The following is a 57,671-nucleotide window of genomic DNA, read 5'->3' as shown; positions in this document are numbered from 1 at the left end:
ATGCAGGTTTAGATTTGATAGTTGGGGCACTGCAAGATGAATCAATGTTGGTGAAGTTTGTAGCCTATTCGCTGCTGAAGGATAGAGATGAACTAAATATAAAAGAGCAGTTAGACAAATATTTGCCTATTTTTGAATTTGATGTGATAACGGTTGATGCTGAAGGGAAAGAAAACAGTCGCCGCCGTCATTATGCTGACTTGTGCCTCGAAAACTTAGGTAACGGAGTTGTACTGGAAATGGTTTATATTTCCGGCGGCACTTTTATGATGGGCTCGCCAGCAACAGAGGAAGGTAGATACGATACTGAAAGTCCGCAGCATCAAGTAATAGTACCCGCTTTTTATGCAGGAAAATATCCCATCACCCAAGCACAGTGTCAAGCAGTGATGGGAAATAACCCATCGGGTTTCAAAGGTAAAAAACGTCCTGTAGAAACTGTATCGTGGGATGATGCCGTCGAATTCTGTGGCAAACTCTCACAAAAAACCGGGAAAAAATATCGCCTCCTGAGTGAAGCAGAATGGGAATACGCCTGTCGTGCGGGTACAACAACCCCATTTCATTTTGGGGAAACCATTACCCAAGAATTAGTCAACTGTGACGGAAGGTTGTCGTACGCAAACGCCCCTCAAGGACTTCCGCGTCGAGAAACAACAGATGTCGGGAGTTTTCCTCCCAATGCCTTTGGACTGTACGATATGCACGGGAATGTTTCGGAGTGGTGCAGCGATAGGGTTCACTCGAACTATAACGGCGCACCAACTGACGGAAGTTCCTGGGAAACTGGTACAGATAATAACCGGGTGCAGCGTGGCGGTTGTTGGTACTACCTTTCGGACGGGTGTCGTAGTGCCACTCGCTACGCGAACTCGGCGGATTATAAGTGGAAGCTCAATGGTTTTCGCGTAGCGGTAGCCTCGGTTTCTCCCTCGGCTTAGTTTTTCCGCGAAGACTCTTGTCTATCCTTTTACCCTTGAGCCATCTGCACTTTTTCCTGACTAAATATGAATGGAATTTGCACGCTAGCCAACGATACAGTTTACGACCAACTAATTGCCTTACTCAACAGTATTGAAGTTATCTTAGGCTCAAATACTCCGGTCTGTATTTATCCTTTCGACGACCAAATAGAGCAAATCCAAGCTGAAATTGTCAACCGTCCCAACGTCTTTATTTATGAAGATAGCGCATCTATTCAGCGATGGGATAAATTCATGCAAGCAGCCGCACCAGAGCGTTTGAACCGCAAAAAATTCCGGCTTTACGGCGCACATCGGCGCTTTTGCGCTTTCGATAGCCCGTTTGAAAAGTTTATCTATATGGATGCTGATACTTTGGTGATGAATTCTTTTGATGCGGTTTTTCAGAAGTTAGAGGAATCGGATTTTGTGGTTTATGATTTTCAATTTCTATCCCCAACTAAAGTATACAATATTCAGTCGCCAAAACTGCTCGAAGTTTTTGAGCAAAATCGGATTGATTCGGAAATATTTTGTTCTGGATTTTATGCTAGCAAGCAAGGATTGTTTGAGCAAAATACTAGGGAATGGCTGTTAGCTCAACTGCAATCTGGCGAGGCGGAAATTCTCTATGCAGGTGCGGGAGAACAGCCGTTGCTCAATTATATGGTGATGAAAACGAACCTGAAGAGCTATAATTTTGCTTATAGCCTCCCGGAGGTTGAGAAAACTGGGTGCAGCGTGACTTCCCAACATTTTGAAGAACGCGATAATATTTTGTATGATAAGGGAAATCGGCTGACTTATCTTCATTATATTGGCGTGCCGCCGGATTTAATTCGGAGGGTTTGTGCGGGGGAAAATATTGAGTTTCCCTATGGCGATTTGTTTCTGCATTACCGCTATCTCCGGGAGCCGGAAAAGCGTCCGGTTTTTACCCAAGCGCCTAAGTCTTATACTGAGGTTTCTCGGTCGAATTTGTTAACCAGGGTATTGAGAAGGTTGAGGATCAATGTTTGATTTTTAAACCGCAGAGGACGCAGAGAACGCTGAGAGAGAAGAGAGATGAGTTATTCTGATGTTAATGGATTTGATGTGAGTCGCGGTATTTATATTGTTGCTAATGATAGGGTGATGGAAAGCGCGATCGCCCTTATGGCAAGCATACGTCTGTACAATTGTCAAGTACCAGTTTTTCTGATCCCGTTTGACGACAATTATCAGCAAGTCGCGGCCGCCCTCAGCAGCCTCTACGGGGTGCATTTGTTCCCAAATCTGGAGTTTGTGGAACAGTTTACCAGAGAAATTGGCCAAATGTTCGATCGCACTTTTCTAGCCCTTCCCAGCAAAATGCGGAAACTCTGCGCCTGGTTTGGCCCCCTAGACGAATTTCTGTACATCGATACCGATATCATCGTTTTTGAAGACATCGCAGCCAACCTCAACAAACTCTCAGAAGTAGACTTTTTTTGCTGCGACTATCACCACCTCAGCGAAAAACTGCGAAATGTATTTTCACCTGTCATAAAAGAACAGAATATATTTACCGACTCACAGCTTCAAGATGTCTTTAACAGCGGTTTTTGGGCTTCCAGAAAAGGCACTATTACCGAATCGCAAATGTACAATATTTTGCGAGAATGCGCGCAGCATCGAGAATATTTTGACTTTACTCAAAATGTCACAGACCAACCTATACTAAATTACATGATTCTTAAGTTAATTCCCAAGCGCTGCAACTTTGTTAAAGCTTCAGCCGCAGAACCAGGAAGCTGGGCTGGTTCTACACATTTTCAGGAAATAGATTATGTGCTTTATGACAAAGGCAAAAAGTTAAAATATCTGCACTGGGCTGGGATACCAATTAAATCGGGTAGTCCTTATTGGGAATTGTGGAAACATTATCGTTACCTTCATGAGGAAGAGGAAAAACCAAATTTAGTGCAAAAATTATTTCGTGTTTTCACTAGGTGAGGAGACAATCATATGTTGTATCATTATCAACAAGGTTTGAAGAACAGGCATCTTGCCTGTTCCACAATCTATAAATTTTATTTCTTGTAGTGTGGGCATCTTGCCCGCACCTAAAAAGAAATATATATGCGCTGGGTTACTTATTAATTAAAAAACTATGACTGATGGCATTTATATTCTAGCAAACGATGTTGTTTTCGACCACTTAGTTGCTTTGTTAAACAGTCTCGAAGTCAATGGGGCAAAAGATATTCCCGTTTGTATTATTCCCTATGATGATAGGCTGAAAAAAGTGCGAGTAGAAATTGCAATTCGTTCTAATGTCACCCTCTTTGACAACACCGATTCAATTTATTTCTGGGAAGACTTTGCAACTCAAGCTTGGACATCTCACGCCAAAGCTCAAAAAGTTTGGCAAGCTAAAGGTTTGAAACCAGTTCACTGTTTGACCAGGCATCGGAAATTATGCTGTTTTGACGGGCCTTTTGACAAATTTGTATATTTTGACGCTGACACTCTGTTAATGGGTTCTCTGGATTACATTTATCACAAACTTGATGAATTTGATTGGGTAGCAAACGATTTTCAGTACAAATCCGACCTCAATTATGTGTTTGATTTATCATCAGATAAATTGCCACATATTTTCAATATAGACCAACTGCCATCTCATACTTTTTGTACAGGTTTATTTGCTTCAAAAAAAGAAATATTTAATAGAGAAAATTCTGTCCAACTGTTAGACAACTTAACATCAGGAGAAGCGGAAATTATGTGTTTGAGTGCATCTGACCAATCTTTATTGAACTATTTAGTAGCCCGCAGCAAAATCTCTTTTTATAACTTTGCGTATCATCAACCTGCTGGGGTAACGGGCAATCATTGGTCTTCTAAATTTGATGTGATAGATTATGTTTTATACGACAAAGGACAGCGGCTGACTTACTTGCACTACATGAGCATTTCGGCTGCCAAGTTTACTCGATTGTGTGCTGGGGAAGATGTTGGGATTCCCTACCGAGAGGTGTTTCTGCACTACCGCTATTTGAATTCGCCGGAAAAACTCCCAAATCTCGCGCCGCCCAATTTGTTGGTTCGTTTGGGTAGAAATTTCAAAAGTTGGGTAGTTAAAAAAATTAATAATATTATGTTTAAGTTGCGAAGTTTTGGGATTGATGGTGATTAGTTTGATTGTTTTTTTTGAACCGCAGATGTTGGCAGATTAACACTGAGAAACGCTGATGGGTTTTTATCTGTGTGATTCGCGTTTGTCTGCGGTTTAAGAAGTTTATTGTTCAAATGAATCTAAATCGAGCGCTTGGGAACCTCCGCGTTCGAGTTCGATTAAAAGTTTGTTTAGCTGAGTCCAAACCAACCACGCGGTGAGTAGTGTGAGAGGTAAAGCTAGAGCATAAGAAAGTAATTTTGGGAAGCCAAAAATCTCCACTCCCGAAGCTAAAAATACGCAAATTCCCCCGGCCATTCCGATGAAAGGTATGGATAATTGCAACCTTGGCAGGTTAGCTAGAGTACGAGTAGAGCGATTTTTTGACCACTGCTGCACTGCTTGTTTGAGTGTTGCTTCAAAAGCTAAGCCTGATGCCATACCTGCTAGCAATCCAGCGCTCATTAAAAAATATGGAGGTTCGGGAAAATAATACACGAATAATTCCTTAGTTTGGGTAATGGAAAATTGGGAAGTCAGCAGTCAGTAGTCAGTAGTCATTAGTTAGCATTTAGCATTTAGCAGTAAGAAGGAAATTATTTTTGCCTCTGTTTTCTGCATTTTAAAATTTGTGTATTCGGGACTTTTTTGTGGTCAAAAAAGTTAATTGGTCATTAGTAGTTGTCTTTTGATTTATAACTAATGACCACCCTCCGACTTGCTTCGGCTTAGCTCAGCACAAGTCGCTCATGACTAATGACTAATGACTAATGACTAATGACTAATGACTAATGACTAATGACTACTGACTAATGACTAATGACTACTGACTACTGACTGCTGACTAAAATTAAAGTCGAGTCAGTGCGGCTGTTCCTGCTGTGGAAAGCTCTGTTAAAGCGTCTAGAGCAACGTTGAACAGGCGGCTTGGTTGCAAGTCTTCTTTGACTAGGTTCCAAAGGCTGCTAACTTCTGCTGTGTGGAGGCGATCGTCTTCAATCAAAGCTAATATCAATTGGCGACGCAAAAACGATCCTTCTTCTGACAGCAAGAATTGTATGCCTAGTTGGGCGGTGGGTAGCAGGTCGAAACTGCGATCGGATCTGGCGATCGCGATCATGTCCTCTAATCTGTTCCACTGGAATTTGCCATCTTTGAATAATACCTCAATCAGGCGACGGCGCAATGCTGGAGATTCTCCGTTTAACAATCGGCGCGCTACGTAAGGATAGGCCACCTCGACTATCTTGAAATCGGGATTCAGCGTCAGGGCTAAACCTTCTTCTGTCACGAGAGAGCGAATGATTAAGGCAAATTTCGCGGGCACTCGGAATGGATAATCGTACATCAATTCCGAAAACTGGTCTGTAATCGTCTTGAAGTTAAAATCTGACACCTTTTCGCCGACTATATCGCCGAGTACAGATTCTAGGGCCGGGACGATCGGCATAATGTCTGTGTCTGGTGTCAAAAAGCCGAGTTTGACAAAATCCTGGGCTAACTGTAAGTAATCTTTGTTGATTAAATGAACGACAGAATCAACCAAGCTTTCTTTGGTTGTTTCTTCCATCTGATCCATCATCCCAAAATCGATGTAAGCCATGCGGCCGTCCGCTAAGGCAAACAAATTTCCCGGATGGGGGTCAGCGTGAAAAAATCCGTGTTCTAGCAACTGCCGCAAACCGCTGCGGACTCCGACTTCTATTAAGCTATCGGTGTCCAAGCCTGCTGCTTTCACGCTTGCGATGTCTGTCAGTTTGATGCCGTCAATCCATTCGAGTGTGAGAACGGATTTTGAAGTATAGCGCCAGTAGATACTCGGAACTTTTACTGTGGGGTCGTCGGCAAAATTTGTGGCAAATTTTTCGGCGTTGCGACCTTCGTTGATATAGTCAATTTCCTCGAATAGTTTAATGCCGAATTCATCGACTATTAAAGAGAGGTCGTGGCCGAGATTGAGCGGCAGCAAAGGGGCTAACCATCCAGCCGCCCAGCGCATTAAGTAAAGGTCGAGGCTCAAGATTGGTAGCAAGTTGGGTCGCTGAACTTTGACGGCGACTGCTTCTCCGGTCATGAGACGGGCTTTGTATACTTGACCGAGACTGGCGGCGGCGACTGGTTGGGGGGAGATTTCGCTGTAGGTTTCGCTAATGGGGCGATCGAGTTCTGCTTCAATAATCTCAAATGCTCGCGCCGAATCAAAGGGTGGCAATTGATCTTGAAGTTTGATCAGTTCTTCGAGAAAGTCTTTGCGAATTAAATCCGGTCTGGTAGAAAGGGCTTGGCCGACTTTAATGAAAGTGGGGCCCAAGCGAGTGAGTATTTGTCGCAGGTGGGTGGCGCGTTCCGGCTGGTGTGCTGCGGCTTCGTGCTGCCAACTGTCCCACAGCATCCCCAGCACGAAGCCTGCAAAAGACCAAATAACGGTAATTGCTCGCCAAATTGCTTTCCAAGGACGTTTGCGGTAATACTTAGCGATCGCTTGTGGATCGTAGCGTCTAGCCTGAGTGAATTTATACTGAGGCACTCGTTTATTTTCCTCTTATTTTATGAAAATTGCAGGTTAAATTGAAAATTTGAAATCGGGCATCGGGCGTCGGCCAAACAGGGCCTAAAAGCATCGGCCCGCGCAGGGCCTAAAAGCATCGGCCCGCGCAGGGCATCGGCCAAACAGGGCCCGCGCAGGGCATCGGCCAAACAGGGCATCGGCCAAACAGGGCATCGGCCAAACAGGGCATCGGCCAAACAGGGCATCGGGGATGGGAAGTTGAAAGTTCAAACATTCTTCCTTCTTCCTTCTTATTTCTTATTTCTTATTTCTTATTTCTTATTTCTTCCTTCTTCCTTCTTCCGACGGACATCGGACTTACATCCGTTACATCCCGTACATTGCTCGTTGCCGAACTTCCTTCTTCCGACGGACATCGGACTGATGACGTTGGACGGAAAGCTCGTGGGGGACAGCAAAACATGACTAATGACTAATGACTAATGACTAATGACTTCTTCATCACGATCGCACCGCCAATTTTAGGCGAGCGGAAGATGTACCCGTTCTAGGCGGATTATCAGCCTAAATTTTTTTCTTTTCATTAATTAATGATAGTACATAAAAGTACAAGCGATCGGTCAAAATACTTAATATATTTCCCTGACCGCTGCACCAGTACGGCACTGCAACCCTGCAATTTCTCTGTTTTGGGGCGTTTCTGTCGATCGGGCGATCGGGCCAAAGCTACCGGATGCTACCGGCTATGTGCCAAACAATCTTTGAGTCCATAAATCGCCCGCTCTTGTTGATCCCTCGAAAGTTCGGGAAACATCGGTAAAGACAAGACTTCGCGACAAACTTGCTCTGCCACAGGTAAATCACCGACGTGATAGCCCAAAGATTTGTAAACAGGTTGCAGGTGCAAGGGTAACGGATAGTAAACCATCGAACCGATGCCGGATTCCTGCAACCGCTCCCGCACCGAGTCCCGGAAATTGCCAGAGGAGTTTGGCCGGTCTTCTTGACTTATCAGCCGAATTGTGTATTGATTCCAAACTCCCTTAGCTGCTGGCAATTCCTTGGGGACAGCAACTCCGGGCACGCGGGAGAGAAATTCGTTATAAACGGCTGCTTTTTCGCGCCGCTGGGCGTTCCAACTGTCGAGATACCGCAATTTAATGCTGAGAATCACCGCTTGCAGGGCATCTAAACGGCTGTTGTAGCCGATTTCCTCGTAGAAATACCTAGAAGACTGTCCGTGTTCTTTGAGCATTCTCATGGAAGCTGCGAGGGCTGCATCGTTTGTTGTCACCGCGCCGCCGTCACCGCAAGCGCCTAAGTTTTTGGTGGGATAAAAGCTGAAACAGCCGACATGGCCGATGCTGCCGACTTTTTGAGACTGCCACAGGGCCCCGACAGACTGGGCGCAATCTTCAATTACGGCTAAGTTATGCTTGGTGGCAATTTCCATCAACCGAGTCATGTCTGTGGGTTGACCGAAGATATGCACGGGCATAATTGCCTTGGTTTTTTGGGTAATTGCCGCTTCGAGGAGTTCGACATCCAAATTAAAAGTCTCGCTGTCAATATCGACAAATACCGGAGTTGCACCGACGGCGCTAATTGTCTCAGCCGAAGCAAAAAAAGTAAAAGGAGTGGTAATCACTTCATCGCCGGGGCCAATTTTGAGAGCTCGCAAGGCCAAAATCAGCGCATCCGTGCCCGAGTTGCAGCCAACGCAGTCGGAAACGCCGGTGTAGTCGGCGAATTCTCGTTCAAAACTTTTCACGGCGGGGCCGCCTATGTAGCCGCCAGAGGCGAGCACTTTTTGCACCGCAGCGGTTATTTCCTCGCCGATCTGGGCGTACTGCTGGCTTAAGTCGAGGGGGGGAACTTTATTCACTCTTCACACCAAAAATTTCAACCATTATCACAGCAAATTCTTGCAGCAAAACTGTTTTTGAGAAACGTTTCTTCAAATATTTTATAGTTGGAGGGGCAAACAATCACTCGATCGAAAGAGAGCGCCGATGTTAATTCAGCTAGAGTTTACTGATTTGGGTTGGGCTTTGGGGATGGTGGCGATCGCGATCGGGCTTTCGGCGTGGCAGGGATTGGGATTGGAGGGGGCGATCGCGATCGCGGCGGGCCGCACCCTGATCCAGCTAATCCTAGTCGGCTACGTGCTGGCCGTCGTATTTGCCCCGGAGGGAAAAAATCCTTGGGTGGTTTTAGCAGTTTTAGCAATCATGCTGACAACAGCTAGCATGGTAGCTAGCAACCGCATCAGCAAAAAAATCAAGCACTTACTACCGTTAGTTTCGGGTTCGATTTTGATTAGCACGGCCTTGACTTTGGGCTATACAAACTTGCTAATTTTGCAACCTGACCCCTGGTACGAACCGCAGTATTTGATTCCCCTAGCGGGGATGATTTTGGGCAATGCGATGAACTCTGGGGCGATCGCCGGTGAAAGACTTGTCAGTACAGTTAACAGCAGCCAGTTAGAAATAGAAACCCATTTAAGTTTAGGTTCCACACCGCAGCAAGCAGTAAAACAGTACCGCAAAGATGCCATCAAAGCGGGATTAATCCCGACATTAAATACAATGACAGTGGTAGGAATTGTGACATTGCCGGGAATGATGACAGGTCAAATGCTCAGCGGTGTGAGCCCGATAGATGCAGCATCTTACCAAATTTTGATTATGTTTGTGTTAGCGCTGGCAACTTTAATCGCAACTCTGTTGTTGACTGAGGGATTGTGCCGCAGTTTTTTTAATCAAGATGCACAGTTGATAAAATGATAATTGGGAATTGGGCTCTAGCGTTGCGGAGGGATTGGGAATTGGCCCGCGCAGGGCATTGGGCGAGCGCGAAGCGGAGGGATTGGGCGGAGCGAAGCGGAGGGATTGGGCGGAGCGAAGCGGAGGGATTGGAACTGGTAATATTATGTATGTAGGAACTTGCATTTAGCCTTGTTTTATTGAACAGGCTCTCCGGCATTTTCCACAAGAGTTTAGTTTTTTGTGGGGTGGGGTTCTAGCCCGCCCGGCCATCATTCAGGAGAAATAGCCATGATTCAAATAGCAACTAAAACGCTAACTTTTGAAGAATTTGCGGAATGGAAGCCAGACAACGGACGCTACGAACTGCACAATGGAGAGATTGTTGAAATGTCACAGCCATTAGGAGAACATGAAGAAGTTATCGGTTTTTTAGCAAGAAAATTGACCGTGGAATTCGATCGCCTAAACCTGCCGTACTTCATCCCCAAACAAGCATTAGTTAAACCACTGGAAAACCAATCAGCTTATTCGCCGGACATTCCGATCTTAAATCGCCCAAATTTAGCATCAGAACCTCTGTGGCAAAAGTTTTCAACTGTGACTCAAGGAGCCTCAATTCCGCTGGTTATAGAAGTAGTTAGTACCAACTGGCAAGATGACTACATCAAAAAAGTAGGCGAATACGAACTAATCGGGATTCCTGAATACTGGATTGTGGATTATCTCGGTTTGGGCGGCCGCAGGTTTATTGGCAATCCCAAACAACCAACGATATCGGTTTATCGGTTGGTTGACGGCGAATATGAGGTTAGTTTGTTTCGGGGAAACGATCGGATTGAGTCGCCAACTTTTCCAGAGTTGAATTTGACGGCGCAACAAGTTTTTCAAGCTGGATTGATTGCGGAGTAACTCAGGAATAATCAAATCGAGTCAACAGTTAACAGTCAACAGTCAACAATTCCCCCTGAGTGCAACCGGAATTGATATAACCCTACAATATGTTCAAATCCGGGCTACTTCGGTTCGTGGCTCGCAATCCGCTTGCCTTCGCCATTGTACACCTGCATCGGAATTTTGGCGTTTTCGGCGATCGCCTCCAAAGCTTTTTGCAGCGTTTCAACGTGCTTTTCCACAGCTTGACGAGTCTTCAGGGCCTTCTTGTTTTCCGCTTGGATGAAAGTTTGTTGCAGTTTCTGCACGTAATCGGAAGTCATCTGCACCGCAATCAAATCTTTGCTAACAGTATAGTCGCAAATCTTCGGCTTACCTTTGCAAGTTTTATCTAAATCCGCCCGCGCTTTTTGCAGATTCCTTTCTTCCTTCAACTTTACTTCTGCTTGCTCCAAGGATTTTGTGTAGGAATCAATCAGCGGTTTGGCTTTCTGGGAATAAGCAGTGGCCGCTGGAACTTGCTCGGCATAACTCAAAGCTCTCCGCCAGTATTCCGATGCCTTAAACCATTCATTTTTTCCCTCAAAAATTATCGCTTCCGCTGCTAAACTCACTGCTTGAGTGTAGCCGTTTTCCGAAATTCCTTCAATGTTTTTACGCTCGCGAGCTTGGGAAAGCTTCGTTTCGTATCTCGGAACTAGCAGTTTACCTTGTTGGTAAGATTGCGTATTGCTGGGAATTTCTGATATTATATCCAGGGCTTTTTCCCAACCAGCTTGTACTTGAATCCAACTTTCGGCTGTCTGAGCTACTGCTTCGCGAGCTTCTGCTATTTGGGCCGTATTTTTGGCTTCGATCAAGGTTTTTTGGGCTTGTTTTTCTGTTCCTAATTCCTTGTTTCCTGTGGCTAAATTCTTCCGATATTCCTTGGCTTTTTTCTGAGCGTAGGGATAAACAGGGCTGTCTTGGGGGATTTCTCCGAGTTGGGCGATCGCGCTTTGCCACAGAGCTTGCGCTTCCTGCCAATTCTCGGCAGAATAAGGAGGATTTCCGGTTTTCCTGGCTGCTGACTCCGCGAGGCGCGCGCCATCGATCGCAGAGTTTACATTCTGACTTTGCTGGCGGTATTTTTCCAGGGCGGTTTGAGCTTCGCCGCGATGAATTGACCAAGCTGGAATCGGTTCCAAAAGGGCGATCGCCCCTTTTAACTGTTCCTGCGCTTCTTCGGGGCTGTTAGCAACCTTTGAAGTTTTCAGCGTTCGGATCGAATTGTCGCTCAACTGTTTAGCATTAGCTAGTGCAGGGCATTCTCCGATGACACAGGGGCGACTCAACAGGTAATAACCCCCTGCCAGAATTATCGCCGCCAAGCTGACGATTCCTGTCGCCGCCAGCACAGCCCACGGTGAATACTTTGGTGTTTGAGAAACTGTTACCGCTTCCATATCTAGGGAATTGAAGGGATTTTCTGCAAAATCTCCCGGAATTGTAGCTACCTTAAAGGCGATCGGCTCGGAATTGTTGGAACTCTCAGATAAATCAGGAAAATCTTCATCATCTCCCTGCTCTTTAATATCTGTTTCTAACAGCATTTCCTCCGCTCCATCCGCCGTCTCTGCCGCATTTATTGCTAGCACAATCCCCGTTTCTACTGCGGGTATTTCCTCGACTTTCTTTCGCACTTCCACTGTTCTGGGTCTTGACAAAACAGGGTTGTGCATGGTAAAAGAATGGAAAGCATAGGGCTGTTTTTGTCCGGTAATTTTTAGGCAAAGTCCAATCTGTTCAATAGATTCTGGTTCTATTTCGAGAATAGCCGCTTCTAGCACCGTAAAAGTCGGTTTTGCTTTGATAACTACACTTCGCGGGTGTTCTCCGACAACCGTTAAAGAGTCATCTCTAAAATCGCAACTGATATAAAGCGGTAATTTTTTTAATCCGGCTGCTTGTAAGTGCTTCTGCAACTTGACTTCTAGAATTTGTGCCTTGCTTTGTCGTGCTGCTACTGTCATACTTTGTTCCTCTTTCTGCTCTCACCACTTGCGATTTTAGATTTTAGATTTTAGATTGCGATTTCGGATTGCGAAATTGCGAAATTGTCCGTAGTTCCGATTTGTTTGAACTTGTACCGACTCCTTCAAATCTCAACTCTCAACTCTCAACTCTTAACTCTTAAGTCTCAATTTGCAACTCTTTTCCATAGGTTTCGCTGTAATAAACTTGAGTCACATCAAAACGCCCACCGTATTGTTTGAAAGGTTCTGCTGCATAACCAAGCGGTAGCAAACAGCAAACATCTACTTGTTCAGGAATTTCAAAGGCTTCTTTCACCTTAGCGCTGACAAAACCTTCCATCGGACAACTGTCTACTCCAAAGCTTTTAGCTGCAATCATTAAGTGAGCTACTGCGAGCATTGTATGTCTGTTTGTCCAAGTTTCTACAGAGTCGAAACAGGGACGGTTCTCGAATAATTGCGGGATTGCTTGGCGTATATAACCGGCTAAATTGTCATTCATTGCGCCTGCGGCTTTGCCCAATTCGATGACGGCTTCAGTGTTTTCGGGCTCGGCGGCGCGCCGATCGCCACAACAGATTAACACGATTGGGGCTTCTACCACTTGGCGCTGGTCGAAGGCGCAAGTTTTTAATTTTTCTTTGCTGGCTTCGTCTTCAAGTACGATAAACCGCCAAGGCTGCAAGTTGTAACCGGAGGGCGATCGCACTCCCAAGCGCAAAATTTCTGCCAATATAGCTGAGGGAATTCGATCGGGCTTGAAACTGCGCGCGGCCCGTCGGCTTTCGATCGCAGTTTTAACATTAATTGAGGGTTGGATTTCAATTGGCATGGGTTATTGGTAATTGGTAATTGGTAATTAGTCAGTTGTTGGTTGTCAGTTGTTGGTTGTCAGTTGTTGGTTGTTAGTTGTTGGTTGTTAGTTGTTGGTTGTCAGTTGTTAGTTGTTAGTTGTTAGTTGTTAGTTGTTAGTAGTCATTGGAAATGGGAATTAACTAATGACTGTTGACTGTTGGCTGTTGGCTGTTGACTGTTGACTGTTGACTGTTGACTGTTGGCTGTTGACTGTTGACTGTTGACAGTTGGCAGTTGGCTGTTGACTGTTGGCTAACAATTAACAACAATTAACAATTAATTAACAAATAACAACTAACAAATAACAACTAACAAACAACAAACAAATAACAAATAACAACTAACAACTAACAACTACCAACTACCAACTGCCAACTACCAACTACCAACTACCAACTACCAACTACCAACTGACTTACCCCAAGCCCAACTCGCGCTTGAGCAAATTAATCGACTTAGAGCCGATGTAATTTTCAGAGCATATCAGTTGCGGGGGACGAATAATATCCTCTCGGGCAGCGTTAATGGCAGCTTTTACTGTAGCAAAGCTCGGTTGGTCGCAGAAAATTGTTCTCGCCGATCGCACGATCGAGTTAATCTTGTAGGCATCCGAGAGCAAAGCCGTCATCACCAGCAAATCCTCGCCCCGGATGCTGTGGATGATCACTTCAGTCGATCGCAACATTCCCGGGCTCAAACTGACTAAACCCAAATAACTGTCTTTCGGTAAACCCGTCACAAGCTGGATTTCCTGACCGTAGTCGTAGATGTCTACGGGAATGACTCGCACCGAACGGGGTGCTGCGATGAATTCTGCTTGTCCGATAAAATAGCGACTCGTGATTACAGTTCCCGAAGAGATTTGATCGAGAAAAGTAGCCAACTCTTCCATCGCCACCAACTGTATAGGAATCCGCAAAGCTTGTTCGAGTTCTTTCGCCATCAGCTCGCCCACGCCGATGTCTTCTGCGGGGGCTGTGACGACGACTCGGGCGCTGCACCTGAGCCGCCAGTCAATTTCGGCCAAAAATAATTCCCTGGCTTGGTTGAGCGTACAGCCCTGTCCCAGCAGTTGATCCATACTTTCTTGCACTATTCGGTTAGCAAGCGGGTATTCATTGAGGATCGGGGATTTGAGTTTACTGCCGCCCTCGTGGCCTTGAGCGCGGACGTAAATCCCCGATCCGGCTTGGGCCTCTACAAGTCCGGTATTTTCGAGCTGTCGGTAAACTTTGCTGATGGTGTTGCGGTGCAAACCAGTCTGCATGGCTAGTTGTCTGGTACTCGGCAAGCGGTGTCCGGGCGGAAACTGGCGGGAGGCGATCGCAAACCTGATTTGATTGAATAGTTGAGTGGATGCAGGGATCTCGCTATCTGTTTGAATATGAAATTGAACCATATTAAAGGCTCCGAGGACTTCAACTTAATATTTTTATAACGTCGAGTACCGCGCTTGGGATTGCTTGGATCTCTCTGCGTGTGTATAGCATAATCTGATTTGTTGACAACTGTTGCTGTTGTTTTGCTTGGCAGGCGATCGGGCCTAATGTTTCAGGTACTTTCAAATCTTAGCCGTAGGGTGCGTCAGGCAAGATAATTCTCAATTCTCACCGAAAATTTTAGAACTGACACACCATTTATTCATTAGTTGGTACGTCACAATGAGATTGTGAATTTGTCGCACAAATTTTACACTTCTGACGCACCCTACTTCACTATCCGTTACATCCGTTAAAAAATCCGTTACCGAACTTTCCTGTTCTAAATTTAATCTCCGACTATTTCCATCTCCCTTGCTGTTTTCGGGCCCGTCAGGAAATAAGTCTGCATTTTTCCTTTACCTTTAATCTCGATCTCGCCCCGGTCTTCAAATTCATATTTATCGTGCAGCAAGTTATAAGTATAGTGGCTGACTTGAATACGGCCTGGTATGCCGTGAGATTCCATGCGGCTGGCTGTATTTACCGCATTTCCCCACAAATCGTAAATGAATTTTTTAGTGCCGATTACCCCCGCCACCACCGGGCCGCTATTAATCCCGATGCGGATCGCAAAATTCGCCTCTAGCTTCACATTTAATTCCTGAATTGCTACTAGCATATCCAGTGCCATTTCGGCGATCGCCTCAGCGTGATCTGGGCGTTCAATCGGAATACCGCCCGCTACCATATAAGCATCCCCGATCGTTTTGATTTTCTCTAATCCATGCTTGTCGCTGAGCTTGTCGAAAATTGAAAAAATTTCATTCAGTAAATATACTAATTGAGTGGCGGGCATCGTGGTAGAAATTTGGGTAAAATTCACCAAATCAGCAAAAAGAATAGTGGCTTTTTCAAACTTGTCTGCAATTAGCCCCGGTTCGTGCCTCAACCTGTTGGCGATCGGTTCGGGCAAAATATTTAGCAGTAAATCCTCAGTTTTTTTCTGTTGTTTCCTGAGTGCCGATTGCATCTGCTTACGCTTAGTGATGTCGTGAAAAAATACAGAAATGCCGTCATGACTGGGAAAAGCCCGGACTTCCAACCACAGTTTTAAGGGACGATAATATTTCTCAAAATTCACTCCCACTTGTTTGGCTACAGCTTGATGACACTCTTCATAAAATACCGAACTTATTAAATCGGGAAACTCTTCCCAAAAAGTTTTACCAAAAAGTTCTTCCGGTACGCGCTGCAAAAATTGCGAGGCTTTGTAATTGACGTAAGTAAATCGCCACTGGAGGTCGAGAGCAAAAAAAGCATCGCTCATTCCTTCTAAAAAATTGACAATTTGCTCGTCAGTAGACCGAAGTTTTGCTTCAACTTGTTTTTCCCGGCTCTGGGCGCGCTTTAATTTAGCATAATTAATTCGCAACTCCATTTGGTTAATAATTTGCCTTCCTAACGTCCGCAGCGCTTCTAATTGTTCTGGAGTGAGGTGGCGCGGAATTGTATCTATCGCGCACAAAGTGCCGATCGGGAAACCATCAGAAGTTACTAGCGGCGCTCCAGCATAAAACCGAATATTGGGATTGGCAGTTACTAACGGATTCCCCGCAAAGCGATCGTCTTCTAGAGCATTGGGTATAACTAACAATTCATTGGGATTTAAAATAGCGTGAGCGCAAAATGCTAACTCTCTAGGAGTTTCTGAGGCGTCCAAACCGACTTTTGATTTAAACCACTGTCGGTTAGCGTCTATTAAGCTGACTAAAGCAATAGGAGTGCCGCAAATATAGGATGCTAAAGCTGTTAGGTCATCAAAAGCTTCGTCGGCATCTGTATCGAGAATCTGGTAGCGGTGAAGTGCTTTTAGTCTCTCTTCTTCGTTGCTGGGGAAAGGTGCAACTTGCATCGGCGGCGGCGAGGATATACGGTTGCGAAAAATCCGTCCAAGTCTCCGCGCTGCAAATTTTTGGACTTGCGCTGCTAGTTTTTCAACTAACATCAAAATACCTGTTTGCCAAGCTTTGTTCATCTTTATTTATCTTTTTTCTCGCCTGTTAGAACTGTGGACGATCGCCCGCTTTGCGATCTATCCCTACATACTTACCGCAACTAACTCCTCAATTTCCTGAGCTTTCGCTGGCAATTTCCCTGTTAATACTTCTCTACCCTCTTCGGTAACAAGTATATCATCTTCAATGCGTATGCCCCGGACGTCCGCGAATTTTTCCAACTCGTCCCACTTTACAAATTCTTTATATTTGGCGCGATTTTCAGAGTTATTCAAAATTGCCGGCACTTGATAAAAACCAGGTTCGATCGATACCAGCATTCCCGGACGCAAAACTCGATTCAGCCGCAAAAAACCCAACCCAAACCGACTGCTTCTCGTTCTTCCGGCTGCATAGCCAGCCAAATCGCCCAAATCTTCCATATCGTGAACATCCAAACCGATTAAATGCCCGATGCCGTGCACAAAAAACAGCGCGTGAGCATCCATTTCTACCAAATCTTCAACATTCCCCTGCAAAATACCCAAATCTACCAATCCTGCCGCCATAATTCGAGCAGCTAACAGGTGAATATCTTGATATTCCACCCCCGGACTAATTTTCTCAATACAAGCATCGTGCGCTGCCAAAACTACATCATAAATTGCTCTTTGAGTTGACGAAAATTTGCCCGAAACCGGCCAAGTGCGAGTCACATCTGCCGCCCATCCCATTGATGTTTCTGCCCCGACATCTGCTAGCAGCAAATCTCCTGTTTGTAGCGGATTGTGATAGTGTTCGCTGTGCAGAACTTCGCCCTGTACCGTAACAATACTCGGATAGGCATAGGTCATGTTTTCCGAGATGATGACACTTTCCATTGCAGCGCGAATCCCTGCTTCGATGCGAGCATTTCCTGTGGCCGCCATGCCCGCTTTGTGCGCTGCTACGGTGACAGCGGCAGCTTGACGCAATTCGACCAAACTGGCTGCATCGTGGCTCAGGCGCAGCGATACGATCGCCTGAGTTAATTCTAGATCGATGCCGGTTGGCGCTTTGGACGGTGCAAGGGGGCGATCGAGAATTTGTGACTGTTGCAACAGAGTCAAGCTATCCTGAAGGGCGATCGTGGCGGCATTTGTGGAGCGCGCTTTTAATTCAGTCATGGGGAAAGCAGCATCAGCCCCAATTAATTCAGCAATTTCTGCACGTTTCGGCATTTCTCCATGCCAAAGAGTGCTGCTAGAATCTGCATCATCTAAAAACAATTCTAATTTGCCAGATTCTAAGCGAATCGCAGCATTTTCTAACTGCAAACCCGCAAAATATAGAAAGTGACTGCTGGCGCGAAAAGGAAAAGTCAGCGCCGGATAATTGCGAGGAATGCTGCGCCCAGACCAAAGAATTACCGGAAAATCAATTAAATTGGCAAGTTTTTGCCGCCGTTGGTGTAAAATATCTTTTAACATATCATCAGTCTTAGTAATGGTCATGGCTAACAGCAGATTATTTTGAATTTTGTTGGTAGTAAGGACTTCAGTCCTTTAATTCTCAGTCTTAAAATAAATAAAGTCCTGACTTCAAACGTAGCAGTCATTTTGAAAAAAGTCTAATCTTTATATGATTTCTTGCTATCATCTTGTTCGCAGTGTTTTCGATCGCATTTGCGATCGCCGCCGACAGGAATTTGTTCAGCACAAATCTTGCCAGACAGCAAGGCAACAAAGGCTGAAAGTGTTGCGCGGCAAGTAATTAACATTCCCTGTAGCAACAGGGGCGATCGACCAAAGTAGTCGATCGGGTTTTTGTAGATGTTGTAACAAGAGCGATCGCATCTATTGACGGCTTGATATTTTCGACTTTAAAGTATAAGTAAATTCCCTGAAAATAAGATGAAAATTCCTCACAAAGCTCCTAAAAATTCCGTACAAATACGGGATTGGCCGATCGAACACTTGCCGGGATTGAGCAATGAAAACCAGTCTCAACTAGAACAATGCGGCATCACCACAACCGCGCAATTAATTCGCATGACGAAAACACCGGCTGCGAAAGCATTATTAGCAAATCAATTACACATTAACATTCTATCAGTTAATAAATGGGTAGCGATGGCAGAGCTGGCTCGGATTCCCAGTGTCGGCTGTCAGTATTGCGGGCTGTTGCTGCACGCCGGCGTTGCTTCTGCCGCTCAATTAGCTCAAATGCCCGTGGAGAGGTTGCACCAACAAATCCTGAGACTGCACGTAGCGACAATGCAGCGCAATGATTTGACTCCTTCGGTCGATCGCGTGCAACAATGGATTCAACAAGCTAAATTAGTCAAGAGTCATTAGTCATTAGTCATTAGTCATTAGTCATTAGTTGTTAGTCATTAGTTGGTAGGGGCGGTGGATGGTGCGTGCCCGCCCTCTTAGTCAACAGTTAACAGTTAACAGTCAACAGTCAACAGTCAACAGTCAACAGCCAACTGTCGTTAGTTATTCCCAATTCCCAATCCCTCCGCAACGCTAGAGCCCAATTCCCCATTCCCAATTCCCAAATATTATGTCAATTCAAGTTTACGGAATCCCCAACTGCGGAACCTGCAAAAAAGCTTTGCAGTGGCTCAAAGATAACAGCATCACTTACGAGTTCATTAACACAAAAGAACAGCCACCAACTCGCGAAACAATTGAAAACTGGGTGAAAACTTTAGGCTTTAAACCAATGCGAAATACCTCCGGTCAATCTTATCGTACTTTGGGCGACGACAAGAAAGACTGGACTGGTGAAGAATGGGTGGAAGCCTTTGCTAAGGATGCGATGCTGCTGAAACGTCCGCTGTTTGTGAAAGATGGAACTGCTGTTTTAGTAGGTTTTAAAGAAGATGCAATTCGAGAAAAACTTGGGCATTAAATGAGCTTAATTTAGCTGTTTTTGCGCCGCATAGACTTAATTTCTCCCAAATCGTCCGTGAAACCCCAGCGCTCGTAAAATGGTATCATTTTCGGCAAACAATTAAGAGAAAAACTCTCCACGGCTTGCAATTCGGGATGATTGAAAACTGCATCCATCAATACCGCGCCCAGTCCCATTTTTCTGTGTGTCGGCTTGACAATCACATCAAAAACCATCGCCCTGTAGACAAAATCGGTGAGGACGCGGGTGATGCCAATTAGCCTATCGCCCTCATCGACCAAACCAATGGTAACATCAGTAGCCGCAAGCATTTTCACCACATCCTCCCGCCTCCGCTTGTCGCACCAAAACTCGTTTTTGTACAAATCCATCAAGTCAGAAACCTGACTTTCCGTCAAAGTCTCGACTATGCGGTAGTTATCCATTTTTTACCTCAGAAAAATCAGAGGACTAAATTCCTCACCACCAACCAAATTATTATTGTTTTAGTGTTACCAAGCTGGATATTGCATCACCCAATAGCATGAATTTCATTCCTGTACTTCTGCTTCCTCCGTTTCCTCCGTTTCCTCCGTTTCAAATACTACTTTGTTGTAAATCTCGCTCATCAACATTTGCACTCCCAGCGTAGCGAAAGCAACTATTGCCGATTCTCCCTCATATTCCTGAAACAACCATTGATTCGATTCATTTTTAATATACTGTGCGACTAAAAAATCGGATTGATTGACTAATATATACTCGCGGAATTCAGGAATCGAGCGATAAAACCGAAATTTATCCTCTCTATCGAAATCCTTGGTAGACTTAGAAAGGACTTCCACAATCATGATTGGATTGAGTATCTCGTCGGTATGTCCTTCCGTAAAAACTGGTTCTCCTTCAATCACCATAATATCCGGGTAAGTTCCCCGCCGGTATCGAGGAATCCACAGCCGCAAATCGTTGTGAAAAAGCTCAAAAGGTTGCCCCTCAAGCAAGTTTCCCAAAACTCTACTCAAATTTCGGATAATCCGGCTGTGATTAATTGTGCCACCGGCCATCTCTAAAATTTCTCCATCGCGATATTCATTTCTAAACTCAGTAGTTTCTTCTAACTGCCGGTACTCATCGGGAGTATAAAACTTTGACTTGGTTTTTACTAACATTTTTACACCTCCACTATATTTTATCCGCGTTAATCTGTGTTAATCTGCTTCAATCTGCGGTTAAAAATCATGACTAATAGTATATCACAATCATCGGCGATTTGAATTTGATTACAGAAGACCGGGCGGTTGAAACCGCGTCTATACAAACTCTCACCTGCCTCCGCAGGTTGAAGATATAAAAAAGCGCCTAATCTTTGACAATTAGGCGCTTTCCACTCTTTCAAATCCCACTAAAATCAATCGTTGCGAGACAAGAGATTTGATTCAACTTTCACAGCATAAGTCGGTACAACCTGACTAATTGCCGATTGCAACATGGGAGTTTTGGTGACAGAATCGTTTGCTAAGTTAAACAAAGGATTAGACAAAATCCCAGCCAATGTTGTCGCGACTAAAGTTAGTACGACGCTGACTTGCAAAGGCCGCATTCCCTGAAGGTTCCAGCGAACTTCGGGATAATTCTTCACCGCATCCGACATCTCTTGAGGTTCTTTTACTACCATCATTTTGACGACGCGGATGTAGTAGTAAATCGAAATTACGCTGGTAATTAATCCCAGGATAACTAAGCCGTAAAGTCCAGCTTGCCAGCCTGCCCAGAACAGATAGATTTTGCCGAAGAATCCTGCTAGGGGGGGAATTCCGCCGAGAGAAAGCAGGCAAATACTTAATGCTAAAGTTAGCAGCGGGTCTTTTTGATACAAGCCCGAGTATTCGCTGATTTGGTCGGTTCCTGTCCGCAGGGAGAAGAGGATGATGCAGGCGAATGCGCCTAGGTTCATAAACAGGTAGATCAACAGATAAAATATCATGCTGGAGTAACCGGCTTCGGTTCCTGCAATCAAACCAATCATTACAAAACCGGCTTGGGCGATCGACGAATAAGCCAAAAGCCGCTTCATGCTAGTCTGGGCGAGGGCAACTACATTGCCCAACACCATGCTGAGTATGGCTAAGGCTGTGAATATGAATTGCCACTGCGGCGTAAGTGCGGGGAAAGCTGTTGTTAACAAGCGGATTGCTAGGGCAAAACCGGCGGCTTTGGAACCGACAGAAAGGAAGGCGACAACTGGTGTGGGCGAACCTTCATAAACGTCCGGTGTCCATTGGTGAAAGGGAACTGCGGAGATTTTGAAGGCGATGCCGGCGATCGCAAAAACCAAAGCAATTACCAAACCGAGAGATTGACCGTCATTAACAGTAGAAAGGTTGGCCGCGATCGCATTTAGCGTAGTTTGGCCACCAGACAACCCGTACAGCAGCGAAATACCGTAGAGAAACACCGCCGAAGAAGATGCACCAATTAACAAATATTTCAAAGCAGCTTCATTGGAACGCGGGTCGCGTTTTGTGTAACCCGTCAGCAAATAAGACGAGATACTCAGAGTTTCCAACGAAATAAAAATCATCACCAATTCATTAGCGCCGGAAAGGAACATTCCCCCCAAAGTAGCGCTGAGCAAAATGCAGATAAATTCCGCTAAAGCAGTACCCGTTTGCAGTACGTAGCGGACGGATATCAAAATAGTGACAGCCGTCGTCAAAGCGATAATTCCGCGAAATACCAAACTCAAGGCATCGCTGTTAAAACCGCCCAAAAACGAGATCGTATTAACGTTGTCCCACTGCAAACACAAAGCAGCAACGGCGGCTAGCAAACCCGCAACGGCCACGTAGGGAGTCCAACTAGAGGAACTGCGGCCTACGATTAAATCGCCTACGAGAACCACCAGGAGGGTGACGATGATAATTCCCTCCGGCAAGATAGTTCCAGCATTTAGCTGGGCGGCAAGAGTAGCAAAATCCATATTTTCACGCAGGTTGGTTAGTACAAGCCGAAATGGCTGTAAAGGGCAGCGAATTCGTAAAAATTCTTTACCAAACACCGATTGTAGCGGATTACAGCTTTGCCAGCTTAGTTGGGCGGGTGTTTGTTGCTGTTGAGTCGGCGGGGGAGTCTGCCACAAAAGCGATCGCACTGCGGAAAAATCGCCATTGCGGCCGATCGGGCAAATTTTTTTTTCCTTCACCCCTTGACACCGAGGCAACGTAAGGCGTTTAGGATTGATTGATTGGCGATCGACTCTGAACAGAAAGGACGAAAGGTATGCAACCTGCAACGGGCTGACTGTCGCTTTTTCAAGGGTAACGGAGGGCGATCGCCAAGACTGCTGATGCCGCTAGCGCTGCTGCCGATCGAATGTGATTCCAGATTGTCCAGTTAACAAGGTAGCTCGCCCACAGCCTCGCACCCTCAGCGCTGCCTGGATCGACTTTTGCCAGCGCATCGTTCAGCGGTACATTACAGGCGATCGTCACTCCCACCGTACCGACGAGATACAACAAGCTACCAATCAGCAAATAGATAGCACCTGGTTGATGCCACTGGAATGAGGAGAAAGCTAGAAAAATGCAAGCCGCAGCCGTTCCAAAAAGCGCCGTTATAAACAATGGATTGATGACTGCAATATTGATCGATTGCATGGCCGCAATCCCCTGCGCCGGCGGGAGTCGGCCAAGGGCGTTCATCACGAAGGTTGAGAAGGCGAAAAAGACTCCGGCTATCAGGCCACAGCCCAGTACCGCGAAAAGTTTCAATATCAAAAGCGACTGGTGAGGAATTGTCATAAAGCCTCTTTTGTGGTGCGATGCTCCTGTACCAGAGCAGGTTATTTGAACGGGTATTTGGTTTAAGTAATGCCGTAAGGATAGTCAATTTTAAGGTCAGTCGCTGAATTAAGAATCCCCACGCTTTTAGGCTGGGGAGTGTCAATGAGCTAACTGTCTTTACTGCGGTGCGATCGCCCTTTGATTTTCCCAATCTGCTCGGTTGAGGCGATAAACAAAGCAATCATCGCCGCCAAACTGTCGCGGTTCCACAAATTGGAAACCAAAACGTTGGTAGAAACGGTGGGCGCGGGTATTGTTGGCAAGCGGATCGATGAGTACAGCCGTCACAGCAGAGTCGGCGAAACATCGAGCAAGTGCAAGCTGCATCATTTGTGTGCCGTAGCCTTTGCTCAATTCTTTCTCCTCTCCGATCCAGATGTCAATAGCGCGGAGATTCGCAGCAACATCATCACCCCAGTAGTGACTCTCCTCAAGTGCCGGATCGATAATCTGGATAAATCCGATCGGGCGATTATCGATTTCAGCAATCAATTGCTCTCTCCAGTCGGGAGTGCGATCGAGTTCTATCTCCCAACCCCAATCATCGTTAGTTTTTGCGTCAATTATGTGAGGTTGCTCGTCCCAGCGTCGCAATAAATTTAAATCTGCGGGGGTAGCGGGGCGTAAATTTATCATGGCTTGTTTGCATCTAAAAATTGTTGCAGCTTTGCTGTCGCGCACAAACTATCGCCTCTTTGGCAGACATCTGCAGTTTTGCGAAAGAGGCGATCGCTAAATCACGGAAACCACTGGATAATTATAACTCTCTTTCACCACTAAGCCATCCTTCCATCCAATAGCCAATAGAAAGCTGATTGCTCTTCGTGTCAATTATTTGACCGTCTATTTTAATGTTGCATCTGTGTATATGTGCCTCACATCTGCGGTTGAATTATCAATCGAAAATTTACGCAAATTTGTAAGGCGTTCCCAAAATCGGATCAAAAATTAGTCCCACAATATCTAATGTTAGCTGGCGAGTGCGATCGCCAATCGGTCAAATAGTCGATCGCGCTTCTAGTCGGGAGCATCTCATATTTGTAAAAAGACTTCTTTTGACTCCTTCTTTCTTCCTCTTTCCTCCTGTCTCCTGTCTCCTGCCTCCTACCTCCAATTTCTAGCTTGGCTGCAAAAGTGAGATGCTCCCTTCTAGTCTTTTTGCAGGGAAACCATCAAATCTATCCCAATCTAAAATCTAAAACTTAAAATCTAAAATTGAGGAACCATCCGCCCGCATCCAACAGTCTCAGCATCCAGTTACCTGCAATTCTGCTACAGTCAGTCATGACATCCCCGTGCATCTTCCAGAGACAAGGGTTTCCAGCCTCTGCGCCGACAGCAGTAAAATCCCATCAGCTTGTCACCTGGAACCCGATCGGCAGTAACTTAAAAATTAAGGTAGTTTGAAAATAACCCCCTAAAGTACCCATAGGCCTTGACATCCGACCTACACTCTGTAAATTAGACACTCTAACTGCGCCGCCATCCATATATAAAAAGATGCCATGTCAACTTTAGTCATCGTCGAATCTCCCACCAAAGCCCGTACCATTCGCAACTTCCTGCCCTCCACCTACCGGGTAGAGGCATCTATGGGCCACGTCCGCGACCTCCCATCCTCCGCCGAAGAAATACCAGAAGCCGTTAAAGGAGAAAAATGGGCGCAACTAGGCGTCAACGTGGAGGCAGACTTTGAACCGCTTTACGTCATCCCGAAAGATAAAAAGAAAATTGTTAAAGAACTCAAAGACGCCCTCAAAGACGCCACAGAACTGATTCTAGCCACTGACGAAGACCGAGAAGGCGAAAGCATTTCCTGGCATTTGCTGCAAATCCTCAAACCCAAAGTCCCCATCAAGCGGATGGTGTTTCACGAAATCACCCGCGAAGCCATCCGCGATGCCCTCACCCACTGCCGCGATATCGACAATCGAGTGGTACAGGCCCAGGAAACTCGCCGAATTCTCGACAGACTCGTCGGCTACACCCTCTCTCCGCTACTGTGGAAAAAAATCGCCTGGGGTTTGTCCGCAGGGCGAGTCCAGTCAGTCGCAGTCAGGCTGTTGGTACGCCGGGAACGGGAACGCCGCGCCTTCCGCCAAGGTAGCTACTGGGATTTGAAAGCCGTTTTGGAAAAGGGCAAAATTTCCTTCGATGCCAAACTCGTCACAGTCGGGAACGTGAAAGTTGCCAACGGTAGCGATTTTGATGAAAATACCGGACAAATTATCGCAGGTCGCCGCGTACTTTTGCTCAACGAAGACCAAGCCAGGGCTTTACTCTCGCGCATTCAAAACAAACCCTGGACTGTCGGGAATATCGAAGAACGTCCTGTCACCCGCAAACCCTCGCCGCCGTTTACGACCTCGACTTTGCAGCAGGAGGCTAACCGCAAGCTGAGGCTGGGTGCGCGGGAAACCATGCGAATTGCCCAAAGTCTCTACGAACGCGGTTTTATCACCTATATGCGGACGGATTCGGTGCATTTATCCGAACAGGCGATTACGGCCGCCCGCAGTTGTGTGCAAGAACTTTACGGCAGCGAATATCTCAGCCCCCAACCGCGCAAATACACGACGAAAAGCAAAGGCGCCCAGGAAGCCCACGAAGCTATCCGCCCGGCCGGCAGCACTTTTCGGACTCCGCAGCAAACAGGATTGGATGGCGTGGACTTCCGCCTCTACGATTTAATTTGGAAGCGGACAGTCGCTTCTCAAATGGCCGATTCCCGCCAAACTCACGTCACGCTACAAACTCAGGTAGAGGATGCCGGTTTCCGTTCCAGCGGGAAACGCATTGATTTTCCCGGCTTTTTGCGCGCCTACGTCGAAGGTTCCGACGACCCAGATGCGGCTTTGGAAGACCAAGAGGTGATTTTGCCGGCGCTGAAGGTGGGGGATAAACCTAATTGCAAGGATTTGCAGGCTGTGGGGCACGAAACTCAACCTCCCGCCCGCTATACGGAGGCTTCGCTGGTGAAGATGCTAGAAAGCGAGGGGGTTGGCCGTCCGAGTACCTATGCGAGTATTATCGGTACAATTGTCGATCGGGGTTACGCGAAATTAATAGCTAACGCCCTGATTCCGACCTTCACTGCTTTCGCCGTCACTACTTTATTAGAAACGCATTTCCCCGACTTAGTAGACACGGGTTTTACTTCGCGCATGGAACAAACCCTCGATGAAATTGCCACCGGCGAGGCGAAATGGCTGCCGTATTTGCAAAAGTTTTATACAGGGGAAATGGGACTCGCTACCCAAGTTAAGGAACAGGAAAGTCAGATTGACGCGAAAGTTGCCCGAACTGTGGTATTGGAGAATATTGCGGCGAAAGTTTGCATCGGCAAATACGGTGCTTACCTGGAAGCTGAAAGCGCAGAAGGCCAGGTGAAAGCATCGATTCCGCAAGATTTGACTCCGGCTGATTTAGACCCGGAAAAAGTGGAGTTTCTGTTAAAGCAAAAGACGGAAGGCCCGGAAAAATTGGGTCTTCACCCGGACACTGGGGAACCGATTTATGTGCTGATTGGCAATTACGGCCCCTATGTTCAGTTGGGGGATGTTTCGGAAACGAATAAGAAACCGAAGCGTTCTTCTTTACCGAAGGGGACTGATAAGGATAGCGTGACGGTTGATATGGCGGTGAGTTTGTTGACTTTACCTCGGTTGTTGGGGACTCACCCGGAGACGGGGGCGAAGGTGCAGGCTAATTTGGGGATGTACGGGCCTTATGTTGTGCACGACCAGGGTAAGGTTGGTAAGGATTATCGATCGATCAAGCCGCCGGATGATGTTTTGACGATCGAGCTCGATCGGGCATTAGAGTTATTATCGCAGCCGAAAGCCGTGCGTGGCAGCAAATCAGCGACACCTTTGAAGGAATTGGGGGCGCATCCAGAGTCGGGAGAACCCCTGAATGTTTACGATGGCCGCTACGGCCCCTACGTGAAACACGGGGATATCAATGCTTCTTTGGCTAAGGATGAATCTGTGGAGAATTTCACCTTACAAAGAGCACTGGAATTATTAGCAGCGAAGGAAGCTGCGGGCGGCGGCAAATCTAGCAAGTCGAAGAAGTCTAGTAAGACTGCGGCGAAGTCGGAAACTGCAACTGAGAAGACTGCGGCGAAGAAAACGACTGCTAAGAAGACGACGACTGCGGCGAAGAAAACCACGACTAAGAAGGCTGCGACTGCGACTGCGACTAAGAAGAAGACAACTTGAGTTTAGTGTAGTTTTCACTCATCGAGAAACCCGGACGGTGTAGGGGCGGTGCCCCCGTGCCCGCCCGGTTTTTTTGTTGGTAAAATACTGCAAAAATTTAGGTTTGTAGTCAGGACTTAAGTCCTTAAAATTGGGTTTGAATATAGAATTGCATAAGGTCTACTGAATGCAATTAAGATATAGACGGTGGCCCGGAACGATAGACTCGAATCACTTTTCCCGTCAATATCTGAGCAATAGATATCGCATCATTAATATTAGCAGTCAGTCTAGCAATATCGTCATCTCGCGTGCAGGCAATAATACCAGAGTGGTCAGGTTGGAGCTTGTGCAGTTGAAAGAAATCGCGCCGGTTGACGGTCAAAACAGCCCGATTTTCAACGATCGCAAATGCTAATACATCCTCATCAGGTAGTCCAGCATTTCCTGCTTCTTGAACAGTCAGGACATCATGCCCCAAAGAGCGTAGATTTTGCACGACTTGCCGGGGAAAGTGTTCGTCTGCATAGATACGCGCCATAGGTTTATTCGATATTTTCAGGTGTATCTAATATTTCGTCTGCCTCGTCTTGCAGTCTAATTGCTTCCTCAATTTCGTCAGGGTAAGCTTCAGCATAAGCCCAAACATTTACTAAATCAGCAGCACTCAGATGGGGATAGCAATCTAGGATAAAAGCATCCGTAGCGCCGTCATTGCGATAGCTGGCGAGTAACCAAACGGGAATGCGAGTTTTGTCTATACAAGCGTCGCCACCCATCACGCCAAGAGTTTTTGTAATCGGGCGACCGCTGTTTTTCAAACTCTGGGTTAAGATGCTGATAGCCTCAGCTTTGTCGATCGGCGTTAAGGCCAAGAGTTGCGCTTCTAATTCTGGGATTGTCATATAAATTTTGGGATTTATGAATTATGTAGCCATTTGATATTGTAGGGCGATATCCCTATTAGTTAGGTTTCTTGCAAAACGTTGTGAATCAATTCTGCTGCTAGCTCTAGCTGATCGCGGTGAGTCAGGGCATCCATGTCAACGGTGACGACTGAGCGGCGGTTGGGTGCGGGTGCGGCTGGGGGTGCGGCGGCGGGCAATTCCAGGGTTTCGTAGAAATAATCGATCGGTTTTTTGTACACGGCGGCGAAGGCGGGTAGCTCCCTCTCGGCGTCTACTTTGCGCTTGCCGTGTTCGATACACGAGATGGCTTGTTGGCTCAGGGTTATCCCGTAGCGCAGCTCTAACTGCTCAATAACTTGCTCTTGGGTTAATCCGAGTGCTTCGCGGGTAGCCTTGAGGCGCTTGCCAAGGGAGAACGCCATATCAGGAAATCATGTAAAGGACAAGGAAATCCTATATTTTTCCTTAAGAAACCTCTATCCGATAAATCACTAGCTATACGATAATCATGTAAATCAAGATTCCGATGGGTTCTACCCACTCAGAAGACTTGCGGACAAACCAGAAACCTTGTGTAGGAGAAGTGAAATGAACGAAATAGTTGAAAAAGCTCAACAGGCAATTGCTACACCCGAAGTGCAAGAGATGTTGAAGAAGTTATCTGAATATGGTTTAGGTGTGTTTATGCCACATATGCACGATCCAGAAACAGGTGACTTTGCCCCGCTTCCTTCAGGGATAGTAGCCGTAGAGGATAATCTACAAGTATCTTTTCATCATGCTTCTGAACCAGAAGTTTCTAACGCTAGACCTGTTGGTTGGGTTTGGGATAATTCTTCTCAAGCAGCTATGGTTTGTACTTATTGTATTGAGTTTAGCGGACGACATAGTAAAAACAAGCATACTTAGGATTCGATACCTGCTTTATTTTCTATTGATTAGTCAGCCGACAATTACAGGATCTACATCATGGCAAATGAGAAACCCCCGGACATCAGAGACCCCAATGCTTTTGAAGCAAAAGATGGAAAAAAATGCCCTTCGTGTGGCGGAACAGGAAAAATAAAGCCTGAAAAAGCTGTTAGAGAGGCCGTTTGCCAAAAGTGTAATGGCAAGGGGTACTATATCTAAACGATTTTTGTTGATTGAGTACAGTGTGAGATAAGTCCAGTTTTATCTCACTCTATGCCTGAAAAGGTAGAAAACAGTTGTTATTATCAAATATTTTTGGTTTAACAACGTAAGGTCTATTATTCCACAGGAGTTGACTATGAAATTTTCCGCTGACCGTACAGAGAAAAAAGGACCTTTGGGAGGAGCTTACTACGAAACATATATCAAAATAACTTTGACACCAGAAGAGGAAAATATTGCCCACAAACAAGGCATTATGAGAACGATAATTTTCGGAGGTAGCAGTTCTGATGACCCTGAAACAATAGAGGCGATGCGTCTTTGTGGTCGGTTACAAATAAGAATGGGAGATTTAATCGAAGGGATTACTGTTAAAGTTGGTAGCGGTCAAGAACTGGGAAGGCTTGCAGGGTTTGAAGATTTGATAAAACAGCGTTGTAAAAACTTCAAGTCCAACCTTGAAGCAGATCAGTTTTTTGGCTCTGGCGGGTCTAAAGACGAAGAGGAGTTATAGGCTCGGATCGTGGAGTAATTTGTTCTGAGTTTTGTTTAGAAATGGAGAGATAAAATGTCAAACAAGCCAATGAAAGACGATCGCACTGAGAATCGTGCGTCAGCAAAAGATAAAGTAGAGCAAGTGGTTACAAAACTCAAGCTAACTAAAAATGAGCGAAGAGAGCTACATGAACGCTTAGAAGACTACATGAGCTACGAGGAAATACTGGAACTTGCAAAAAGTATGTTCCAACAACAGTCAGAAGGCCGTTGGTAAATAATGAAGGGATAAAAAAGCATCGCCTTTTTTTCAATCCCGGACAAAAGGGCGATCGCACTTTTTTCAACATCTCGATGAAAGTGCGATCGCTCTTTTTTACAAATTTTGCACTTACTCAGTATTAATTTCAGTTAAATCAGTCAGTTTTATATCATTTGTGCGTTCGATCGCACCACCCACCCTATCTCTGACCTCGCGCTGGTCTAAAATCTCCTCAGTCGCCAAAAAGGCCATATGTGCGATCGATCATTCGTGACCCTCAAACCTCTTAAGGAGAATTGATATGACCCTAGAGCTATATCAGGAAGTTGCTTTAACCCGTGACTTACCAGAATATCAACTCAGAGCAGGAGATATTGCAACATTGGTTGATTTTGTTGCTCATCCTAGTGGTGGTGAAGAGGGCTGTCTGTTGGAAGTATTTAATGCTGTTGGTGAGTCTCTTGCAGTCATAGCAGTCCCAATCTCTGCTGTAGAAGTTCTACGCCCTGATGAAATCTTAACAGTTCGTTCTTTGGCACAAGCAGGTTAATATTCATTCAAATGTGGGGTTTAAGCGTCTTCACTCGCAGCAAAATATTTTGACCATTGTTGAGTGTGCGGATTAAACAACTTAATGCGCGTTTGCGCGATCGCACAAACCCCCAATCAATAACCTCGCGTGTAAAATCTCCCCAGCCACCAAAAAAGCGATACGGGCGATCGGCTTTCACGACAAAACTGCCACAATCCAGAATTAGAAAGCGTACAATACCGGAAATCGCCCACACTGAAAATTTTTAATAATTTTATTCCGTAAAAGTTGACACAGATCCAAACCATGAATTATATTAGACCTATGGATGCAGCAGACACGATCTAATCATTACATCCCGTTACCAACGAGGGTCGAGGAATTCCGGTAAAGACGTTCTGAATACCAAAATATAAATTTTGGCGAAGGCTCCTTAAGGAGTCTTTGTTATTTATGGAAACTAAACCAAAAAATCTTACAGTTGTAGATCTTTTTTCAGGCTGTGGTGGGTTGTCACTCGGAATTCAAAACGCTGGTTTTGATGTGATTGCAGGTTTTGACAACTGGGAGTTAGCTATTAATGTTTATCAGCAAAACTTTAAACACCAAGCATTTTTGATTGACCTGAGCAATCTTCAAGGCCAGTTTGACATTATTAAAAGGTTTAATCCAGACATCATAGCTGGAGGCCCACCCTGTCAAGATTTTTCGAGTGCGGGAAAAAGAGATGAAAATCTAGGTAGAGCAGATTTAACTATTTCTTTTGCTGAGATTGTTGCGTTTGTCAAGCCGAGATTTTTTATCATGGAAAATGTAGATAGATTTGTAAAAAGCACGAAATATCAAGAAGCTAAAAAAATATTTCAATCTGCTAACTACGGTCTCAGTGAAAAAATACTTCGGGCTAGTTTATGTGGTGTTCCGCAAAGTAGAAAAAGATTTTTTTGGATCGGCGAACTTGATGGGGAATATAAAAAGATAGAGCCTTATTTGGAAAATAATCTGGCAAGTGAACCTATGACTATCAGGCAATATTTTAATAGTATAGGTAAGGCTTTAAATGTCGATCATTATTACAGACATCCGAGAAGTTATCAAAGGCGTGGCGTGTTTAGTGTTGACGAGCCTAGCCCAACAGTTAGAGGAGTTAACAGACCGATTTCCAAGACTTATCAACCTCATCCGGGTGATTCAGCTTTGGTCTCATCAAATGTACGTCCTTTAACTACTATTGAAAGAAGTTATCTACAAACTTTTCCCGATAATTTTTTATTTCAAGGTTCTAAAACCGCTCTCGAACAGTTAATTGGTAATGCTGTGCCTGTTAAACTTGCTGAGTATGTCGCTCGTTGTCTTGCTCGGTATATTGAAGATTCTGATGTTAATGTTTCTCTGGAAGATGTAAGACTCGAACAAGTGGATAAAAGCTTTATTCAACTGTCTTTAATAGATGTTTAAATGTATAGTATTGAGTTCAGATGTTAATTCGGGAATCTAACAATTTAAATGCAGCGGACGGATTAGATATCCTAGTGTTGAGTTCAAGGCTATCTGTTGCTGATTTGAGCTTAAATTAGTAAAATTTCCACTCATACATAAACCGGGTTTATTAAAAAATGCCGAGTTTATTGATTGATAAAACACTAAATTTACTTACCAAAATAGGTTCGAGCGTTAGGATTTCATTGCTTTAAATTATCTGATTTTTTGTCATAAATATTGGGGCGGTTCGATCGCACGCCCCGACATTTTTGAGGCCTATCAACTCAAACCCTTGTCAAGCCTAGCTTTTGGGCTGGCTTGTCACCAGCCGGCAAAATCAGCCTATTTACTTATTGACAATTCCTCTTCTCTATTAAATTGTCAGGGATATAACATAAAAGTTAAAAAATGTATCAAAAACAACAGAAAGTACCAAATGTTTTATGTACGGCCCTACAATAGAGAAACGAAACAAGAAAAGAGGCGCGATCGCTATGAGTATGAATGAAGACCTGGATTGGGAAGAAGCATTTGAGTACAGAGCGGGCTTGACAGTGGAGTTGAAGTCGCAGCCAGGGGTTTTGCATACGATCGCTTACTATGAAGTGATGATGGTACCGCCCATCTGGTTAGAAAATGACCCCCGTCCCCGGTATCCTCACGAACTGCTAGTCGTTTCGCAGCAGCCAAGTGTGTCCAATAGTTGCCAAATTTCACAGTGTCCTGTTTTAGTCGCGTCTTAGATTTTTTCAGCGGGAAATATCGGCGATGGCTTTTAGCAAACAATCAAACCGATGCAGTAATTTTCGGATTGACATTGCTTTAATTTACTTTGGGGCGATCGGCTTAAGATATAGATGGCGGCGACTGTGCGATCGACTCGAATCAATTTTCCCCTCAGAGTCTCAGCAGTAGATATCGCATCATTCATATTAGCAGTCTGTCTAGCAATACCGTTATTTCGCGTGGAGGGAACAATACCGCAGCGCTTAGGTTCCAGCTTGTGCAATTGAAATAAATCGCGCCGGTTGACAATCAAAACAGCCCGATTTTCAACGATCGCAAATGCGCTAATACATCCTCGATCGAATATTCTAGCGTTTCCTGCTTGTCGAACAGTCACGACATCGGGTTCAAAAGAACGCAGGTTATGCGCGACTTGTCGGGGAAAGTCTTCGCCTGCATAGAATAGATACGCGCCATAGATTTATGGAATATTTTTAGGTATATCTAAGATTTCGTCAGCCTCATCTTGCAGCCTGATTGCTTCCTCAATGTCGTCAGGGTAAGCTTCAGCATAAGCCGAAACATTTACTAAATCAGCAGCACTGAGATGGGGATAGCAATCTACGATATAGCCTTTTTCAAACAGGTGAGGAGTTGAGAAAGGCGATAATTCTGGGACTGTCACAGAGCTTATTTAATTTATGAATTTAAAAAATGAATTGAGCGCGTGCGATCGCCCTCCATAACTTTTTACATTGATTATTTAAATTTATTATTAATAATTTTGACCTCTACCTGAAGCAGAATTTTTCACGACTTGCACGGCACAGCCGGCGACGCACAGTATATAGCGATCGACCCGCAGCCCGCGCCCTACAAAAACTCTTGCATAATTCCTATTTTCTATTGCATAATTCCTTGAGCCCTCGCTAGTTGCCGCCTTTCTTCCGTTAAAATAGCGCGATGTTTAGTAAAAAATTAAGATTCATTTAAACTTTGATACAGACAAAAACGATATACAATTCAATTGTTTGTGACAAAAATAGGGAATAAAAATAGCAAATATGACCGATCGCAAAATATGACCGATCGCACTTGCCAAAAAACTTCCCAAACATTTTTTTCCAAACAACCAAAACTCAGGAGTCAATAGCCGATGACGTTAGGAACGACCGAAATCCCCCAATTAAAACCGCTTTCCGACTCAGAACTACATAAAATTAACGCCTACTGGCGGGCCGCAAATTATCTATCCGTCGGACAAATCTATCTTCTCGACAACCCGCTACTCAAAGAACAACTCAAACTCGAACACGTCAAACCCAGACTCCTCGGACATTGGGGGACAACTCCAGGCCTCAACTTCATCTACGTTCACCTCAACCGCATCATCAAAGCCCAAGACATCAACGCCATCTACATCGCAGGCCCCGGACACGGCGGGCCCGGCTTGGTGGCCAATACCTATCTCGAAGGCACCTATAGCGAATATTACTCGAACATTTCTGAAGACGAAGAAGGGATGAAACGGCTGTTCAAACAGTTCTCGTTTCCCGGCGGTATCCCCAGCCACGTCGCGCCGGAAACTCCCGGTTCGATTCACGAAGGCGGCGAACTCGGCTACGCCCTCGTCCACGCCTACGGGGCGGCCTTCGATAACCCAGATTTAATCGTGGCGGCTGTTGTCGGCGACGGGGAAGCAGAAACGGGCCCACTGGCTGCTAGCTGGCATTCTAACAAGTTTCTCAATCCGGTTCGGGACGGGGCCGTGTTGCCGATTTTGCACCTCAACGGCTACAAAATTGCCAATCCGACGGTGTTGGCCCGCATTCCGCAGGAGGAATTGGAAAGTTTGATGGTTGGTTACGGCTACAAACCTTATTGGGTGGAAGGTTCAGATCCGGAAACGATGCACCAGTTGATGGCTGCAACTATGGATGCGGCGATCGGCGAAATTAAGGCGATTCAGGAAAAAGCCCGGACTGAAGGTTATTCGGGCCGCCCGCAGTGGCCGATGATTGTGATGAAGACTCCCAAGGGCTGGACTGGGCCGAAGGAGGTTGACGGGAAGAAAACTGAGGGCTCTTGGCGATCGCACCAAGTACCGTTAGCAGAAATGGCTTCTAAGCCCGGACACGTCCAACTCCTGGAAGATTGGATGAAAAGCTACAAGCCCGAAGAACTCTTTGACGATCAGGGTAAACTGATTGCAGAATTGGCGGAACTTGCACCCAAGGGCGATCGACGGATGGGGGCAAATCCCCACGCTAACGGCGGCAAGCTGCTGCGAGACTTGAAAATGCCGGAATTTGCCGACTACGCCGTAGACGTGCAGAAACCCGGCACTGTGATGGGCGAAGCAACTCGCGTGACTGGGCGATTCCTGCGAGACGTGATGAAACTCAATCAGGAAAACGCTAATTTCCGAGTTGTCGGGCCGGACGAGACGGCCTCAAATCGCCTCGATCCGGTGTTTGAAGTGACGAGTCGGGAGTGGATGGCCCAAACTTTGCCGGAAGATGACCACCTCTTCACCCCCGACGGCCGCGTGATGGAAGTCCTCAGCGAACATCTTTGTCAGGGATGGCTGGAAGGTTATTTGCTGACAGGAAGGCACGGATTTTTCTCTTGCTACGAGGCGTTTATTCACATCATTGATTCGATGTTCAACCAACACGCTAAATGGTTGAAAACTACTCGCGATATTCCTTGGCGCAGACCGATCGCCTCTTTGAATTATTTGCTAACATCCCACGTTTGGCGACAAGACCACAACGGTTTTTCTCACCAAGATCCGGGTTTTATCGACCACGTAATTAACAAGAAAGCGGAAGTTGTGCGGATTTATTTGCCGCCTGATGCGAACACTTTGCTGTCAGTAACTGACCACTGTCTCCGCAGCCGCAATTACGTTAATGTGATTATTGCAGGGAAGCAGCCGGCTTTGCAGTATTTGGATATGGATGCTGCGATCAAACACTGTACGACTGGTCTCGGTATTTGGGAGTGGGCTAGCAACGATCGAGGTGGCGAACCTGATGTGGTGATGGCTTGCGCGGGCGATGTTCCGACGCTGGAAACTTTGGCGGCTGTTGACATTCTGCGCCGAGATTATCCTGAGTTAAAAGTGCGGGTGGTAAATGTGGTGGATTTGATGACGCTGCAGCCTACTAGCGAACATCCGCACGGTTTGTCCGATCGCGATTTTGATGCTTTGTTCACGAAGGATAAGCCTGTGATTTTTGCTTTTCACGGCTATCCTTGGCTGATTCACCGCTTGACTTACCGCCGGACTAATCACTCGAATATTCACGTTCGCGGTTACAAGGAAGAGGGTACGACTACTACGCCGTTTGATATGGTGGTGATGAACGATCTCGATCGCTTCCATTTAGTTGGTGATGTACTCGATCGGGTTGAAAAACTTAGTTCTGCTGCTGCTTACGGCAAGCAAGCTATCCGTGACAAGCTGATCGAGCACAGGCAGTATATCACCAAACACGGTGACGATATGCCGGAAATCCGCGACTGGAAGTGGCCGCATGGGGGCGCGGTTGCGTCGGATACGCCGAAGGAAACGAAAGATCCGACAACGACAGGAGATCAAAGCGTGCGATCGGGTGCACCTGGATAGCGATATTATGGTAGGGACACGGCAATTCCGTGTCCCTACAAAATTTTATATGTATGAGAATAGAAGGTTAAATAAAGCTTCAGCCAGCAATCTCAATTTCGAGGTATGCGCCCGGAAAAATAGTGTCGATCGCGTTCCGAATATTGTCTTGATGCTTTTGAATGCGCGGCCAAGAGGTGGACAGCAAAACCACAATAGCAATTTGTCGGTTTGTCAGGTTTTGTTGATAACGCAAGTTGCGATCGGTCGTGACCAGCAGATTATACCCATCGCGTTCGGCTGTGTCGAGCAGATCGCCATTCGCTAATGTTGACCATCCACGTTCATAAGCAGTATCTACTTTATGACCCAGTAGCGATCGGCGCAAGGGTACTGGCGTACCTTGGTCGAACAATATCTTCATACCTGTGTTATCTGCGTTATTGAGGCTAGGGCGCGATCGAGTAGCACCTCAACTTGGGCGCGAGTTACTCCCGGAAACCATTCGAGAAACTGGTCAATAGATGCTCCATCTTTAAGGTTCTCGAAAAAGGCGGCGACAGGTACGCGCGTTCCCCGAAATACCCATGCACCACTCACCTTGGTCGGATCGCGTTCAATGACTTCAAAAAGGTCTACATTCTGCATGACGTTTCTCTAGTATAATTAAAAGAATGTAAGATGTAAGTTAGCTTAACATAAATCGATTGCAATTTAGGATTTGTACATTCAAAAGAGGCGGCAATGCTTAAAGAAATAGAAATTCAAAATTTTCGGTGCTTTGAAAACACCAAAATTTCTGGGTTTGAAAGAGTAAATTTAATCGGCGGCAAAAACAATGCTGGCAAGACAGCCTTGTTAGAAGCATTGCTGCTCAATGACTCTCCGCAAGTTAAAAGTTTAGTAACGCTGAAAGCGCTGAGAAGGGAGCCTTCAAAAGTTATGGAAGCCATGCCTAATAGAGCTTGGGATAATTTATTTTATGTACTTGACAAAGAGAAAATTATAGTAATTTTAGGAAAACATGAGAGTAATAAAAATCATCGAATAGAAGTGTTAATAGATAAATCTGGCAATTTCAAAGATGTTTTTGCAGATAAAGATGCCGAGGAAATTATAGATTTTTTGTCGAGTAATGAGTCGGGTTTATCTGTACTAACTATTAAATTGACTAGAGAAAGTGGCGAATATACTCAATCCTCTGTTATCGCTAGTTCTAAGGGTGTAATAACTTCTGGCATTCCTACTGCTGACGGCTCATCGCCTATCATTCCATCGTTTATGAGGATTTCGGGTAAAAATCTTACAGAAGCATACGATCGAGCGCGTTTGGATGACAAAGATAGCGAAGTTTTGAAAGCTTTTCAAGTTCTAGATCCGGCGATAGAATCAGTAGAAAGTTTTTCAATTGGTGAACCGACGCTGTACTTGAAAAGAAAAGGCGAAAACCGTTTGCCTTTATCATTATTCGGAGATGCAATTAATCGGGTAGCAGACATTATTTTAAAATTGGTAAACAGTGAACACAAAATACTGTTGGTTGATGAAATAGAAAATGGCATTCACTATACTAATCAGCGAAATTTCTGGAGAATTTTGTTTAGGTTGGCTGTTGAATTCGATACCCAGATTTTTGCCACAACTCACAGCCTAGAAATGCTCGAAGCATTTGCTGATGTTGGTTTAGAACTCAATAAAGAATGCAGCAGCGCCTATTTTGAACTAGCAAAGCAACCGAAAACAAATCAAATCATCGGCATCAGACGCGATTTGGAAACTTTGAATTACGCATTAGAGCATCAAAAAGGAGTGAGAGGTGAGTAATATTATCATAGTAGAAAGTAAAAATGATGCAATTTTTATGAAAGCAATGGTTGAGCAAATAAACTGCGATATCCAGGTAGAACCACCTATTTTTATAGATGATTATGAAAGCTTGGAAGGTTTGAGCGAAACAAAGTTAATCACTACGTTAAAAGCTTTAGAAGCCGACCTGCAAAAAAGAGATATAAAAAAAATTGGGATTCTTATTGATATTGATAACGATTCAGAGCAAGAACGGTTGCAATTCGTAGATAGATGTATAAAAGAAGTGTTTGAATCTGGAACTTTGTCAAAAACCAAACAATTTATTGATATTTGTGGAGACAATGGAACAAATGCAAAATTGGCTTGTTACTTTACAAATGTTGGAGGTAAAGGCGAACTGGAAACACTTTTAAAGGAAATAAAGGCTAGAGATTCTCCTTATGCTGATTGTTTGGATAGCTGGAAAACTTGCATAGAAAGCCAGGTCAAGGAAATCAACCAGAAAGACTTTGATAAATTTTGGGTTAGCATCTATCTCAGGTATGATACTTGCTCAAATCAGGAACAGAAACAAGCTGGAAGAAAATGCAGTATGTCTGGGTTTGATTATGTTATGGAACACAAAAAAGATATTTGGGATTGGGATAATCCGGCTCTCAATGATTTGAAGGATTTTCTTAAACTCTTTTGCTAAGCTGATAAAATTCAAATACAATCAAGATCAAATCCGTAAGTATCGGAATTATTCATCTCTCTCTTCTCTGACTCTGCGCCCTCTGCGCCCTCTGTTGAAATAAGATATCTATATGAGTTTAAAAATTTACTTTCTACGACACGGTGAAACAACTTACAGCAAGACTGGCGGCTACTGCGGCGACCTCGACGCAGAATTAACACCGGAAGGTTCTATGATGGCAGAGCAATTTGCCGCAACTTATGCAAAATTGCCTTGGAATGCTGTTTATGTCAGCCCCATGAAACGCACAATTGCTACGGCTAAACCTCTGTGCGATGCTGTGGGAATTGAAATGCAACTGCGTGACGGATTGAAGGAAATTAAGTACGGCAAGTGGGAGGGTGAAACAGTTGAATCGGTTCGTGAAAAATATGCTGATGATTATATTAATTGGTTGACGGAACCGGCTTGGAATCCACCGACTGAGGGGGAAACTTCTGTGCAAATTGCTAGCCGATCGTCCTTAGTGATTGCAGAAATTCAGGAAAAGTACAAGAATGGTAATGTTTTGGTGGTTTCGCACAAGGCGACTATTCGGATTATTCTGTGCAGTTTGTTGGGGATTGATTTGGGAAGTTACCGCAATCGGATTGCCGCTTTAGCAGCTTCTGTGAGTATTGTCAAGTTTGATGTGCGCGGGCCGATGCTGGAGGTTTTGGGCGATCGCTCTTACATGGATGAAACTCTCCGCAATTTACCCGGTACTTGACATTGGCGGTAAGGTGCGGGGGCGCACCCTACATAGTCTCAAACTAAAGTGCGCCCAAGTAAGACAATCCTAAAATCGTACCTGTTCCCAGAATATGACCGAAGCAGAGACTTCCGATAAGTGCACCCAAGCTCAAACCGCCCACCAGATTCGCTGAGGGTGCGGCTGGGCCTGTGTGAGGATTTTTGATGGTTAAGCTGCCGAAAGCAATGGCTGCAACATTGCAAATAATCATAATTAAACCGATTTCGGGGCTCCACTCTACGGTTCTGGCGCTAACGGTTAGTAAAATTGTTGGCAACATGGCGATCGACTCCTTAATTTTTAGTCCATGAAAATCAGATGATGAAGATATATCAAACAACAGCAACCAGTGGCTACATCTTGAATTGATTTTTAATAATTTGACATATTCCTTAACAGAGTGATGGTTAGTGAATAGCTAACAATTAATACGCAGCCAGAAACCGGGTTTTTTAAGAAAATATTTGGTTCCAACGAGCAGAAAACGTAAAAACCCGGTTTCTGAGGTCGGAGTGCGTAAGCCCTGAATTCCCAATTCCCAATTCCCAATTCCCAATTCCCATGAAAATCCTAGTTTTAAATGCAGGTTCTAGCAGTCACAAAAGCTGCTTGTACGAACTAAATGACCAGCTTCCCGATCGCGCGCCGCAACCCCTCTGGGAAGCGCAAATAGACTGGACTCACCGCGAAAATGCCGGGGAGTTGCAAGTCAAAACTGCTGCGGGCAATAGGCTTGAGGAAGAATTCGCTTCAAATTCTCGCTCCCAGGCCATTGCTCGGATGCTGGAGACTCTGTGGCAGGGAAAAACTCAAGTTATTAATAGTTTAAAGGACATTGATATTGTCGGTCATCGCGTCGTTCACGGCGGGCCAAAATATCAGCAAAGCACGCTGATTTCGCCGGAAGTAAAAGAGGAAATTTCTCGTTTGGCTGAGTTTGCTCCCGTCCACAATCCGGTTAATTTGGAAGGCATCGAAGCAATCGAAAAAATACTGGGAAATGTGCCGCAAGTTGTTGTTTTTGATACGGCTTTTCACGCTCAATTGCCGCCCGCTGCGTTTGTTTATCCTGGCCCCTACGAATGGCTGGAAGAGGGGATTCGGCGCTACGGTTTTCACGGCATCAGCCATCAATATTGCACTCGCAGGGCTGCTGAAATTCTCAACCGCGATTTAGCTGATTTGCGGCTGATTAGCTGTCATTTGGGCAACGGATGCTCTCTGGCGGCGGTTCTCGGTGGTCGGAGTGTTGATACTACGATGGGTTTTACTCCTTTGGATGGTTTGATGATGGGAAGTCGATCGGGGGCGATCGATCCCGGTATCATAATTTATCTGTTAAGGCGATCGCACTTTACCGCTGAGGAACTAGATAATATTCTGAATCGAAATTCTGGTTTGAAGGGGATTTCCGGGGTTTCTAGCGATATGCGGCAAATTTTGGCAGCGATTAAAGATGGCAATTCTCGCGCTCAACTTGCTTTGGATATTTACGTGCACCGTTTGCGGGCTGGTATCGGGGCGATGTTGGCGAGTTTGGGCGGGTTGGATGCTTTGATTTTTACTGCGGGTGTTGGGGAAAATTCGGCGGTTGTGCGGGCTGCGGCTTGCGAAGTTTTTGGATTTATCGGGTTAAAATTGGATGGGGAGAAAAATTTAAATTCGCCGGTTGATGATGATATTGCGGCGGTTGATTCAGCGGTGCGGGTTTTGGTGATTCACACTCAGGAAGATTGGGAAATTGCGCGGGAATGTTGGGATATTTCTCGCGGATGATTCGGTTAAGCGATCGCCCTTTGAGGCTACTTCAACACAAGCGACCTCTTTTCTGGTGGGTAATAAATACAAAAGGGCGATCGCGACTTGGATCTCAACATCCTTATCGAGGATTTCATTCCTCAGTTGACTCTAATTTAGAGTTGCAGCGTTCCCAGTAAATTTTAGCCGTGCGATCGGCCTGATTCTGCCACCAACACTCGGAAAACAGCCGCGCTGCTTCCAATAACTTCCCTTCCAAGTAAAGCGCCCTAGCTTCTGCAAACAATTCTAGCGTAGCTAACTTGCCCGCTTTGATTTCTGGCGTGTCGGCATCAAACACCTCATAAATCGTCACCGCTTCAGATTTTCCCTTGACTTTTACCGTGTCGAGAGTGCGGATTGCATACTGAGATGGATTTTTCAGGCGCGAATAAGTTGGCTGGGTAATTAACAGCGACACCCCATAATTTTTGGTCAAACTTTCCACGCGAGAAGCTAAATTAACGGCATCGCTGATTACTGTCCCATCCATGCGATTTTGTCCTCCCACCGTTCCCAGCATCAAAGAACCCGTATTAATCCCAATCCCAATCTGAATCGGGGCACAGCCTGAATTAGCGCAGTATTGATTGTATTCAACGAGACGGTGCAGCATCGCAATTCCCGCTTTCACCGCATTATCCGCCTCACCGCTAAACAGCGCCATAATCGCATCGCCAATATATTTATCAATAAACCCCTTATTTTCATTAATCACGGGTTCCATGCGAGAAAGATAGGAATTGATAAATTTGAAATTATTCTCCGGTGTCATAGTTTCCGAAAGTGTGGTAAAATCGCGAATGTCGGAAAACAACACCGACATTTCTAACTGCACTTGGTCGCCCAATTCCACATCAATAATGCTTGATTTCTCTAAAAACTGGAGGAACTGATTGGGAACGAAGCGCTCGTAAGCTTGGTTGAGTAGAAACAGTTCAGCGGTAAATCTGATTCGCTCTGTTTCGGCTTTTTTACGCTCCGTGATATCTTGAAAGGCTACAATTGCATAAGAAATATTGTTCTTTTCATCATAGATTGGTGTACCCCAAGCCTCGATCGGAATAATCTTGTTGCCTTGGTGAATTTCCATATCATCAGCGGTTGCACTTTCGCCCCTCAACGCGCGCGCAGTGGGCAATTCTGCTGAGGGATATTCTTGCTCAGTTCCCGCTTGATAGATTTGATAAACCTCGGGTATTTGCTCGCTGGTGACGTTAGGAATAACTCCTTTACCTAATAATTGAATAGCAGCGCGATTACTATAGTAAGGTTTGCCAGAAGCATTCAGCACTGACACCCCGACCGGGATTGCTTCTAAAAATTGAGCAAGCCTGTTCTCACTTTCGCGGACTTCTGTATAAAGCTTAGAATTTTGAATCGAGATCGCCGCTTGTCCAGATAACACTTTTAATAGTTCCACTCTTTCTGGCGTAAAAGCTCCGGCTGTCAGATTGTTTTCTAGGTAAACAATACTGACGATCTGAGATTGATTAATCAGCGGCACACATAAAATTGATTTGAGCTGATTCTTTTGGATATAAGGATCGTTGGTAAATTGTCCCTTTCGGAAAGCCTCATCCAGCACCACGCTTTCTTGAGTACGTGCCACATAATTAACAATTGATTCAGAAAGTTTTTGACAATTTTTAACCGGGATTGACTGCAACACGGTAACAACTTCATCATCAATTTTCCCTTCAGCTTCAATTAACAGCTTTTCCTGGATTGAAAAAATCAGATATCCTCTTTGCGCCCCTGCACTTTCCATCAAAATTTTCATCAAGCTAGACAGTAGTTTATCCAGCAATATTTCGCCGGAAATCGCCTGAGAAGCTTTCATCACCGTGGTGATATCTAAGTTAGAACCAGAACCCGTGGTCGTCACTGATGCCGTAGTTTTAGTTGTTTTTCTTCCCGGTTGGATTGGCGCCAATAACTGCGGATATCGCGTTTCTAAATCCGTTACCTTAGCAGTGGCTCCCCATTGAACATAACAATAATATGCCTCAATCATGTAGGTTTGGGCAAGTTTTTCCTTGCTCCATTCCCAGTAGAACTTTGCGGCTAGTTCGTTAGCTAGTGCTTCTTCGTTGAGGAATTTATTTTCTTTGGCTCCAGAAATGGCGCGATCGTACATTTCAATCGCCTCAGCTTTATTGCCCAAAACTCGATGTTTTTCGGCCTCCACTAAATACCATTTATGCAGATAATTCATCGGAGCATTTTGCCCCCATTGATGTAGAGTGGTTTGATGAGTTTCCACTTGCATAAGAATTTCTGCTTGATCAATTTCTGGTTGAGTGGGAAAAAGTGCTAAGTGGGTGAGGGCGGCATAGAAATGAAAAATGGGGAAAACATACAATCCCGATACTGCCATTAAACACGGTTTGACTTGGGCAATGTGGCTGAGGGCAGCACTGCAATTCCCGAAAGTGTAAGCCAACTGTAGTTTGTAGATATAGGCAAAAGAAATCAACGATTGGTCATTATTCTGATAATGCTTAGGAATCATCACCCTTTCATCGTAGGCATTACCAATTAAGCAATCGGGTTGATTCATACTTTCCCTCAAGTTCTTTACTACCTGCTGATTCATACCCAAATAAGCCTGGACAGAATATTGCTTCATCTGACCGAAAGCAGCGGTGTAGCCAGCCTGTTCGGCTTCCCAAGTTTCTAGTTCTACTCCACCGAAAAAGTTGGCATGAAAGTAAACGAGTATGCTATAGCCACCGTATAGAAAATCGCCAGTTTCCATGCCAGCCCTATACCCCTCTTTAGTCGTTGGCATCATTGCTCTGAGAGCTTCTTGGTGATGCTGAATCCAGCTACTAAATACAGCCAGAATTAGGGACTTACATTCCGTTGCATTAAACTGATCGAGTAAATTCAGTGCCAATTTACCAAAGCGATAGCCAGTTTTGACATCTCCCAAAACAGAACACAGCACCACACCGTGAATCAAATACCCTAGTATCGATCCCGGTGCATTTCCCAACTGGAGCGATAAACTCACCATCGTAGAACTAAGTATGGGCAGTAAACTCGGCATGGTTTGATTAATGGCTGAAAATAACAGTCCTAAGAGTTGCATGGCGGCTTGAGTCTCAATATCGGTCATCACAGGCAAGTTCACCAGTTCCTCAATGCTTCTGTCTTGAAGTTTTCTCGCAAGGCTCTGTAGGGCTTGATCTATTTTGACTTGATCAGCTTCGGTAGGGAGTGCAACCCCCAATTGTTTCAGTGCTTCTCTGGCGACTGCGATCGCTTTTATCTGACCTTGGGCAGTATGGGCAATAATTAAATTTTCGTAAGTTTTAACTTTGTCTAAAATTGTCTGGGCTTTTTCCAACATCTCTGCTGCTATCTGTTCCATACCCTCAAAGTCAGCATTCAAATAAGCAACTTCAGTAGCTGTAACATAGAGATTCAGCGTCAATTCATACTGACTTTGCCAACAGTTTGCTGTTAGTAAATCAATTCCTATTTGCAAATAAACTTTTGCCGCAGCGTAGGCAGTAGAATTTCTAGCTTTCTGTCCAGCTTTTAAGTTAAGTTGTGCTAAGGCTTCCCTCTCTTTTGCTTGGGATATTAACTCCTTGCCTAGATTCAAATGCTCGACAATATCAAACAGTTTTTCTTCTCTTTCCATCTCCGAGGCATTTTGTAAAAGTAGCTGTCCAACTTTGAGATGAGTAGCTGGTTTATGGTCATCAGGAATCAATGAATAAGCCGCTTGCTGGACGCGATCGTGCAGGAACTTATAAGTTGGATTAGTAATAGACTCAATATTAAATTGATCGTCTGCTTGAAGGAAGTTATAGCCTTCTGCAATCACTAAAATCAGTCCTTCTTGCAAGGCTTTCCATAGCGCTGATGCCATTGGTTCGGGTAATTCTTCGCTAACGACTGCTAATGTCTCTAAATCAAACTGCGCCCCAATGCAAGCCGCCAATTTTAGAACATCCTGAGTTTTGGCAGGCAACTTCTGCAATTGCGCCGCCATAAACTCCACCACATCCGAGGCATGGGTAAGTCTAGCATTGGCAATATCACACTGCCAATGCCGTACATACCTGTTAAAAATAATTTGATCGTCTTCATATAATACCTTAAGAAATTGAGTAGAGAAAAAGGGATTACCTTTGGTTTTTTCATAAACCAATTCTGTCAAAGGCCCGGCCAAAGATAAATTGCAAATCAGCGTATCTGCTACCCATTGATTCAGATCCGCTAAACTCAACGGTTGCAGCGTAATCGTGTTCACCGCTGCCCCAGACTTCACAATCTCATCCACCGTCAACATAAACGGATGAACAGGTGACACCTCATTATCCCGATAAGCACCCAATACTAACAGATGCCCCCTATCCTCCATCAACAGTTGTAATAACTTCAAAGATGCCGAATCCGCCCACTGCAAATCGTCCAAAAACATCACTAAGGGATGCTCGGCTGTGGTAAATACTTGCACAAACTTTTGCATCAGCAAATTAAACCGATTTTGGGCCGCACTCCCCGACAGTTCTAGTGCAGTCGGTTGAGCGCCAACGATCCGTTCTAATTCAGGAATTACCTCGATCAAGACTTGCCCGCTATCACCTACTGCGGTGAGAATATTGGTTTTCCATGTTTGTACCTGAGCATCACTTTCTGATAATAATTGTCCCATCAATTCCCGAAATGCTTGCACAAATGCACTGAAGGGAATATTGCGCTGAAATTGATCGTATTTGCCTTTAATAAAATAGCCCCGCTGTCTGGCGATCGGCTTATGGACTTCGTTTACGACTGCGGTTTTACCAATCCCAGAGAAACCAGCAACGAGCATCATTTCGGCGCTACCTGTACTGACTCGTTCAAAGGCTGCTAATAGATTAAAAACTTCAGTTTCTCTGCCGTAAAGTTTTTCGGGAATCAGGAAACGGTCTGTAATATCTCGCGTTCCCAAAGCAAACTGCTCAATGTTACCCGTTTCTTGTAATTGAACCAGACACATTTCTAAATCATGCTTTATTCCGAAGGCTGTTTGATAGCGGTATTCGGCATTCTTCGCCATCAATTTACTGACAATTTGAGATACGATTAGGGGAATTTCTGGCTCGATTTCCGGCAGGGAAAGCGGCTGTCTGGCAATGTGGCAGTGAACCAGTTCTAAAGCGTCTTCTGTCTCAAAAGGCAGTTTTCCACTCAGCAATTCGTAGAAGGTGACACCAAGCGAGTAAAAGTCTGTGCGGTAATCGAGAGTGCGATTCATTCTCCCGGTTTGTTCTGGTGAGATGTAAGCAAGGGTTCCTTCCAAAATGCCGGGGTTTTTCAGTATCGGTGTTTCTCGCGTTAGTTGAGTGGAAATGCCAAAATCAATAATTTTTAATTGTTCCGTTTCCGGGTTATAAACAATATTCGAGGGGTTAATATCTTTATGAATGATATTTGCGCTGTGAATTTGACCTAAAGTTTCAGTAGTGGCGATCGCCAGGAGCAGAAACTCCTTGAGGCTAAACTTTCGCTGCTGCATCCAAATTTTCAAGGATTCGCCGCCAAAGTCCTCTACAAACATCACGAGGCTGTTTTGGTATTTTTGCAAGTCATAAACTCGCACAACTCCCGCCTCTTTCAACTCTTGGGTGATTCGGTATTCGGTGCGGTAGCGCACTAACTCTTGAGGTGTGGGGTAGCTTTCTTTGAGAAGTTTGAGGATAATCGGCTGGCGATCGGCTTCCCGAATGGCTCGGTAAATCAGAGAGTTGGCACTTTCATAGAGCAGTGTCTGGACGGCAACGCCTGGAATCGAGAGCATATTGATCTTTCTGCTAAAAATTAACGCTAAGTCACAACGCACCAGCTTTCTGTAAATAATAGCGCGTTAGAAACGAAAAAGTTTTGTTTTTGTCACAAATAATGTTGACTTTTTCGGGCAGCAGCCTGCGAATACTTTTTGGTAGCCCCGATTTCGATCGCCTAATTTGTATGCTGCATCAACAGTCGATCGCACTTTTGATTTGATTTTCAGGTATAGCAACCGCTTAATTTAAATTGTGTAGCCTGTCTTTGATTTTTGTGCGAGTCCCCAATGCAGACTGACAGCGTTCCCAATAAATTTTAGCCGCGCGATCGGCCTGATTCTGACGCCAACACTCGGAAAACAGCCGCGCCGCTTCAGCCACATTCCCTTCCAAGTAAATTGCCCTCGCTTCTGCAAACAATTCCAGCGTAGCTAACTTGCCCGCTTTGATTTCTGGCGTGTCGGCATCAAACACCTCATAAATCGTCACCGCTTCAGATTTTCCCTTGACTTTTACCGTGTCGAGAGTGCGGATTGCATACTGAGATGGATTTTTCAGGCGCGAATAAGTTGGCTGGGTAATTAACAGCGACACCCCATAATTTTTTGTCAAACTTTCCACGCGAGAAGCTAAATTAACGGCATCGCTGATTACTGTCCCATCCATGCGATTTTGTCCTCCCACCGTTCCCAGCATCAAAGAACCCGTATTAATTCCAATCCCAATCTGAATCGGGGCACAGCCTGAATTAGCGCAGTATTGATTGTATTCAACGAGACGGTGCAGCATAGAAATTCCCGCTTTCACCGCATTATCCGCCTCACCGCTAAACAGCGCCATAATCGCATCGCCAATATATTTATCAATAAACCCCTTATTTTCATTAATCACGGGTTCCATGCGAGAAAGATAGGAATTGATAAATTTGAAATTATTCTCCGGTGTCATAGTTTCCGAAAGTGTGGTAAAATCGCGAATATCTGAAAACAACACCGACATTTCTAACTGCACTTGGTCGCCCAATTCCACATCAATGATGCTGGATTTCTTGAGAAACTGGAGGAATTGATGGGGGACGAAGCGCTCGTAAGCTTTGTTGAGTTGAGCCAGCCTGCTTTCATTTTCGCGGACTTCTGTATAGAGTTTAGAATTTTGAATCGAGATAGCCGCTTGTCCAGATAATACTTTTAATAGTTCCACTCTTTCGGGCGTAAAAGCTCCGGCGGTCAGATTGTTTTCTAGGTAAACAATACTGACGATTTGAGATCGATCGATCAGCGGCACGCATAAAATTGATTTGGGCTGATGCTTTTGAATGTAGGGGTCGTTGGTAAATTGTCCCGATCGCACAGCATCATCTAGTACCATACTTTCTTGAGTGCGGGACACATAATTGACAATCGCAGAAGAAAGTTCTTGACAATTATCAACAGGGATTGAGTGCAGCACCGTGACTTGTTCGTCATCGATTGCCCCTTCAGCTTCAATTAACAGTTGTCCCTGGCTTGACAAAATCAGATAGCCTCTTTGCGCCCCTGCATTTTCCATCAAAATTTTCATCAAGCTAGACAGTAGTTTATCCAGCAATATTTCGCCGGAAATCGCCCCAGAAGCCTTCATCACTGCGCTGATATCTAGGTGATTCCCCGAACCAGTCGTTGTCATTGCTACGGTAGTTTGAGTGTTTTTTCTTCCCGATTGAGTTACAATGAATAATTGGGGATATCGCGTTTCTAAATCTATTACCTTAGCAGTTGCTCCCCATTCAACATAACAATAGTACGCCTCAAATATGTAGGCTTGAGCAATTTTTGTTTTGCCCCATTCGCCGTAGAATTTTGCTGCGAGTTCGTTTGCCAGGGCTTCGTCATTAACATATTTGTTTTCTTGGGCTCCAGAAATTGCGCGATCGTACATTTCAATCGCCTCGGCCTTATTGCCCAACACCCGTTGCCGTTCTGCTTCAACTAAGTGCCATTTATGCAGATAATTCATCGGAGCATTTTTCGCCCACTGTTGCAGCGTGCTTTGATGGGTTTCCACTAAGCCAAGAATTTCAGTTTGCTTCGTTTCTGGCTGTGCGGAAAAAAGTGCCAGGTGCGTCAGGGCAGCATAAAAATGAAAAATTGGCACAAAAGTCGATCCAGATACTCCCATCAAATACTGTTGGACTTGGGTAATATGGTCTAGGGCCGCCGTGTAATTGCCATAGCAGTAAGCAAGCAGCAGTTTGTAGATACAGGCACAGGCGATCGCCGTAAATTCATTATCCTGATAGTGCTTGGGAATCATCACCGTTTCATCATAGGCAGATCCTATTAACAAATCCTGCCGAGTATGGGTTTCCCTCAAGTTTTGCACCGTCTGCTGAATCATATCCAAATAAACCCGCGCAGAATATTGTTTCAACTGCGCCATTACCGCCCTGAAACTTGCTATTTCTGCTTCCCAAGTATCTAGTTCTACACCAGCGAATAAATAAGTATAAAAACAAATATATATGTTGTAGCCAGCGTCTACAAAATCGCCCGTTTCCATACCCAACCTATAGCCCTCTTTCAGCGTCGGTATCGTTGCCAAAAGAGATTCTTGGCGGTGCTGAATCCAACCGCCAAACAAAAGCAGAACTGTGGACTTGAATTCGGGTACATTCAACCTATCCAGCAATGAGAGTGCCAATTGCCCAAAAACATAACCCGTTTTTACCTCTCCCAAAAAGGCACATAACACCATCCCGTGCATCGCATAACCCACTGTCGATGCGGGCGCATTCCCAAAAGAGAGCGATAAACTCACCATCGTGGAGCTCAGCAGGGGCAGCAAACCGGGCATTCCCTGGAAAATGGGTGGAAACAACATACCAGACAGTTGCATAGCTGCCTGAGTCTCTGGATTTGTCATCACAGGTAAGTCAACCAATTCCTCAATTTTTCTGCCGCTTAGTTGCCCCGCAAGGGCTTGCAGCGCTTTGCCAATCTTGACTTCATCAGGTTCGGCAGGGAGTTCAATCCCCAATTGTAAGAGTGCCTCTCTTGCTACTGCGATCGTTTCTAAAACCTTACTCTGGGCTGTCTTAGCGGCAATTTTAATTTCGTAAATTTTAACTCGATCTAAAATTGTTTGGGCTTCTTGCAAAACCACTGCTACCCTCTGTTCCATACCATCAAAGTCACCATTCAAATAGGCAATTTCAGCAGCAGCAACATAAAGATTTAGCACCAATTCATATTGAGTTTGCCAGCATTCAGGTGTCAGTAGCTCAATTCCCGTTTGTAGATAGATATTTGCCGCAGCGTAGGCGGTAGAATTTCTGGCCTTGCGTCCAGCTTCTAAGTTGAGTTGGGCTAAGGCTGAGCGTTCACTTAATCGATTGATTAACTCAATTCCTTGATTTAAATGCCCCACAATATCAAAGATTTTTTCTTCTATTTCTATCTCGGAAGAACTTTGTAGCAGCAACCGGCCAATTTTCAGATGAGTGGCTTGTTTTTGGTCGTCGGGAATCAATGAATAAGCCGCTTGCTGGACGCGATCGTGCAGGAACTTATAAGTGGGATTAGCAACAGACTGATTTGGGGATTGAGCATCTGCTTGAATGAAGTTATAGCCTTCTGAAATCACTAAAATGAGTCCTTCTTGCAAGGCTTTCCACAGCGCTAATTCCGTTTGTTCTGGTAATTCTTCGCTGACTATTGCCAATGTCTCTAAATCAAACTGCGCCCCAATGCAGGCGGCAAGTTTGAGAACATCCTGAGTTTCGGCAGGCAACTTCTGCAATTGCGCCGCCATAAACTCCACCACATCCGAGGCGTCGGCAAATTTAACTTGATTAATATCGCACTGCCACCCCCCTTGACTGCCCCCCTTACTAAGAGAGGATTGAGGGGGGTTAAAAATAATTTGACCATCTTCATGCAACGCCTTGAGGAATTGAGTCGAGAAAAAGGGATTACCTTGGGTTTTTTGATAAACCAATTCTGTCAAAGGTTGAGCTAAAGATAAATCGCAAATCAGTGTATCTGCTACCAACTGATTGAGATCTGCTAAACGCAATTGTTGCAGCGTAATCGTATTCACCGTGGCCCCAGACTTCACAATCTCATCCACCGCCAACATAAACGGATGAGCAGGTGATACCTCATTATCCCGATAAGCACCCAATACCAAGAGATGTCCCGTATCCTCCATCAATAGTTGTAGCAATTTCAGTGATGCCGAATCCGCCCACTGCAAATCGTCCAGAAACATCACTAAGGGATGTTCAGCAGTAGTAAATACTTGCACAAATTTCTGCATCAGCAGATTGAAGCGATTTTGGGCGGCACTCCCCGACAATTTTAGTGCAGGATTTTGAGCGCCAATGATGCGTTCTAATTCAGGAATTACGTCAATCAAGACTTGCCCGCTCTCGCCTACTGCTGTGAGGATCAGGGTTTTCCATCTGTCTAACTGAGCGTCACTTTCTGATAATAATTGTCCCATCAATTCCCGAAATGCTTGCACAAATGCACTGAACGGGATATTGCGCTGGAACTGGTCGTATTTGCCTTTGATGAAATAACCGCGCTGTCGGGCGATCGGCTTGTGGACTTCGTTCACGACTGCGGTTTTACCAATTCCAGAGGAGCCAGCGACTAGCATCATTTCGGCAGTAGCATTACCAACTCTTTCAAAGGCGGCTAATAGCTCGAAAACTTCTGTTTCTCTGCCGTATAATTTTTCGGGAATCAGGAAATTATCTGTAATATCATGCGTTCCCAAGTCAAATTCTTCTATGCTATCGTTTTCTTGTAATGTAACCTGACATATTTCTAAATCGTGCTTGAGACCCACTGCTGTTTGATAGCGGTTTTCGGCATTCTTCGCCATCAATTTACTGACTATTTGGGAGATAATTAGGGGAATTTCTGGCTCGATTTCGTGCGGGGGAATTGGCTGTCTGGCAATGTGGCAGTGAACCAACTCTAAAGCATCTTCTGTCTCGAAAGGCAGTTTTCCACTCAGCAATTCGTAGAAGGTGACACCGAGGGAGTAAAAGTCCGTGCGGTAATCGATAGAGCGATTCATCCTGCCTGTTTGTTCCGGCGAGATGTAAGCGAGGGTGCCTTCTAAAATGCTGGGGTTTTTCAGGGTTGGCATTTCTCGCGTTAGCTGAGTGGAAATACCAAAGTCGATAATTTTGAGCTGCCCCGTTTCCGGGTTATAAACAATATTTGAGGGGTTAATATCTTTGTGGATGATGTTGGCCCTGTGAATTTGCCCTAAAGTTTCAGTAGTGGCGATCGCCAGGAGCAGAAACTCCTTGAGGCTAAACTTTCGCCGCAGCATCCATATTTTCAAGGATTCCCCGCCAAAGTCCTCCACAAAAATCACGAGGCTGTTTTGGTATTTTTGCAAATCATAGACTCGCACGACTCCCGCCTCTTTCAGCTCTCGGGTAATGCGATATTCAGTGCGGTAGCGCAGCAATTCTTGAGGTGTGGGGTAGCTCTCTTTGAGAAGTTTGAGGATGAGCGGTTGGCGATCGGCTTCCCGAATGGCCCGGTAAACCAGAGAGTTAGCACTTTCATAGAGCAGTGTCTGGACGGCAACGCCTGGAATCGAGAGCATATTGATTTTTCTGCTAAAAATTAACGCTAAGTCACAACGCACCAGCTTTCTGTAAATAATAGCGCGTTAGAAACGAAAAAAATAGGGTTTTTTAACTCCTGTTTAGTTTTTCGGCATCTCTTGGCTTTCAATCGCTCGTTTCTGTCGGCTTTACCAACCACTTCGCTGCTAACCGAACCGCAAATTCAAGTAATGCCACGCGCTGCGGGGAAAATACAAAATGGAAAAACAGACTGCCAATCATTAAAATCCTCGGAAAATTGCCGTGCTAAGTAATATCAAATCCTCTATTCATCGGAATAGTAAATTCGATTTCACTGTTGACGGTTGACAGTGAACAGTCAACAGTCAACAGTCAACCGTCAACAGTCAACAGTAAGCAGTAAACAGTAAGCAGTAAGCAGTAAACAGTGAACAGTCAACAGTCAACAGTAAACAGTAAACAGTAAACAGTAAACAGTAAACATAATTCCGGTTTAACCGGAAATGATCTAATAGAAGAACAGGAATATTAATATCTTTTCACCACGGACTTCCAATCATCACAAAAGCCGACCAATAATAAGGATGCGACAACTTCAAATCAGCAAACCCCTGCAAAGATTGCGGCAACTCCACCCCCTCGCCCCGACTCGAACCCCGCAACTTCCCGCCCTCCAAACGCACATTACCCCGCAACATCGCAATTTGCGCTTCTCGCAGCGCCGCAGCCTTAATTGGCGCAGTCTTCAAATGCTGGTAAAACTCATTCATCAATCCCAAAGTACCCTCATCCGAAACATACCACAAACTCCCCTGCGGATTATCGCACTACTACCTTGAGTGTAAGAATTGATGAAAGATTGTCCCTGAGCAATAGTACCATCCGCATTGCTGGCGAACATACCTACCAGCCAAAATTTCAAGAACTATTAAGAAACATCACATTTATTACCAATTTTGAGACAGGTGACTTATAGTTCAATACAATTGACTTAATATTTTTTGATGAACTTCATCTTACGATTTTATAGGCAATAGAGGCATTTTTTGCAATTCAGATTATTCTTCAGTCAACCGTATTGACTTATACTTTATAGTTTCCCTAACTAAAACTGTAATATGAATTTAACAAATTCTCGTTATCGGCAATTAGCGCCATATTTAATATTTATATTTATTGTCACTGTCTTTTTTGCGATCGCCTCATTATTTCCTTACCGAATAGAGTACGATCCCATTCCTCAAATTAAAGGAATTTCCCAGTGGTTGAGCGGAGGATCTAGTTTAATCAACTCAGTTGTCACCGTAAATCCCAAAGATATATCCCAAGATATACAAACCTGGATAGTCTGGCACGCTCCCGGCGTTACCTTCACATTTTTACCTTTAATCGCCCTCGGATTGCCTTTAGGAATTGCAGTCAGAACAACGGCATACTTTTTGTTTCTTTCAGGCGGCTTGGGGTGGATAAAGGTAATAGATACTCTCACCTCTGACCAAAAAATCAAAATAATTATAGCTGTCCTGTTATCTATCTATTATATAGAAATTGGCTCATTATTGGTTTTTACAGCAGGAGATGTGATTCCGTGGGCAGTCATGCCTTGGGTATTACTCTACGCAATGTATCTGTGTTCAATTTTATCATCAGGCAATAAATTTGACAGCCGCCTTCTAATTCATGCAGCTCTACTAGGTCTACTTTTAGGGGGAATTTACTGGTTAAAATACTCTGCTTTTTTAGTTTCTCTAGGAATTCTCGCATATCTAGCTGTATTTTTATGGTTTTTCAGCAAACAATATACCTTGAAAAACCGTTTTATCCTGTTAACAGTTTGTACGGGATTCAGCTTGTTACCCGTAATTGGTCTGAGTGCTATTCACCATTCACTTTCTGGAGTCCATAGTGCTGTAGAGCAATTTCAATCTGCTATTCCTGTGGCATCGCCTTCTACAAGAGGAATGCGTTTTTTGTTTAGTTTAATAGCAGCTCCTGGTTTGGGTCTATTCAATTCAGAAATTTTTACTCAAGGCAGGCTGTTGACCTGTACAAGCACAATTTTTAAACAGTTATTTGCTTTAGATATTTCAGGAAAAACAGAAACCTTTAAAATATTTGTAGGTCTAGCAGGAACCTTAGCAGCTTTTTGGTTTGTTGCAGACTGCGCTCGAAAAAATATATACAATAAAAAACTTATTATTCTTTGGGGCTGCCTTTCCACGATTCCTTTTATATTCATTGCATATATATCTTATAAAACTGGAATTAATCTATTAATGGCAGGCATCGGTCGTTATAGCAATCCTTTCTTTATACTTAATGTCTTTTTTGTTATTTCTTCCTACCTTTACTGGATTTCAAATCGGGAAAAATCTATCCTATCAAAAATTGTCTTGTCTATTTTATTGGTATTCTTTGTCTTGCTGCCCCCGCTCAATTATATAGGTGATTGGGCTGAGGCTATAATGTTGCGGAAAAATTACGTAACAACAGAGAATTTTATCTATGTCGATATCTTGTCAAAAACGAATGTTAAATCGGTAGTTAGTCAAATAAATTCTGCTGTTAAATCACCTAAAGATGTTGTAGTCTTAACTAAAGATACCGATGAATTGCGTTTTGGTTCGTGGCTGGAAATGAGACACAGAATCCTCACACTTCCAATAGTTGACAGTGAAGAAGCTCAGATGAAAATTACAACAGCACAAGATTTGAGAGTCATACTTGTTGTATCTAAGGCTTTGGAGCAAAATAAAAATCAACTGGCGCTAATCAAGCAGAGATTTGCCCAATCAACTGGATGGACTCGGCTGCCAGAAAATCCAGATGCTGAGGTTTCTATTTGGTTTTCTGATTTGAAGGCTTGACAATATATAGCCTTTCTCAGATAAATGAGGTATGTGTGCTAATGGGTAATGGGTAATGAATAATTGGCAGGGCACCAGCTTTTAAGCCGCAAGCTTTGCGGTTATTGTCAATTACCTTTTGCTTTCATTACCGATTACCAATCACCACGGACTTCCAATCATCACAAAAGCCGACCAATAATAAGGATGTGACAACTTCAAATCAGCAAACCCCTGCAAAGATTGCGGCAACTCCACCCCCTCGCCCCGACTCGAACCCCGCAACTTCCCGCCCTCCAAACGCACATTACCCCGCAACATCGCAATTTGCGCTTCTCGCAGCGCCGCAGCCTTAATTGGCGCAGTCTTCAAATGCTGGTAAAACTCATTCATCAATCCCAAAGTACCCTCATCCGAAACATACCACAAACTCCCCAAAGCCGTTTGCACCCCCGCTTGCAGCGCCAAACCGCCAAAACCCAACTCCGCACTTTCATCACCCACAGCAGTCCGACAAGCACTTAAAACTAACAAATTCACCGGCGGATTATTCAATCTCAAATTCTGCAACTCATTCAATCTTAGCCGACTGTTCCACAACTGAATAAAAGAATTACTCGGAGCCCCCGGACGAAATTCGCCGTGAGTAGCTAAGTGAATAATTCCAAAAGGCCGGCTTTGATGCTGTTGTTTCAAATTCTCTAAAGTGAAACCCTCATTCAGAAAACTTGCTCCCGGCCACTCTCGCGAAATAGCAGCTATTTCTGCAGGCACTGCGGGTAAAGGATTCAACTCGGAAAATTCCGACGCGCCCATGGCTAGAACTTGAGAATTTCTGAGATCCACGTAGCGACTATCTGTTAAATTAATACTCGGCATCAAACTGAGACTGTATTTTTCCACCAAAAATTGCTTTCCGTCGTGCAAAGCAGCAAAGGGCATACCTCTCAAACCCCGATCGACAACAAAGGAAATAGTATCCGTTTCGCACTTTTGCAAATCCTCCTCCAAAGGCGCAACCATCCACTTATAAAGCTTTTGGGCTGATGGTAGATAACTCGTAGTAGTCCGCGCCCCAGGCTTAGTAATCTCACCCCTGAATTCAGTTACAACTTTCAGCAATTCTTCCCGGTTTGCTTGCGACACGGTTTTGTGAACCACTGCACCGCAAGAAGTTACTAACATTAAATCTAATTTGTCTGCTCGCGAAAACAGATAAATTAAGCTGGGTTTCGTGCCCGTTTCTGCACCCGCAGATGCTAACTTTTTCTTGATTTCGTCTGGGGATAGCAACTCGTCGCTGCTAACGTTGATACCGAAATATTCCCGGAATTCTTGGCTGAAAGATTTTTCCAGCAGAGGTAAAGCTGCCGATATTTGACCGACATCCAAATTTCTGCCGATTTCACTGCGAAATGCTGACTGAATAACTGAATCTCTGATATTTGAATTGATAACATTTCTCAGTCCTCTCAGAGATTGGATTCTTTCCGGCGGTATCCTTTCTCCGGGTTTTCCTATAACTCGCGATATTCTGTTTTGATTCCGTTGCTGTTGGGGGTTAAAAGGTTGGTTGGGTTCGGGAAAAACCGATCGCGCTCGATCGGGAAATCTATCCCTGAGTGATGGCGGCGGCTGATTGGTTCCCGGTGGAGTTATTCCCGGTGGAGTTATTCCCGGTGGAGTTATTCCCGGTGGAGTTATTCCCGGTGGAGTTATTCCCGGTGGAGTTATT

Annotated in this window: 49 protein-coding genes and 1 pseudogene (1 of these 50 running past the window's edge); 23 read left to right on the top strand and 27 right to left on the bottom strand. The window is 44.8% G+C overall.

Annotation, left to right across the window (positions count from 1 at the left end; all coding sequences use genetic code 11):
* The 4 genes from QUA97_RS04855 to QUA97_RS04840 all read left to right on the top strand — a co-directional run.
* Window positions 1-941: the 3' portion of a formylglycine-generating enzyme family protein gene (locus tag QUA97_RS04855; RefSeq protein ID WP_333193518.1), read on the top strand. The gene continues 139 nt to the left of window position 1, outside the view; the window shows 941 of its 1,080 coding nt (coding positions 140-1,080); the start codon falls outside the window, past its left edge; the stop codon is at window positions 939-941.
* Window positions 942-1,007: 66 nt separating this feature from the next.
* Window positions 1,008-1,982, top strand: coding sequence for an Npun_R2821/Npun_R2822 family protein (locus QUA97_RS04850; protein ID WP_194068863.1), 975 nt, complete (start codon window positions 1,008-1,010; stop codon window positions 1,980-1,982).
* Between the two features lie 75 nt (window positions 1,983-2,057).
* Window positions 2,058-2,936, top strand: coding sequence for an Npun_R2821/Npun_R2822 family protein (locus tag QUA97_RS04845; RefSeq protein WP_194068883.1), 879 nt, complete (start codon window positions 2,058-2,060; stop codon window positions 2,934-2,936).
* A gap of 157 nt (window positions 2,937-3,093) precedes the next feature.
* Window positions 3,094-4,122 carry an Npun_R2821/Npun_R2822 family protein gene (locus tag QUA97_RS04840; RefSeq protein WP_194068861.1) on the top strand — a complete coding sequence of 343 codons (1,029 nt, stop codon included), beginning with the start codon at window positions 3,094-3,096 and terminating at the stop codon, window positions 4,120-4,122.
* Window positions 4,123-4,224: 102 nt separating this feature from the next.
* Here QUA97_RS04840 and QUA97_RS04835 read toward each other — a convergent pair whose 3' ends face one another.
* The 3 genes from QUA97_RS04835 to QUA97_RS04825 form a co-directional block, all read right to left on the bottom strand.
* Entirely contained in the window at window positions 4,225-4,599 is a 375-nt protein-coding gene (locus QUA97_RS04835; RefSeq protein ID WP_193973787.1) for a hypothetical protein, read from the bottom strand.
* A 352-nt stretch (window positions 4,600-4,951) separates the two neighbouring features.
* The gene (locus QUA97_RS04830; RefSeq protein ID WP_333193516.1) at window positions 4,952-6,628 is read right to left on the bottom strand and encodes an ABC1 kinase family protein; all 1,677 of its coding nucleotides are present in this window, start codon (window positions 6,626-6,628) and stop codon (window positions 4,952-4,954) included.
* A 718-nt stretch (window positions 6,629-7,346) separates the two neighbouring features.
* Window positions 7,347-8,495: a DegT/DnrJ/EryC1/StrS family aminotransferase gene (locus QUA97_RS04825; RefSeq protein ID WP_194068857.1), complete on the bottom strand. Its 1,149-nt coding sequence runs from the start codon at window positions 8,493-8,495 to the stop codon at window positions 7,347-7,349.
* A 127-nt stretch (window positions 8,496-8,622) separates the two neighbouring features.
* Here QUA97_RS04825 and QUA97_RS04820 point away from each other — a divergent pair, with 127 nt between their 5' ends.
* The 3 genes from QUA97_RS04820 (at window position 8,623) to QUA97_RS04810 (ending at window position 10,290) form a co-directional block, all read left to right on the top strand.
* On the top strand, window positions 8,623-9,399 hold the full coding sequence (locus tag QUA97_RS04820; RefSeq protein ID WP_333193511.1) for an ABC transporter permease: 777 nt from the start codon (window positions 8,623-8,625) through the stop codon (window positions 9,397-9,399).
* Window positions 9,400-9,409: 10 nt separating this feature from the next.
* Window positions 9,410-9,568: a hypothetical protein gene (locus QUA97_RS04815; RefSeq protein ID WP_194068852.1), complete on the top strand. Its 159-nt coding sequence runs from the start codon at window positions 9,410-9,412 to the stop codon at window positions 9,566-9,568.
* Between the two features lie 101 nt (window positions 9,569-9,669).
* Window positions 9,670-10,290: a Uma2 family endonuclease gene (locus QUA97_RS04810; protein WP_333193507.1), complete on the top strand. Its 621-nt coding sequence runs from the start codon at window positions 9,670-9,672 to the stop codon at window positions 10,288-10,290.
* A 104-nt stretch (window positions 10,291-10,394) separates the two neighbouring features.
* On the opposite strand, the gene QUA97_RS04805 is transcribed toward QUA97_RS04810, so the two are convergent.
* From QUA97_RS04805 to QUA97_RS04780, 6 genes are all read right to left on the bottom strand, one after another.
* Window positions 10,395-12,284: a hypothetical protein gene (locus QUA97_RS04805; protein ID WP_333193504.1), complete on the bottom strand. Its 1,890-nt coding sequence runs from the start codon at window positions 12,282-12,284 to the stop codon at window positions 10,395-10,397.
* 160 nt (window positions 12,285-12,444) lie between these two features.
* Window positions 12,445-13,119 (bottom strand): nitroreductase family protein, encoded by a 675-nt coding sequence (locus QUA97_RS04800; protein WP_194068847.1) that lies wholly within the window; start codon window positions 13,117-13,119, stop codon window positions 12,445-12,447.
* Window positions 13,120-13,557: 438 nt separating this feature from the next.
* Window positions 13,558-14,541 carry a GntR family transcriptional regulator gene (locus tag QUA97_RS04795; protein ID WP_194068845.1) on the bottom strand — a complete coding sequence of 328 codons (984 nt, stop codon included), beginning with the start codon at window positions 14,539-14,541 and terminating at the stop codon, window positions 13,558-13,560.
* Between the two features lie 368 nt (window positions 14,542-14,909).
* Window positions 14,910-16,475 carry an adenylate/guanylate cyclase domain-containing protein gene (locus QUA97_RS04790; RefSeq protein WP_442922480.1) on the bottom strand — a complete coding sequence of 522 codons (1,566 nt, stop codon included), beginning with the start codon at window positions 16,473-16,475 and terminating at the stop codon, window positions 14,910-14,912.
* 186 nt (window positions 16,476-16,661) lie between these two features.
* A complete protein-coding gene (locus tag QUA97_RS04785; protein ID WP_333193493.1) occupies window positions 16,662-18,050 on the bottom strand; it encodes an aminopeptidase P family protein in 1,389 nt (462 codons plus the stop codon).
* Window positions 18,051-18,166: 116 nt separating this feature from the next.
* Window positions 18,167-18,316: a hypothetical protein gene (locus tag QUA97_RS04780; protein WP_333193490.1), complete on the bottom strand. Its 150-nt coding sequence runs from the start codon at window positions 18,314-18,316 to the stop codon at window positions 18,167-18,169.
* 133 nt (window positions 18,317-18,449) lie between these two features.
* Here QUA97_RS04780 and QUA97_RS04775 point away from each other — a divergent pair, with 133 nt between their 5' ends.
* Window positions 18,450-18,893: a DUF4332 domain-containing protein gene (locus QUA97_RS04775; RefSeq protein WP_194068837.1), complete on the top strand. Its 444-nt coding sequence runs from the start codon at window positions 18,450-18,452 to the stop codon at window positions 18,891-18,893.
* Window positions 18,894-19,104: 211 nt separating this feature from the next.
* On the top strand, window positions 19,105-19,455 hold the full coding sequence (locus QUA97_RS04770; RefSeq protein WP_194068835.1) for a Spx/MgsR family RNA polymerase-binding regulatory protein: 351 nt from the start codon (window positions 19,105-19,107) through the stop codon (window positions 19,453-19,455).
* Between the two features lie 11 nt (window positions 19,456-19,466).
* Here QUA97_RS04770 and QUA97_RS04765 read toward each other — a convergent pair whose 3' ends face one another.
* From QUA97_RS04765 to QUA97_RS04745, 5 genes are all read right to left on the bottom strand, one after another.
* A complete protein-coding gene (locus QUA97_RS04765; protein ID WP_194068833.1) occupies window positions 19,467-19,883 on the bottom strand; it encodes a GNAT family N-acetyltransferase in 417 nt (138 codons plus the stop codon).
* A gap of 105 nt (window positions 19,884-19,988) precedes the next feature.
* A complete protein-coding gene (locus QUA97_RS04760; RefSeq protein ID WP_194068831.1) occupies window positions 19,989-20,606 on the bottom strand; it encodes a Uma2 family endonuclease in 618 nt (205 codons plus the stop codon).
* 239 nt (window positions 20,607-20,845) lie between these two features.
* Window positions 20,846-22,417: an NAD(P)H-quinone oxidoreductase subunit N gene (locus QUA97_RS04755; protein WP_333193599.1), complete on the bottom strand. Its 1,572-nt coding sequence runs from the start codon at window positions 22,415-22,417 to the stop codon at window positions 20,846-20,848.
* Between the two features lie 331 nt (window positions 22,418-22,748).
* On the bottom strand, window positions 22,749-23,093 hold the full coding sequence (locus QUA97_RS04750) for an anthrone oxygenase family protein (RefSeq protein WP_333193482.1): 345 nt from the start codon (window positions 23,091-23,093) through the stop codon (window positions 22,749-22,751).
* A gap of 303 nt (window positions 23,094-23,396) precedes the next feature.
* On the bottom strand, window positions 23,397-23,915 hold the full coding sequence (locus QUA97_RS04745) for a GNAT family N-acetyltransferase (RefSeq protein ID WP_194069367.1): 519 nt from the start codon (window positions 23,913-23,915) through the stop codon (window positions 23,397-23,399).
* 869 nt (window positions 23,916-24,784) lie between these two features.
* On the opposite strand from QUA97_RS04745, the gene topA reads away from it, so the two are divergent.
* Window positions 24,785-27,502: a type I DNA topoisomerase gene (topA, locus tag QUA97_RS04740; protein ID WP_333193477.1), complete on the top strand. Its 2,718-nt coding sequence runs from the start codon at window positions 24,785-24,787 to the stop codon at window positions 27,500-27,502.
* Window positions 27,503-27,674: 172 nt separating this feature from the next.
* Here topA and QUA97_RS04735 read toward each other — a convergent pair whose 3' ends face one another.
* The 3 genes from QUA97_RS04735 to QUA97_RS04725 form a co-directional block, all read right to left on the bottom strand.
* Window positions 27,675-28,022: a DUF5615 family PIN-like protein gene (locus QUA97_RS04735; protein ID WP_194069371.1), complete on the bottom strand. Its 348-nt coding sequence runs from the start codon at window positions 28,020-28,022 to the stop codon at window positions 27,675-27,677.
* A 4-nt stretch (window positions 28,023-28,026) separates the two neighbouring features.
* Window positions 28,027-28,386, bottom strand: a complete 360-nt coding sequence (locus QUA97_RS04730; protein WP_194064322.1) for a DUF433 domain-containing protein — start codon at window positions 28,384-28,386, stop codon at window positions 28,027-28,029.
* Between the two features lie 62 nt (window positions 28,387-28,448).
* Window positions 28,449-28,811 (bottom strand): helix-turn-helix domain-containing protein, encoded by a 363-nt coding sequence (locus QUA97_RS04725; protein WP_333193470.1) that lies wholly within the window; start codon window positions 28,809-28,811, stop codon window positions 28,449-28,451.
* A 166-nt stretch (window positions 28,812-28,977) separates the two neighbouring features.
* Here QUA97_RS04725 and QUA97_RS04720 point away from each other — a divergent pair, with 166 nt between their 5' ends.
* From QUA97_RS04720 to QUA97_RS04700, 5 genes are all read left to right on the top strand, one after another.
* The gene (locus QUA97_RS04720) at window positions 28,978-29,298 is read left to right on the top strand and encodes a hypothetical protein (RefSeq protein ID WP_194069375.1); all 321 of its coding nucleotides are present in this window, start codon (window positions 28,978-28,980) and stop codon (window positions 29,296-29,298) included.
* 60 nt (window positions 29,299-29,358) lie between these two features.
* Window positions 29,359-29,520 (top strand): hypothetical protein, encoded by a 162-nt coding sequence (locus QUA97_RS04715; protein WP_194069377.1) that lies wholly within the window; start codon window positions 29,359-29,361, stop codon window positions 29,518-29,520.
* Window positions 29,521-29,659: 139 nt separating this feature from the next.
* The gene (locus tag QUA97_RS04710; protein ID WP_194069379.1) at window positions 29,660-30,037 is read left to right on the top strand and encodes a hypothetical protein; all 378 of its coding nucleotides are present in this window, start codon (window positions 29,660-29,662) and stop codon (window positions 30,035-30,037) included.
* A 54-nt stretch (window positions 30,038-30,091) separates the two neighbouring features.
* Window positions 30,092-30,295 carry a hypothetical protein gene (locus QUA97_RS04705; RefSeq protein WP_194069381.1) on the top strand — a complete coding sequence of 68 codons (204 nt, stop codon included), beginning with the start codon at window positions 30,092-30,094 and terminating at the stop codon, window positions 30,293-30,295.
* A 286-nt stretch (window positions 30,296-30,581) separates the two neighbouring features.
* Window positions 30,582-30,830, top strand: coding sequence for a DUF4926 domain-containing protein (locus tag QUA97_RS04700; RefSeq protein WP_194069382.1), 249 nt, complete (start codon window positions 30,582-30,584; stop codon window positions 30,828-30,830).
* A gap of 7 nt (window positions 30,831-30,837) precedes the next feature.
* On the opposite strand, the gene QUA97_RS04695 is transcribed toward QUA97_RS04700, so the two are convergent.
* Window positions 30,838-31,068 (bottom strand): hypothetical protein, encoded by a 231-nt coding sequence (locus QUA97_RS04695; RefSeq protein ID WP_194069384.1) that lies wholly within the window; start codon window positions 31,066-31,068, stop codon window positions 30,838-30,840.
* Between the two features lie 197 nt (window positions 31,069-31,265).
* On the opposite strand from QUA97_RS04695, the gene QUA97_RS04690 reads away from it, so the two are divergent.
* The gene (locus QUA97_RS04690; protein ID WP_333193463.1) at window positions 31,266-32,270 is read left to right on the top strand and encodes a DNA cytosine methyltransferase; all 1,005 of its coding nucleotides are present in this window, start codon (window positions 31,266-31,268) and stop codon (window positions 32,268-32,270) included.
* A gap of 467 nt (window positions 32,271-32,737) precedes the next feature.
* Window positions 32,738-33,037, top strand: coding sequence for a hypothetical protein (locus QUA97_RS04685; RefSeq protein ID WP_333193461.1), 300 nt, complete (start codon window positions 32,738-32,740; stop codon window positions 33,035-33,037).
* Window positions 33,038-33,069: 32 nt separating this feature from the next.
* Here the strand turns inward: QUA97_RS04685 and QUA97_RS04680 are convergent, their stop codons facing one another.
* Both QUA97_RS04680 and QUA97_RS04675 read right to left on the bottom strand, forming a co-directional pair.
* Window positions 33,070-33,501: a DUF5615 family PIN-like protein gene (locus QUA97_RS04680; RefSeq protein ID WP_333193597.1), complete on the bottom strand. Its 432-nt coding sequence runs from the start codon at window positions 33,499-33,501 to the stop codon at window positions 33,070-33,072.
* A complete protein-coding gene (locus QUA97_RS04675) occupies window positions 33,502-33,705 on the bottom strand; it encodes a hypothetical protein (RefSeq protein ID WP_194069388.1) in 204 nt (67 codons plus the stop codon).
* A gap of 471 nt (window positions 33,706-34,176) precedes the next feature.
* Between QUA97_RS04675 and QUA97_RS04670 the strand changes: the two genes are divergently transcribed.
* Complete coding sequence (locus tag QUA97_RS04670; protein WP_333193459.1) at window positions 34,177-36,654, top strand: phosphoketolase family protein; 2,478 nt, start codon at window positions 34,177-34,179, stop codon at window positions 36,652-36,654.
* A gap of 79 nt (window positions 36,655-36,733) precedes the next feature.
* Here the strand turns inward: QUA97_RS04670 and QUA97_RS04665 are convergent, their stop codons facing one another.
* Both QUA97_RS04665 and QUA97_RS04660 read right to left on the bottom strand, forming a co-directional pair.
* A complete protein-coding gene (locus QUA97_RS04665) occupies window positions 36,734-37,057 on the bottom strand; it encodes a DUF5615 family PIN-like protein (RefSeq protein WP_194069392.1) in 324 nt (107 codons plus the stop codon).
* Window positions 37,054-37,281: a DUF433 domain-containing protein gene (locus tag QUA97_RS04660; protein ID WP_333193455.1), complete on the bottom strand. Its 228-nt coding sequence runs from the start codon at window positions 37,279-37,281 to the stop codon at window positions 37,054-37,056. The genes QUA97_RS04665 and QUA97_RS04660 overlap by 4 nt, the downstream gene beginning before the upstream one ends.
* A gap of 96 nt (window positions 37,282-37,377) precedes the next feature.
* Between QUA97_RS04660 and QUA97_RS04655 the strand changes: the two genes are divergently transcribed.
* From QUA97_RS04655 to QUA97_RS04645, 3 genes are all read left to right on the top strand, one after another.
* Entirely contained in the window at window positions 37,378-38,457 is a 1,080-nt protein-coding gene (locus QUA97_RS04655) for an AAA family ATPase (protein WP_333193452.1), read from the top strand.
* On the top strand, window positions 38,450-39,136 hold the full coding sequence (locus tag QUA97_RS04650) for a DUF3226 domain-containing protein (RefSeq protein ID WP_333193450.1): 687 nt from the start codon (window positions 38,450-38,452) through the stop codon (window positions 39,134-39,136). Before QUA97_RS04655 ends, QUA97_RS04650 begins: the two co-directional genes overlap by 8 nt.
* A gap of 112 nt (window positions 39,137-39,248) precedes the next feature.
* Complete coding sequence (locus QUA97_RS04645) at window positions 39,249-39,887, top strand: histidine phosphatase family protein (protein ID WP_194069396.1); 639 nt, start codon at window positions 39,249-39,251, stop codon at window positions 39,885-39,887.
* Window positions 39,888-39,930: 43 nt separating this feature from the next.
* Here the strand turns inward: QUA97_RS04645 and psaK are convergent, their stop codons facing one another.
* Window positions 39,931-40,191: a photosystem I reaction center subunit PsaK gene (psaK, locus tag QUA97_RS04640; RefSeq protein ID WP_194069397.1), complete on the bottom strand. Its 261-nt coding sequence runs from the start codon at window positions 40,189-40,191 to the stop codon at window positions 39,931-39,933.
* Between the two features lie 281 nt (window positions 40,192-40,472).
* On the opposite strand from psaK, the gene QUA97_RS04635 reads away from it, so the two are divergent.
* Window positions 40,473-41,687, top strand: coding sequence for an acetate kinase (locus QUA97_RS04635; RefSeq protein WP_333193445.1), 1,215 nt, complete (start codon window positions 40,473-40,475; stop codon window positions 41,685-41,687).
* Between the two features lie 115 nt (window positions 41,688-41,802).
* On the opposite strand, the gene QUA97_RS04630 is transcribed toward QUA97_RS04635, so the two are convergent.
* The 3 genes and pseudogenes from QUA97_RS04630 to QUA97_RS04620 form a co-directional block, all read right to left on the bottom strand.
* Entirely contained in the window at window positions 41,803-47,511 is a 5,709-nt protein-coding gene (locus QUA97_RS04630) for an AAA family ATPase (RefSeq protein ID WP_194069399.1), read from the bottom strand.
* Between the two features lie 226 nt (window positions 47,512-47,737).
* On the bottom strand, window positions 47,738-53,107 hold the full coding sequence (locus QUA97_RS04625; protein ID WP_333193441.1) for an AAA family ATPase: 5,370 nt from the start codon (window positions 53,105-53,107) through the stop codon (window positions 47,738-47,740).
* Window positions 53,108-53,629: 522 nt separating this feature from the next.
* Window positions 53,630-53,899: pseudogene (locus QUA97_RS04620) on the bottom strand (CHAT domain-containing protein); the annotation flags it as partial.
* Between the two features lie 309 nt (window positions 53,900-54,208).
* Between QUA97_RS04620 and QUA97_RS04615 the strand changes: the two are divergent.
* Window positions 54,209-55,957, top strand: a complete 1,749-nt coding sequence (locus tag QUA97_RS04615) for a hypothetical protein (protein ID WP_333193436.1) — start codon at window positions 54,209-54,211, stop codon at window positions 55,955-55,957.
* 141 nt (window positions 55,958-56,098) lie between these two features.
* On the opposite strand, the gene QUA97_RS04610 is transcribed toward QUA97_RS04615, so the two are convergent.
* On the bottom strand, window positions 56,099-57,671 hold a 1,573-nt coding region (locus QUA97_RS04610; RefSeq protein WP_333193434.1), incomplete at its 5' end, for a CHAT domain-containing protein.

The sequence above is a fragment of the Microcoleus sp. CZ3-B2 genome (assembly GCF_036705055.1).
Lineage (GTDB): Bacteria > Cyanobacteriota > Cyanobacteriia > Cyanobacteriales > Microcoleaceae > Microcoleus.
The sequence above is the reverse complement of the archived record's forward strand: the minus strand, read 5'-3'. Positions and strand labels throughout refer to the sequence as shown.

Coding starts and splice junctions, on each gene's coding strand:
- QUA97_RS04850 (WP_194068863.1), top strand. CDS start 1,008: ATGAATGGAATTTGCACGCTAGCCAACGATACAGTTTACGACCAACTA.
- QUA97_RS04840 (WP_194068861.1), top strand. CDS start 3,094: ATGACTGATGGCATTTATATTCTAGCAAACGATGTTGTTTTCGACCAC.
- QUA97_RS04820 (WP_333193511.1), top strand. CDS start 8,623: ATGTTAATTCAGCTAGAGTTTACTGATTTGGGTTGGGCTTTGGGGATG.
- QUA97_RS04810 (WP_333193507.1), top strand. CDS start 9,670: ATGATTCAAATAGCAACTAAAACGCTAACTTTTGAAGAATTTGCGGAA.
- QUA97_RS04805 (WP_333193504.1), bottom strand. CDS start 12,284: ATGACAGTAGCAGCACGACAAAGCAAGGCACAAATTCTAGAAGTCAAG.
- QUA97_RS04800 (WP_194068847.1), bottom strand. CDS start 13,119: ATGCCAATTGAAATCCAACCCTCAATTAATGTTAAAACTGCGATCGAA.
- QUA97_RS04795 (WP_194068845.1), bottom strand. CDS start 14,541: ATGGTTCAATTTCATATTCAAACAGATAGCGAGATCCCTGCATCCACT.
- QUA97_RS04790 (WP_442922480.1), bottom strand. CDS start 16,475: ATGCAAGTTGCACCTTTCCCCAGCAACGAAGAAGAGAGACTAAAAGCA.
- QUA97_RS04785 (WP_333193493.1), bottom strand. CDS start 18,050: ATGACCATTACTAAGACTGATGATATGTTAAAAGATATTTTACACCAA.
- QUA97_RS04780 (WP_333193490.1), bottom strand. CDS start 18,316: ATGTTAATTACTTGCCGCGCAACACTTTCAGCCTTTGTTGCCTTGCTG.
- QUA97_RS04775 (WP_194068837.1), top strand. CDS start 18,450: ATGAAAATTCCTCACAAAGCTCCTAAAAATTCCGTACAAATACGGGAT.
- QUA97_RS04770 (WP_194068835.1), top strand. CDS start 19,105: ATGTCAATTCAAGTTTACGGAATCCCCAACTGCGGAACCTGCAAAAAA.
- QUA97_RS04765 (WP_194068833.1), bottom strand. CDS start 19,883: ATGGATAACTACCGCATAGTCGAGACTTTGACGGAAAGTCAGGTTTCT.
- QUA97_RS04760 (WP_194068831.1), bottom strand. CDS start 20,606: ATGTTAGTAAAAACCAAGTCAAAGTTTTATACTCCCGATGAGTACCGG.
- QUA97_RS04755 (WP_333193599.1), bottom strand. CDS start 22,417: ATGGATTTTGCTACTCTTGCCGCCCAGCTAAATGCTGGAACTATCTTG.
- QUA97_RS04750 (WP_333193482.1), bottom strand. CDS start 23,093: ATGCAATCGATCAATATTGCAGTCATCAATCCATTGTTTATAACGGCG.
- QUA97_RS04745 (WP_194069367.1), bottom strand. CDS start 23,915: ATGATAAATTTACGCCCCGCTACCCCCGCAGATTTAAATTTATTGCGA.
- topA (WP_333193477.1), top strand. CDS start 24,785: ATGTCAACTTTAGTCATCGTCGAATCTCCCACCAAAGCCCGTACCATT.
- QUA97_RS04735 (WP_194069371.1), bottom strand. CDS start 28,022: ATGGCGCGTATCTATGCAGACGAACACTTTCCCCGGCAAGTCGTGCAA.
- QUA97_RS04730 (WP_194064322.1), bottom strand. CDS start 28,386: ATGACAATCCCAGAATTAGAAGCGCAACTCTTGGCCTTAACGCCGATC.
- QUA97_RS04725 (WP_333193470.1), bottom strand. CDS start 28,811: ATGGCGTTCTCCCTTGGCAAGCGCCTCAAGGCTACCCGCGAAGCACTC.
- QUA97_RS04720 (WP_194069375.1), top strand. CDS start 28,978: ATGAACGAAATAGTTGAAAAAGCTCAACAGGCAATTGCTACACCCGAA.
- QUA97_RS04715 (WP_194069377.1), top strand. CDS start 29,359: ATGGCAAATGAGAAACCCCCGGACATCAGAGACCCCAATGCTTTTGAA.
- QUA97_RS04710 (WP_194069379.1), top strand. CDS start 29,660: ATGAAATTTTCCGCTGACCGTACAGAGAAAAAAGGACCTTTGGGAGGA.
- QUA97_RS04705 (WP_194069381.1), top strand. CDS start 30,092: ATGTCAAACAAGCCAATGAAAGACGATCGCACTGAGAATCGTGCGTCA.
- QUA97_RS04700 (WP_194069382.1), top strand. CDS start 30,582: ATGACCCTAGAGCTATATCAGGAAGTTGCTTTAACCCGTGACTTACCA.
- QUA97_RS04690 (WP_333193463.1), top strand. CDS start 31,266: ATGGAAACTAAACCAAAAAATCTTACAGTTGTAGATCTTTTTTCAGGC.
- QUA97_RS04685 (WP_333193461.1), top strand. CDS start 32,738: ATGTACGGCCCTACAATAGAGAAACGAAACAAGAAAAGAGGCGCGATC.
- QUA97_RS04670 (WP_333193459.1), top strand. CDS start 34,177: ATGACGTTAGGAACGACCGAAATCCCCCAATTAAAACCGCTTTCCGAC.
- QUA97_RS04665 (WP_194069392.1), bottom strand. CDS start 37,057: ATGAAGATATTGTTCGACCAAGGTACGCCAGTACCCTTGCGCCGATCG.
- QUA97_RS04660 (WP_333193455.1), bottom strand. CDS start 37,281: ATGCAGAATGTAGACCTTTTTGAAGTCATTGAACGCGATCCGACCAAG.
- QUA97_RS04655 (WP_333193452.1), top strand. CDS start 37,378: ATGCTTAAAGAAATAGAAATTCAAAATTTTCGGTGCTTTGAAAACACC.
- QUA97_RS04645 (WP_194069396.1), top strand. CDS start 39,249: ATGAGTTTAAAAATTTACTTTCTACGACACGGTGAAACAACTTACAGC.
- psaK (WP_194069397.1), bottom strand. CDS start 40,191: ATGTTGCCAACAATTTTACTAACCGTTAGCGCCAGAACCGTAGAGTGG.
- QUA97_RS04635 (WP_333193445.1), top strand. CDS start 40,473: ATGAAAATCCTAGTTTTAAATGCAGGTTCTAGCAGTCACAAAAGCTGC.
- QUA97_RS04630 (WP_194069399.1), bottom strand. CDS start 47,511: ATGCTCTCGATTCCAGGCGTTGCCGTCCAGACACTGCTCTATGAAAGT.
- QUA97_RS04625 (WP_333193441.1), bottom strand. CDS start 53,107: ATGCTCTCGATTCCAGGCGTTGCCGTCCAGACACTGCTCTATGAAAGT.
- QUA97_RS04615 (WP_333193436.1), top strand. CDS start 54,209: ATGAATTTAACAAATTCTCGTTATCGGCAATTAGCGCCATATTTAATA.